Raw genomic sequence first — 57,671 nt, forward strand, 5'->3', positions numbered from 1 at the left:
AATATGAGTGAAGAAGGAAGTTTTAGCAGCACGAACAAAAGAAGGCGAAAAAGTTCAACGCTGATTGAAGTATAGAACAATATATCTATAATAATCTTAGTGCAGCGGAGCGTAAGGCGGTGACTCCAGCAGGAGAAGTCGGACAGGTGAGACCCCGCAGCGCGAAGCGTGAGGAGGCTCACCGCCGACCCTGCGGAAAGCGTACGCCTGAAGCATAGTGAAACGATTAAAGGGCTGAGACATATTTTTTGTCCCAGCCCTCTTATCACTCTATTTACTTACCGAAAATCCCTGCTCTTCATTCACACCATTTTTCGCCGTAAATTCATTCAGCAGATCACGAACCTCATCCGTCGTCTCGGTTTCCATCAGACGGTTTCTCAGCTCACTTGCCCCGCGGAATCCACGTACATAGATCTTAAAAAATCGGCGCAGCGGCTTAAATGCACGCGGCTCAAGCTCTCTTGAATACTTATCATGCAGATCAAGCTGCAGACGAAGCAGATCAAGCAGCTCCTCGCTTGTATGCTCTTTCTTTTCTTTTTCAAACGCGAACGGATTATGGAAAATCCCGCGCCCGATCATGACACCGTCAATCCCGTACTTCTCAGCAAGCTCAAGACCCATCTGACGGTCCTCAATATCACCGTTAATCGTAAGAAGCGTATGCGGTGCAACCTCATCACGGAGCTTTTTGATCTCAGGGATCAGCTCCCAATGTGCAGGCACGTTACTCATCTCTTTTTTCGTACGCAGGTGGATCGACAGGTTGGCAATATCCTGTTCAAGAACATGCTTTAGCCAGTCGTGCCATTCATCTACATTCGTATAGCCGAGCCGCGTCTTCACACTGACCGGAAGACCGCCGGCTTTTGCTGCCTGGATAATGGCAGCCGCAGTTTCCGGATGGCGGATCAGCCCTGATCCTTTACCGTTTGCTGCAACGTTCTGTACAGGACAGCCCATATTAATATCCACACCGCGATAGCCCATCTCAGCCATTCCGATACTCATCTGACGGAAGTATTCAGGCTTATCACCCCAGATATGCGCAACAATCGGCTGCTCATCCTCTGTAAAAGTGAGGCGGCCCTTTACGCTATCTTTTCCGCGCGGGTGACAGTAGCTTTCTGAATTCGTAAACTCCGTAAAAAACACATCAGGTCTTGCTGCCTCGCTTACAACATGACGAAACACGACATCCGTCACAGCTTCCATCGGCGCAAGCACAAAAAATGGACGCGGCAACTCATGCCAGAAATTATCTTTCATATCTATCTGAACCCTTTCTATAGAGGAAACAAGTTCCCGGAATCGTATATAAAATCATCAATGACTAGTTTCTCTTGACTTTGGTCTTTATATACTTTAATAGGATTTGGGTGAAAGTGCAAGGGGAGGGGGCTTTAAAAAGTATGGAAGAAAGCTTTTGGATGATGTAATTGTTTTTCAAAAACTGAAGAAAAGAAATATGAGTTTTTTGAAAAATTAACCTCGGCATTCTTTTTTCATGTATAATGGTAAAAAATGTATCATCAGAAAGGGTGAACCGTCACATGCACACCGCATTAAAGCTCGCGAAAAATGGATTCAGCTTTTTTATCTTATACCTTGGTTTGTTATTTATCGTCCCGATGGTCCTGCTCATGATGAATGTTCAACAGATCGATATCAGCCCGGCCGTACTTGGACACCTGCTATTCAGCATTCAGGTTGATGGCAGCAGCTTTACAGCACACGGAACGCTGGCCGGTTCAATGATTTCTTTTGGTATTGGGGTTGTAGTGTATGTTCTCTTTAAGAGGATGGTTAGGTTGGCTAAGGGAGAGGTGTGACACTTTAACCTCCGACCCACAATGCATATCAAGTACATATTAAATCGAAAGCAGGAAAACCCATGAAGAATCACTTCAAACTCACCCCGGAGCATTTTAACGAGTGCCGTGAGATGATCAGCCACATTCTCTGGATGTACCATGACATGACCAGAAGCTATGGTGGATTCGCTCATAATATTGACTATGAACCGGTTGATTATGAACGTTTTCTTTTTACTGAAGTGGATGCTGAGACGATGTTTCTTCATGAAAAGGAAGCGGAAGTCTTAAGGCAGGGGGCGTTTGTTGCCCTGGGCTGTCATGTGGTGAATCTGCTGGATGAAGCGCAGCGGCAGCCGGAAGTCTACAGCTTTATAACCCGGACGATATCTCATTTTGCAATATCTTATCAACCATTTGAAAAAGAAGTATTGTCAGCAATGAAAGCTGCTCTGGATGAAGACCCGGATGTTGCGTGGGAGTCTTTAGAAAACGGGTCAGTACTTGAGGCGCGGCTGGCTGAGGTATATGAAAAATATGTGATGGGCTATTATCAGTGGATGCTGGGTGAGAGTGAGAGCGGGATGCGATCCTGGGGTAAAAATGATCGGACTACTTGAAGGAAATATAAAAAAATAGCGGTGATAACTTCTCACCTCCATCGTTTATTGTGCATATTCGTGATGAACTTGCTAGATCACTATTATTCTAATCCAATGTAATCTATCATGAAATACATATAACTAAATACTATCGACAAGGTTGAAGTACTTAATACTTTGGAAATAATGAAGACGGAATTGATGATCATGTTCAGTTTATTGGAGACATTGATATATAAATGTATATAAGGTCGGGCGTCTGGATAATTTATTTCCGGGCGTTTTTGTATTTTAAAATAGATTAGAGCAGTTAAAAAAAGTGAGAGGTGTTTTTATGCAAGTCTCCTGGAACTGATAAATTATATAATTCTAAAAATTTTTCAGAAAATTTTAAAAATATTGTTGTCAACTATTTTCACCTGGTGTATATTTTAACTAAACTTAATTCATTCAATGAAAAAAGTAAGTTGAAGGTTGATGAGGTGTAAAGATGAAAGCGATCAGATCCGGAAGTAAAGAACTGATTAAAGAAATTAATCGATTCAAAGTGTTGAATATCATTCGTCGTCAGCAACCTATTAGTCGTTCAGAAATAGCAACACAGTGTGAATTGGGAATTTCTACTCTGTCTTACATAATGGATGATTTAAAGTCTAAAAACCTTATTTATGAAGTTGGTGAAGCGAGCTCTACAGGAGGTAGAAAGGCGAAGTTACTCAAGTTTAATGAGAAACATGGCTATGTCATCAGTGTGAAGATTGAAGAAGAGCAAATTTTGATAGCGCTTACAAATATGAATGGAGACATTCTTTTAAAAAAGTATGCTGCATTCAAAAAGAAAGAGTCTGCAGAAGAGATCGTTTTAATGATAGAAAAAGAAATAACAGATATTTTTTCAGTTGAAGATAAAGTTATTACCCAATTGCTTGGTATAGGAGTCCTTTCTTCAGGTCTCGTCAACAGACATGAAGGAAAAATCATTCGGTCATCCATGTTAGGTTGGGAAGATGTACCAATAACTGAAATGATTAAAACAAGTTTTCCGGGAGTTCCTGTATTCGTAGATAACAATATCAATGGCTACACTTTAGCAGAACTCGAAAAAGGTGAAGGTAAATTTGATAATGACTTTTTAGTGGTTTCGATCGGTGCCGGTCTTGGGTTGTCTGTTGTCATTGATCGAAACATTTATTATGGGTCGGTTGGCGGAGCTGGTGAATTTGGACATACAACTCATGTAATTGATGGTTACCCCTGTCATTGTGGCCAAAAAGGGTGCCTGGAGATGTATGCATCTGAATTTTATTTTGAGAATAAATACAGACAGATTCACAGTGAACAACTGACTGCTGAAGAAAGTGATTACCATTTTACTGAAGTAGCTAAAGCTGCCAATAGAAAAGATCAGATAGCAATATCACTAATGAAAGATATGGGGAAACACCTTGGCTATGGACTAAGAAACCTGATCAACACTTTAAATCCCGACAAAATCATTATTGTTGGGGAGGGTGTAAAATATAAAAATTTATTTGAAGAAGAAGTGCTAACAATTGCAAATGATAATTTCTTTGAGAAGGTAGGCATACAAACGGAAATTGTTTTTTCTCACCTTAGTGATGATTCGTGGTTTACTGGTGGGGCCTTGTTAGCAATCAATCAGCTTTTTCAGGAGCCGATCTATGAGCAAATGAAAAATAGTATTTAATGAATTTATGGAGGTGAATGTATGGTTGGAATGACAAGGAAAAAAACCTTCTTTTGGCTTTGTATATTTCTTCTTCCAAACCTTATAGGATTTTTAACTTTTATAGGTGCGCCGATCGTTTCTTCTTTTGTCATCAGCTTCACAGACTGGGATTTGCTCGGTGACATCAGGTTTACAGGGGCAGAAAATTACATACGTCTAGCACAGGATCCTGAGTTTTGGGTGGCATTCCGTAATACATTTTTATTTATTATCGGTTATATCCCATTAGTTTTAGTTTTTGGTTTAGCCTGTGCTTTGCTTTTGAATCAGCAGATGAAATTTCGTGCATTCTTTAGGGCGACATTCTTCCTTCCTGTTATTACGAGCTGGGTTGCTGTTTCGTTAGTATGGAAATGGTTATACAACCCGGAGTTTGGATTGATTAATTATGCTTTATCATTATTAGGAATCGATGGTCCGATGTGGTTGAATGATCCTAACACAGCCATGATAGGGATCATCTTAACCAGTGCGTGGAAGGATATTGGATTCGTTATGGTTCTATTCCTTGGAGGATTGCAAAATATATCCCCCTCTTATTATGAAGCAGCTTCTATTGACGGTGCAGGAAAAGCAAAACAACTTTTTAACATTACGATTCCACTTCTCGCACCTACAACATTTTTTGTAACGATTATTTCTTTGATCAACTCTTTCCAGGTGTTTGATCAGGTAATGATTATGACTGGTGGCGGTCCAGGAGGATCAACCATCGTTATGGTTCAGAACATTTATAACTATGCTTTTCGATATTTTGATATGGGGTACGCTTCAGCAATGAGCTGGGCACTGTTTTTAGTTATCTTTTTGTTCACTTGGGTGCAAATGAAGTATCAGGAGAGGAGGGCATATTGATATATGGCGATTGAAAATTCAAGTAGGGCCCTCGTATTTAAGAAGGTTCAGTCAGAAAAATCAAAACCACGTCCAACCTTAAATAGAATTCTTTTTTATTTATTATTAATTGTAGGCGCTTTCATTATGCTGGTGCCGTTTCTCTGGATGGTGTCCACTTCATTAAAACCGAGTGGTGCAACGATGGTGATGCCACCAGAGTTTATTCCAAATCAACCGACAACACAAAACTATGAGCAGGTTACTCAACAGTTTCCGATGATACGTTTCTTATGGAATTCTGTCATAGTAGCAGTCCTTACTACGATCGGACAAATGGTTTTCAGTTCGATGGCAGCCTATGCATTTGCAAGAATGCACTTTAAAGGAAGGGATAAATTATTTCTTCTTTATCTGGCAACGATGATGGTGCCGACTCAGGTGACGATGATTCCACAGTTCATATTGATTAAAGAATTTGGCTGGTTGGATTCTTATCCTGGATTAATCATACCTACTATGTTTGCTGTGTTTGGAACCTTTCTGATGAGACAGGCAATGTTAAGTATCCCACGGGAACTTGAAGAAGCCGCATTCATGGATGGTGCTAATCATTTTCAAGTCTTTTACAAAGTTTGTCTGCCTTTGATAAAACCAATGTTAGCAGCATTAGGAATCTTTACATTTATGCAATCATGGAACAACTTTTTGTGGCCGTTAATTGTTATCAGCAACCAAGATCTGGCGACTTTGCCTTTAGGGTTATCACTTTTACAAGGGCGATGGTCAACAGATTGGGGATTAATGATGGCGGGAGTCGTAATCAGTGTATTACCTATTTTAATTGTCTATCTTTTCGCTCAGAAATATTTTATTCAGGGGATGACGATGAGCGGAATGAAAGAATAAATCTGTTTCAAACAAAGGGGAGGAAATTACATGAAGAAGAAAACGATTTTGTCTATGCTTTTGCCAGTAGCAGCAATTGGTTTGATGGGCTGTTCATCAGAAAGTAGTGATGCAGGCGGAGGGAACGGAGAAGGTAATACAGAAATCACTTATTACAGCTTCTCAGCTGCTCCGGATTATGAAGATGTTTTGGCTGAAATGGTTGCAGCCTTTGAAGAAGAGAATCCCGACATTAAGGTCAATACAGAGTTAGCGGCATATGATGATTACTTTACCAAGCTTCAGACACGTGTTGCAGGAGGAAACGCACCGGATGTATTTGAACTAAATTACGAAAATTTCGTTCAGTATGCCTCTAAAGGTACACTTGCTGACCTTTCGTCTTTTATTGAAGAAGACAATCAATTCGACCCTTCGCAATTGAATCAGCAGGCTTTTGAAGCATACCAGTACGATGGAAAACAATATGGAATGGTAGAGAGTTTTTCAAATGTACTAACCTTCTATAATAAAGAATTATTTGATGAGGCAGGCGTAGAGTATCCAACAGCAGATTGGACATGGGAAGATGAACTTGCAGCAGCTGAACAAATTACGGATGAGGACAATAATGTATGGGGGACTTATGCTCCCGTAACAATGAATGAATATTTTAAAATTGCTGCTCAAAACGGAGGTCAACTATTTGATGAGGATGGAAATCCCACTGTAGATACACCTGAAAATTTGGAAGCAATGAATTATATGGTTGATAAAGTAACTGAATCAAATGTTTCTCCATCTCCAGCAGAAATGTCTGGTCAGGCGCCAGCGGACTTATTCTTAAATGGACAGTTGGGAATTGTTCACACAGGTATTTGGATGTTCGGGGCTTTCGCAGATGCACCGTTTGAATGGGATGTTGCATTAGAAGCGGGTAACACGCAAAAAGCACACCATTTCTTTGCTAATGGTCTTGCAGTTTCTGAGGATTCTGAAAAGAAAGAAGCTGCGTATAAGTTTGCACGCTTTATGAGTGCGAGTGAGCAGGCTGCTGAGCTGAGAGTTGCGAATTCATGGGAGCTTCCAGCTATTACAAACGAAGAAATCCTGCAGCCTTATCTGGAACAAACACCTCCAGAAAATAGAGAAGCAGTTTTTGAAGCATTAGATTCTTTAGTTTTGCCTCCAGTAGTTGAAAATTGGAGTCAGATCAGTGATGTAACAGATCAGGAATTTGAAAAGGCAATGAATGGGGATAAATCAACAGAAGACGTTCTTAAAACATTACAAACGGAATATGAAAACATTTTAAATAATTAATTCAGAGGAAAAGGATATATGTGGATGCTCCATGTATATCCTTTTTTGAAAGGATGATATTTTTGGATCAAATATACATCAATCTTTTTCGCGCTCACGTTGATCAACTGAAAGAAAAAGATGACACTGTCAACCATGCCCTTAAGAGCCACCAGCCAAATATAGAAACAGATTCTTTTTATACAATTGCAACGTGGTTATGGCTCGTGCAAAAACAAATAAGAAAGAACCCTGATCAGATGGTTACTTCAATCGCTGCAGAACCTTATATTAAGTATTTAATTGAGCAATGGAGTAGCGCTCATCCAGATATTTGGGGAAATAAAAAAGACGTTTACCTTTCTAATGTAGCCATGGCATATGCTGCACTGGTTGAAACAAAGCATACGCGTAACGAATCCTCTTTACAACAAACGATAACAGAAATCCGTGATTACGTTTTTAACCATTTACTTTCAGGCGGGACGGCTTTAAACGGAAAAGAAGCAAAGGGAGTTTCAATAGATCAAACACTTGCAGTGATGCCATATGGTCTGTTTTCACCGGAAGATTTAATCATGGTGGAAGCAACGAAAAAAATGATGCTAAATCTCCAACAAGCTGATGGGATCTTACCATTTCGAGGTGCTGAGGGGACTTCACAAGCGGCTACCGCTATGATTGCACTCTATTATCTGGAGAAGTATGAAAAAGAAAAAGCGCTGCGTTATGCCCACTTAGCAAGAATACATCCCAAAAAAGACGAGCTTGGAGTAGTGATTCTTTCTTTGTTCGATTATTATGCATCTCAAAATGACAGTGGCGAAAAAATGATTCATGATCCTCTAGGGAACGAAAATGTTTATCTGCCACAACAGACAGAAAGATATCCTCATTTCCCTACTATTGAAGATCATATTCATTTTGCTTGTCAGATCGTAAGTGAGAAAAAAATTAAATCCGTTGATATCTATTTAGAGAATGAGACAAAGGAATGGCAGAACACGTTTAAGCTGCATGAAAAAGTTAAAAATGAAACGTTACTATATCAGGGGAAGATACCACCGTTACCGTCTCATGGGAAATATTTTTATACATTCAAAGCTGAATTGCATGATGGGGAAAATCTTATTTCTGATAAGTACACGCTTGAGACCTGGGTTAAAAAGAATGCCGATTCTTTTACTTTATTCCAGATCAACCATGATTCACTAGAGTTAGGCTTTGGAGAGAACCACAAACTTTCTTTTTCCCTGAGTGAAAATCAAATGGAAATGAACATTCAGCAAAACACTGGAAAATTTAATGAACTTCAGGAAAAGAGTGCTGCGATTTCAAAAGGAGATTATCACATACAGGTTGATACAGAAGCGCCTGCAATTATACTTTTCTATGGGAAACAAGAGCTGCTTCGTACACATCCGCTTGTTCACCCACTTGAATGGAAAGAAGATATCGAAGGAACGATACGTGAATTTCAAATCCACTGGTATGCTCCTCAGGAAGAACAATACTATGGATTTGGAGAGCGTTACAATGCAATTGAACAACGCGGTGAGATGATAGATTGCTATGTTTACAATCAATATAGAGATCAAGGAACCAGAACATACATTCCAATGCCATTTTATATGACAAACAAAGGATATGGGTGTCATATTGATACGAAAATGTATACGAAGTTTGACTTAGCATTTTCTTTAAAAGATAAATGTACCTGGATTTTGGAACAAGATAAAAACGTTCAGGAAACCGCAGTTAAATTTTATTTCGGGGATTATAAAAAGCAGGTTCAGGCATTCACTGGAGAAAAGGGAAATCCGGAAATGGTACCAGCCTGGGCGCTAGGTCCCTGGATGTCCAGTAATAATTGGGATCGCCAGTCGATTGTAGAAGATGAAATTAAAGCGACGAATCATCATGGAATTCCAGCTACTGTCATTGTGCTGGAGCAATGGAGTGATGAAGCAACTTATTACATGTTTAATGATGCCATTTATGAACTTGAAGAGCCTGGTTATATACATAAATATGACGAGATGGAGTTTCCTGAATGGGGACGGTGGCCAGATCCAAAAGGGATGGTAAATCATATCCACGAAGAGAATTTAAAGCTTATTTTATGGCAGATTCCAATTCAGAAATATTTAAACAAGCAGCAGCATCCTCTTAAAGATCAGGATGAGACTTATATGCTTGAAAAGGGATATGTCGTGAAGGAGGCAGACGGTCAGCCGTATCGAATTCCTGAAAATTGGTTCACAAACAGCTTGATTATGGATTTCAGCCATGACGAGGGGCGTAAATGGTGGTTTGATAAAAGACAATATCTTTTGGATATAGGAGTAGATGGATTTAAAACAGATGGTGGTGAGTTTGTATTTGGTAAAAATCTTCAATTTGCTAATGGTCAAACGGGCAGTGAAATGAGAAACCAGTACCCTAACGACTATGTTGAAGCTTACTATCAGTTTGCCAGGCAGAACGGTGGTATCACATTCAGTCGTGCAGGATACACTGGCGCTCAACATTTCCCTGCTCACTGGGCTGGTGATGAACGCTCAACTTTTGATGCATTCAAAAGATCTCTCATTGCAGGCTTAAATGCAGGGCTTTCAGGGATTGTATTCTGGGGCTGGGATTTAGCCGGCTTCAATGGAGACATTCCATCTGCGGAGCTATTTATGCGTTCGTCATCAATGGCAGCTTTTTGCCCGATTATGCAATATCACGCAGAAAGCAAAGCAGAGTTCAGTCAGGATCGAACTCCCTGGAATATCGCTTCACGCACTGGGGAGGACCGGGTGATTGAGGTGTACCGATACTTTGCGAACGTTCGAATGAATCTTATGCCATATATTTATCAGGAGTCAGAAAAAGCCTGTCGTAACCGGGTGCCATTAATGAGGGCACTTATGCTTGATTTCCCTGAAGACGAAAGAGTTTTGGGTATGTATGATGAATACTTATTCGGTGAGTCTCTGCTTGTTGCTCCGATTATTGAAGAAGACAGCATAAGAAGAAAAGTATATCTTCCGGAAGGTAAATGGGTGAGTCTTTGGACAGAAGAATTGCACGAGGGACCGGCCTATATTGAATGTCAGGCAAGAGTGGACGAAATTCCTGTGTTTGTCCGGATGAATTCGGCGCTTTTACTGAATGTAGATGAGTCAGAGGCATTGGGAAGTTCAGTAGGGAATGACATCTCCTCTTATAAGCAGCCACTATGCAAAGTCTATGCTGACGCATCATTTGAGGATACGCTAACGGATCATCTTGGTCATGTGGTAAACCTGAAAGTAGAAGTAAGCGGGGAAGAAACAATGATTAAAATAGATACTGATATTGAGAACCTGAAAGTCGAAGCGATCGGCAACCTATCGCCGGTTCGAATGACGATTAAACCAGCAGATAATCAGAAGTCAGAAGGGTGATGAAAATGACGACAGCATGGTGGAAGAAAAGTACAGTGTATCAGATATATCCAAAAAGTTTTAATGACACAACCGGAAATGGAATAGGAGACATTCCCGGCATCATTGAAAAGCTTAGTTATTTAAAAAAACTTGGAATCGATGTGATTTGGTTATCTCCTGTATACGATTCTCCTCAGGAGGACAATGGTTACGATATCCGAAATTACCGGAAGATTGATGAGCTATTTGGCTCGATGGAAGACATGGAGCTGTTATTAGAAAAGGCTCATGAACTCGGTATCAAAATCGTGATGGACTTAGTTGTTAATCATACTTCTGACGAACACCCATGGTTCCTTGAATCCAAAAGCAGCATGGATAACAAATACCGTGACTATTATATTTGGAAGGACGGAAAAGAAAACGGAAAACCACCGACCAACTGGGGGTCCATTTTTAGCGGGTCAGCATGGAAGTACGATGAGCTAACTGGTCAATATTATTTGCATTTGTTTGCAGAAAAGCAGCCGGACCTTAATTGGGAAAACATCGTTTTACGTAATGATATATATGAAATGATGAACTTCTGGCTTGATAAGGGCATTGATGGATTCCGAATGGATGTCATCAATTTTATATCCAAAAATCAAAATTTCTCTGATGGAGAGGTATTTGACAATGAACAATACGGAGATCCAGGTCCTTACTTCTTAAATGGCCCACGTATTCATGAATTCTTAAAAGAAATGTATAGAGAAGTCATTGATGGTCGTGATGTAATGACAGTCGGAGAAATGCCAGGTGCGTCTCCTGAAGATGCAATCATATATACCGACCAAAATAATAATGAGCTGGATATGATCTTTACGTTCGAACATATGTCGCTGGATCAGAATGGGGCTGACAAATGGAACCTGAGGTCTCTTAATCTTACAGAGTTAAAGGAGAATTTTGAGAAGTGGCAAGTCTCACTACAGGGTGTAGGATGGAATAGTTTGTACTGGAACAATCATGACCAGCCGCGTATCGTATCCCGCTTTGGGAATGACGGAGAATATCGTAAAAAATCAGCAAAAATGCTGGCTACCTGTCTTCATATGATGCAGGGTACTCCGTATATTTATCAAGGGGAAGAAATTGGCATGACAAATGTTCAGTTTGAGAGTATTGATGATTATGTGGATATTGAGACATTAAATATGTACAAGGAAAAGAAGGACATGGGGTGGTCTGAACAGAGGATTAAACAGGCTATTTTCACGAAAGGACGTGACAACGCCAGGACACCAATGCAATGGAATAACGCTGATCATGCCGGATTTACAACTGGGGAACCATGGTTAAGAGCTAACGAAAACTATCAATCCATTAATGTTGAAGAAGCTTTGAAAGATCAAGATTCAATTTTTTACTACTATCAAGAGCTGATCAGATTAAGAAAAGAGATGGATATCATATCAGAGGGCAAGTTCAAACTATTGATGAGAAACGATGAGGATATTTTTGCTTATGAACGACAAGGTCAAGGTGAATCTCTGATTGTGTTGTGCAATTTTTCTACAGACAAAGTAAAAATTGATCAATCCATTATCGATCGTATCGAAGACGCCTCACTGGTGATTTCAAACGCAGATGATTCGGTAGGTCGCGAGTGGTTGGGACCTTATGAAGCTAGTGTTTATACGGTGAAATAGAGGTATTTGATTATGATTTTTCATACGCAGCGAAACTTCAATTAATAAAAGAATAGAAGAATTGTTTGTACTCGATTCTACGTAAAGTGTCATTAATTATGAAGGGGGGTGTGTTATTCATTTGGTAAGTCCAAAACAAAGGAGGTAATTCCAATTAATTCTTTATTTAAAAGTATTGTTACAGGTGTATTTTTACTTTTACTGACTTTTGTTTTTGCTTCTAGTACGTCTCTTGCGCTAGATGGTGTCTATCATGATCCATATGGTATGGATGGTCTTTACGATAGCAAGCCCACAGAGAGAACCCCAAGAGACCCCGTCGAAGGACAGGAGGTATCGATTCAAGTAACAACTTGGCCTGTTGAACCTGGACAGGCAACTTGGGTAACCTGGACAAAGAATGGAGTGGTCCAGCCTGTAGTTAATGGTGATTTCAAATATAACGATGGAAACAACACATATTGGGAAATAGACTTAGGTACTTTCTTACAGGGAGATGTTATTGAATATACTGTCCGTGCAGATCAGGACGGTGCAAATGAAAAGAATTTAGGGTCTTTTGAGTTTACCGTAACAGGTTGGGAAACGATTACATCTATTGATAATTACTCTGATCATAATAATTTTATAGAGTTTACAGGTTCATCTACTAATAATAACTTTGTTCCAAAAATGAGCCTGTCTTTTATTGCTGATGATGTATTCAGAGTTCAAATGAGTCCGAATAGTACAGCTGTTTTTGAAAGCGCTCTCAACAACTATTCGGTATCCGAAAGTTCTAATGAAATCATTGTTAGTACATCAGAATTACAGGTTAAAATACAAAAAAATCCATATAAGATGAGTGTTTATGAAGAAGACGGAACAACTTTAATAGCCGAAGAATATGACCCTTCTCAAAACAATACAGTTGGATGGTTAACAGACGGTCAAAATTCAATAAATAAAGTTGAAAATCATTTTTATACACCAACAAATGAAGAGTTCTTTGGTTTTGGAGAACGTTATAATCAAATTGGAAAAAGAGGAACCGAGGTAGACAACTATGTGTACAACCAATACCGTGATCAGGGAGAGCGTACTTATTTGTCAGTTCCATTCTTTGTGAATACGAATGGCTATGGTGTATTGGTTAACTCTACTTACTATTCTAAGTTCAAACTAGCAACTGAAATAGATGATATGTATAGTTTCACAACAGATACATCTGGTGATACCGATTCCATGTTGGATTATTACTTTATTCACGGTAATGATCTTTCAGATGTGATTTCTAACTATACGGACATTACTGCTAAGCCAGAAATGTTACCGAAATGGGCTTTCGGTTTATGGATGTCGGCCAATGAGTGGGATCGCCAATCAGAAGTAGATAACGCGGTAGCTCAGGCCTCCAACTACGACATTCCTGCCACTGCGATGGTTCTGGAACAGTGGAGTGATGAACACACATTTTATGCATTTAATGATGCTCAATATACCCCTGTGTCTGGAGGTCAATCACTGAGTTATGAGGATTATAGTTTTAGTGGAAAATGGCCGGATCCTAAAGCAATGGTTGATAATGCACATGCTAACGATATTAAAGTATTGATGTGGCAGATACCAGTCTTAAAATATACACCTTATCAGTACACCCAAAAAGATAATGATGAATCCTTTATGATTAATCAAAATTATGCCGTTTTGAATGAAGACGGTTCTCCTTACCGTGTACCAGAGAATAAATGGTTTGGAAATAGTCTTTTAGTTGATTTTACAAATCAGCAAGCTACTGATTGGTGGATGTCAAAACGCAGCTACTTGTTTGACGACATTGGTATAGATGGTTTTAAGACAGATGGTGGAGAAATGGTATGGGGAAGAAATGTTAATTTTAACAATGGAAAAACTGGAGATGAGATGCGAAACCAGTACCCTAATGAATATGTGAGAGCTTATGATGAATTTGCCAAATCAAAAAAATCAGACGCTCTGACTTTTAGTAGAGCTGGAACTACAGGAGCACAGGCTCATGGGATTTTCTGGGCGGGAGATCAAGCATCTACTTTTTCTGCATTCAGAGATGCGATAAGAGCTGGATTATCTGCAAATACTTCCGGGATTCCATTTTGGAGTTGGGACTTAGCAGGCTTTACGGGTGATTTCCCTACAGCAGAGCTCTATAAACGTTCAACAACCATGTCTGCCTTTTCTCCAATCATGCAATTTCATTCTGAAAAAGCTAATCCTCAGGTAAGTGAAGAAAGGTCACCTTGGAATGTAGCAGACCGCACTGGTGATGCTACTGTTATTGATACTTTTCGTGAATTTACTAATATGAGGATGAACTTGCTTCCGTATATCTATAGTGAAGCTAAAAAATCCAGTGACTATGGAGTACCTTTGATGAAGCCATTAGCAATCGTTTACCCTGAAGATTCTAATACTCACAACATTTCTACTCAGTATATGTTTGGAGAAAATCTTCTTGTGTCTCCGATAGTAGAACAAGGGGCTACGTCACGGGAATTATATTTACCTGAAGGTGAGTGGATAGACTTCTTCTATGGGGCACAACGTTCTGGAAATCAAATGATTACTTATAGTGCAGGAGTAGATGATATTCCCGTTTTTGTGAAGAGTGGCAGTATTTTGCCAATGAATTTCAATGGCTCTTACGAATTAGGCGGCACTATTGGTAGTAATTTAGAATCGTATGAGAATTTAACTTTCAGAATTTATCCGAATGATACATCTTCATATGAATGGTATGACGATATTGAAGGTAATGTTAAAGAAGTTGTATCTGCCGAAGATTATGATTTCGGCACTGTGACAGTTAATGTTCCTTCGACTAATACAGATACAACGCTTCAAGTATTTTCATCTAAACCGGCCGCAGTCACAAATAACAACACTGTTTTGACCGAATATTCAAATATAAATAACTTTATTACATCCACTTCAGGTTGGTTTTATGATTCAGTTCAAAAATTAACTTATGTAAAGTTAAGTCAAAATGAAGTTAATCAAACTGTCGTTTTAAGTGGTGTTCAAAAAGCAAGTTATGAAGCAGAGTTTGCTGAACATTATGGTGTATCAACAAATACAAATCATACTGGTTACACTGGAACAAGTTTTGTAGACGGTTTTGCTGAACTTAGTGATTCTGTAAGCTTCAAGGTTCAATCTTCAACCAGTGACCTTTACACGCTTGAATTTAAATATTCTGCCGGAACTGAGAATGCTTCTAGAGAGATTTATGTCAATGGCACAAAAATAACCGATCTATTTTTAGAAAAGACAAGTAACTGGGACACGTGGAATAATGCGGTTATTGATGTTGGTTTAATTAAAGGCTTAAACACGATTGAAATTCGATATGGCGCCACTAGTTATAGTGGTATAAATATTGATTCCTTATTAATCCGCTAGTCGCAAATTTATAACGAAAGAAGGCAAATATCATCGCAGAGTTGATGTTTGCCTACTTCTATAGAGAGGAGAATATTAATTGGAGTTAAAACAAAAGTCTTTAAATATCTCTATTTTTAATTTCTGTATTGTACTATTTACGTTAATTTTCCTACTAATGCCCTTTAACAAAGCAGAAGCAGATGTAGGGGAGCTTGGGGATATCATCGAAAGTTCTGTAAATCAGGGGATATTGGAAGTAATAATTGATAATGGCGTGAATCCAAATAACGATATTCTTGTTTTAGAGCCTTTAAAAAATGATTTAATTCGAATTAATTATCGACCTAATGGTGAGGATGTAAGCCCGGACACACCAATACTAGATCCGGGACGTGTATTTAATTATAATAACGCAACTTTTGATACAACATCTGACCCTATAACAATTTCGACAGATAAAATGATTGTTGAAATTGCTAAATTTCCTGCACGAATAACTATAAAACAACCCGACGGATCAATTTTACTATGGGAACCATCTGAAGGAGGAGTCTTTCATGATGGGGTACGCTTTAAACACAACATTGGCGATAATATTTACGGAATACGTAGTTTTAATGCTTTCGAGAATGGCGGTGGATTACTTCGTAATAATAATGAACATGGTGCTCACGCTGGTCAACAGGGCGATTCTGGCGGGCCGTTTTTCTGGTCAACGGATGGTTATGGACTCTTGATAGATAGCGATGGAGGCTACCCTTATACAGAGGAAGAAACAGGAAAACTTGAGTTTTATTATGGTGGTACTCCCGAAGAGGGAAGAAGGTACGTTAAAAGAGACGTAGAGTATTTTATTATGACGGGTAACTCTAAAGATATTATGAAATCTTTCACAGATTTAACCGGGAAATCTCCTATGATGCCTAAGTGGTCATTGGGTTTCTCGAATTTTGAATGGGACACGGATCAATCTGAGATGATCTCAATGGTAGATACTTATCGGGCGAAAGATATTCCAATTGATAGTTATGGGTTAGATTATGATTGGAAAGATTATGGCGAAGATAATTATGGTTCGTTTCGTTGGAATTCTGAAAAGTTTCCTGATAGCAGTAATGATAACTTTAAAACCATAATGGACAGTAAAGGTATTAATATGATTGGTATTACCAAGCCTAGAATTGTAACTGAAAATGAAAATAAGCAGAGAACGATACAATTTCAGGATGCAGAAAATGGGGGGTATTGGTATCCTGGTCATGGAGAATATCAGGATTATTTTATTCCTGTCAAAGTAAGAAGTATCGACCCTTATAATCCTGAGGCCAGAGGCTGGTTGTGGGATAACTATAAAGGAGCTTACGATAAGGGTATAGTAGGCTGGTGGAATGACGAAACAGATAAGGTATCTTCAAATGGAACAGAGTATTGGTTTGGAAATTTCACAACTTCACATTTTTCTCAGGCTATATATGAAGGTCAAAGGGCTTACACAAATGAGTCTGAAAGAGTTTGGCAAACAGCCAGAACTTACTATCCAGGCGCTCAAAGGTTTGGTACAACTTTGTGGTCAGGAGATATAGGATCACAATATTACAAAGGCGAGAAAATTAATTGGGCAGCAGGAATGCAGGAACAAAAATCTGTAATGTTATCTTCTATAAACAATGGACAACCAAAATGGGGAATGGATATTGGAGGGTTTAATCAGGAAGACGGAAAAATCACCAATCCAACGCCGGAGATGTACACAAGGTGGATGCAATTTGGAGCATTTACACCAGTATTTCGCGTCCACGGTAATAATTATCATCAACGTCAGCCTTGGTATTTCGGAAATACAGCTGAAGAAGTATCTAAGCAGGTGATGAAATTAAGATATTCATTATTACCATACATGTACACCTATGAAAGAAGTGCTCTAGAAAGTGGGACAGGGATAGTAAAACCACTAATGCAAGTGTATCCAGATTTAGAAAGTGTAGAGAATTATACGGATGGCTGGATGTTTGGAGACTACCTTTATGTTTCACCTGTAGTAGAAAAAAATCAAAAATCTAAAGAAATTTACCTTCCACCAGGTGAATGGATTGATTACTTTACTGGAATTTCTTATGAAGGAGACCAAACAATAAATTATGCTCTTAATTCTGAAGAATGGACGAATATCCCTCTTTTTATAAAAGAAGGCGCAATTATTCCGTCTCAAAAACCGTTGGATTATGTAGATCAGGAAGATATAACTGAAGTGACGGTAGATGTATTTCCTTCACCAACTGAAACTTCCTTTACCTATTATGATGACGATGGAAAAAGCTATGACTATGAACAGGGCACTTTCTTAAAGCAAAATATAAAAACCATTTCACAAAACGGGATAGAAGTAACAATTGAAGGAAAGCAGGGCGCTTATACTTCAGAATTAGAAGATTTTATATTTGAAATACATGGCGAAGCTGCTGTCTCTGTAACAATGAATGGAAGTCCTTTAAATTCTTATCAAGATAAAGAGAATCTATTAGAAGCGAGTGGCGAAGGTTTTGCTGTAGGGCAGGATGAGTATGGAAAAGTTACCTATGTAAAAGTCTCTGCACTTTCTACATTTAGTAAAACTTTAAAATTAACAGGAGATGCAAATGTTTCATCTGACACATACGTAATGGAAGCTGAAAGAGCCTCATTATCCGGTAATACCATCAATACCCAGGCATCTATAAATAATAATCACTCCAACTTTACTGGGGAAGGCTTTGTAGATGGTCTGGATCAAATAGGCTCGAAGGTTACTTTCTATCCAACTGCAAAAGCAACGGGTGAATATAGTATAAGATTGCGCTATGCAAATGGAAGTGGAGTTGATCAATCACTAAGTTTGTACGTAAATGGAGATTATAAGAAGCAAGTAGTATTTCCCCCTACATCAGGGTGGAATGATTGGTCAACAATTGAAGTGTCTGCACCCCTTAGCTCTGGTCAAAGTGTATTATCTTTTGAAAATAATACTGATGGAGGGGATAGTGGGCGTGTAAACATTGATCACATCGAAGTACCTTTTAAGTATAATACAGCTACCTATGAGGCTGAGGTTGCATCACTGTCAGGATCAGCATCATTAAATCAAAATCACTGGTTTTATTCAGGTGAATTTTTTGTTGATGGGTTAACGACTGAAGAATCGTCGGTTACCTTTGATGTATATGCACCGGAAGCAGGAAACTATGACTTAAGCTTAGACTATGCAAACGGCACACAAAGCGTACAAACGCTCTCCTTTATAGCAAACGGAGAACTCCAAGGTCAACTCTCCCTAAATCACTCAGGAGGTGATTGGAACGTGTGGCAAACAGTAAGTAATACTACTTTTTTAGCAGAAGGAATAAATAAGGTTGCTTATAAATATTCTGCTAATGATAGTGGTAATGTAAATTTAGATAAATTAGATATAAAATTATCTGCTGATTCATATAAGGTGCCTCCTAAAAACATCTTAGATAATGGAAGCTTTGAACGAGATATCAGTTTAAGTGATAACTGGACTGAATGGCATCCAACTGGTCAGCCGTTGGCTTTTGGAATAGATCAAGGAATCAGAACAAATCCTCCAGAGACAGCTTTTCATGGAGATCAAAGAGCATTTTTTTATCAATCAACAGCTTACAAACAAAGTATTCATCAGCTTGTCAATGTTCCTGGAAATAATGCAAATTATAATGTTGAAGCTTGGGTGCGGTTGAAAAATACTACTCCAAATATTGCTCGTATGGAAATCACAAACTATGGTGGGGCTAACAGGTATATCAATATAGCTCCAAATAATGAGTGGCAGTTAATTAAAGTGGATAATGTAATGGTATCAAATGGACAAATTGATATAGGTTTTTATGTAGACTCTCCTGGCGGAACAACTTTGCACATCGATCAGGTAAAAGTAACAAAATCTAAATAGTACTCAAAAAATTGTTGGTTGTGATTGAGTTTTTAGGTGTTTAATTAATGCAAAATTGATAAGAGTATATAGAATTCGCCTGGGATTTTTCATCCAGGCTTTTTTTCATTTTCAGAGATGCGATTTTGAACCTTTTTATAATTGGAGGTTTGATCAGTATATAACAACAAACAATTAATTCAGGACATGCTTCTTTCCTTCCTAGCTTATATTACTCAAATGTTACCGCAATCATTGTAATGCACTAAAAATAAGGATTAGTAATTTTCTTTTTACACTGCTATCAGTGAAACATTGAATGAGGATAGCTGATTGTTGATTGCAGCTACCAGCATTAAGAAATTACTGTGTGGATTAGTTCGGTAATTAATAGCTTTTTGAAAGGTATATGATTTCGATTACAAACTCCACCATGCAGACATCCAACACGATCATATACACAGACAACAGAGGTAATAATTCTATGGCTTTACGCTACTTTCTGGACCTTCACAACAATCATTTATCAGCGAAAAGCCATTTAAATCAATCACTACCCTGTCACTGGTCATGGCGGGGGTTTATTTATGCCCGTTGCACATTTATTGTCTGTTAAAATAAGGATGTAAGACATTAACATCTTGTCTGTAAATATGTTTCACGTGAAACAATTTGTCTTGAAGAAGATACTATGAATAACTTTGAAGAATATGATGACCCGGAACTTTATGATAAAGAGATTGAGAGCTATCTTCCTGAACTGCCATTCTTAAAAAAATGGGCATCAGAAAAGTCTGGCACAATCATTGACCTGGCGTGTGGAACAGGTAGAGTGACTATACCATTAGCTGAAAAAGGTTTTCAGGTAACTGGGATAGACGTACATAACGGAATGCTGAAAAAAGCTCAGCAGAAATCTTCTTCTGCAGGGGTAGAGGTAGGTTGGCTTAAGCAGGATTGCATGAACCTGAACCTGGAGATGAAAAGCCCGCTGATCTTTACAGTCGGCAACTCATTTCAACACTTTTTAACGAATGAAGCGCAGGACGGTTTACTTTCATCAGTCAATCGACATTTGGAAGATGATGGCATATTCATCTTTGGAACAAGGTTTCCAGGCGTGGAAGAACTACTTCAGCCAACTACCGAAGAATACTGGAGAACTTATCGGGATGGCGAGTATAAAGTCGACGTCTCCACAATCAGTCACTATGATGGGCTTGAACAGATCCAGCACTATACGACAATTAGAAAATATAAAGATGGTCATGGTGAGATTGTTGATGAAAAGCGTACCAATATCAGCCTGAGGTATGTATTCCCGAAGGAAATGGAGAGGCTGCTCACTTCGCACGGCTTTGAGATTGTAGAAATCTATGCGGACTGGAAAGAGACGCCGGTGACAAATGAGAGTGATGAGATAATTTACGTTTGCAGGAAAGTCTAAACTTTTGAGAGGAGAAAGCTATGACAGCAGAGTTTGAATTTATCAGATCCTTAAAAAATATGAATTTTACAGGGCTGTATTCTGACCGGCTCCTCATTTATAAAGATAATAAAAGTGAGTTTCACATGAATGCAACGACAGCGCTTCTAGGGTTTAGAAGGCTAGAAGAATACGTAGAAGAAACCTATTTGCACATAGAATGGGATGAGGACTTCGAGACAGGTCACGATTTTCTGGTAATAAAGGAACAGACGGCCCCTGAGCCCCTTGAATATAAAGAAATTAATGAGCCGCAACAAAAATACCTGATCTCTGCATCAAGCTATCTGTCAGCTCACGATATTGTGAAAAATGTATGGGCTTATGGGTATTCAGAGGAGTATGGAAGTCAGCGCCATACCATTGTGCTGGAATTCGAAGACTCATTTTTTAAGATCCAGGCAACGCCAGCAACGGATTACAGGATTGTAAAAGAATTTCCGAAACCATCCATCTATGACGTTATTCTTCTGTCCACTGAACATAGAAAGGAACTAGATCAGCATGAAGGTTCATGACACGACGATTAAACTGAGGCATTTGTTATTAGAAGACGTGGAATCAGCTTTGGAATGGAGCCGGGACGCAGTGTTTTGTCAGGCAAATAGCTGGCAGTCAAACAGAGATACGGACGACGTTCGGCGCTGGTGGGCGAACTCTGTGAATCATCCACCGGAAGGCTTTATCCGACTGGGAATTGTGAGAGATGAGATATTAATCGGTTACGCAGATTTAGCATCCATCAATGGGAATACAGCTGAGCTTGGACTCGCGATTGGAAAGAGTGGATTGTGGGGTAAAGGAATTGGCGCTCAGGCAGCGGTGCTGATGATGAATTATGGTGCCGGGGAGTTGGGTCTCACCACATTTTACGCAGAAACCCATGAAGCAAATATCCGGTCGAGGAGAATGCTTGAGAAACTGGGTTTTCAGGAAGTCAGCAGAGTTGGGTATGAAGAATATAAGGATAAGAATAACCGGCTGATTCAATTTCATTGTACGTATGAGTAGTTGAGTGCAAGGATGCTTCCTGCTCACTTACATAACACCTACACGTTTTATCATCTTTTAAAAATACTGCAATGAAAATTAGGAAAAGAAAGGAATTCACAGAATTAATCTAGAAGTAGACTGGGTAGCAACAGTCTGGAGGTAGTCATATATGGGTATTAGGAACCTGATAACGGACCGCTCTTAATGAGATTTATAATTAAGGAGTGGTTCCAGTGGAATGGGTTAAAGATTTCTATACAAAACAATACGAATGGATGAATATAAACGATGAAGACATGCTGCAGGCAGAAGAAGAACGGCTTCAGCATTTAGAACAGTTTGCCGGTAAATCATCAGTCCGGAAAGTCCTTGAACTGGGTGGAGGGAAAGGGTATTTCGCTGTGGCAGCTGCAAGGAAGGGCTATGACGTGAAAATGATTGAACTCACAGAAAACGCTGCAGCCTATTCGCGTAATCTCGCAAAGAAATATGGCGTATCAGAAAAAATCACCGTGATTCAGGGAGACTTTTATGAGACAGCACTTGCTGAGCAGTTTGATGCGGTCTGTTATTGGGACGGGTTTGGTATCGGTACGGATGCAGATCAGCAGCGCCTGTTAAAGAGAATAAGGGATTGGCTCAAGCCTGATGGTACCGCATTGATTGACATCTATACACCGTGGTTCTGGGCAAAAGCAGCAGGGCAGCGAATGGAGCTCGGGAGCGGAATGATTAGAGCATACGATTTTGATGCGCACAACTGCCGGATGCTTGATGCATGGTGGGAGCTGGGGAATGAAGTGAGTAAGGTTGTACAGTCACTCAGATGCTACTCGCCTGCAGACCTTAAGCTTTTGCTGAGTGGAATGGATATTGAGATATCTCACTGTGAGCCTGGTGGTGCCATGGATTATGATGCGTGGCAATATCATAAGAAAGTACCTTTGGGTGAGGCGATGGGGTATTTAGCTGTGTTGAAATAATATACATTAAGAGCACAACAGAGGCTAATGTAGCTCCTGTTGTGCTCTTTTTAATTTAAATCGTACCAATATCAATCACAAAACGATACTTCACATCAGAATCCATCACGCGCTGATACGCCTCATCAATCTCATCGGCAGAAATCACTTCAATGCTTGGTGCAATGTCGTGCTCTGCACAGAAATCAAGCATCTCCTGTGTCTCACGGATGCCGCCAATCATTGACCCTGCAAATGAACGTCTGTGTGGAATTAGTGAAAATACATTGATATCAAGCGGTTCAGCAGGTGCACCGACATTAACAAGCGTACCGTTCAGTGTGAGCAGTGAAAGGTAGGCATTCATATCAAGCTTTGCGCTGACGGTATTAATAATCAGATCAAAGGTGCCTGCAAGCTTTTCAAACGTTTCTTCATCACTTGTCGCATAATAGCTGCTTGCACCAAACGCTAAACCATCTTCCTTCTTATTCAGCGTCTGTGAAAGAACTGTCACATCAGCGCCCATGGCATGCGCTATTTTAACCGCCATATGTCCAAGACCGCCCATGCCGACAACGGCTACCTTTTTACCCGGACCGGCCTCCCAGTGATTTAAAGGAGAAAATGTTGTAATCCCTGCGCATAAAAGCGGTGCAGCTTTATCCAGTGGAATACTGTCCGGAATACCGAGCACAAAATCCTCAACAACGACGATATGTGTGGAGTAACCGCCCTGCGTCGGCTCACCGTATTTATCCACGCCTGCATAAGTAGGGACATTCCCTTTTAGACAGTATTGCTCCTCGCCGGCTTTACAGTTTTCACATTCGCCGCAGGAATCAACCATACAGCCGACACCTACACGGTCACCGACTTTATATTTTGTGACGTTTTCACCGACATCGGTGACCACGCCTGCAATTTCATGACCCGGCACCAGAGGGTAATTGACTTCGCCCCAGTCGCCATGTGCAGTGTGAAGGTCTGAGTGACAAATGCCTGCAAACTTGATTTCAATCAGAATATCCTTTTTATCCAGCTCACGTCTGGTGATTTCAGCCTCGCGAAAAGACTTGTCCGGACCATCAACAGCTCTGGCTTTAGCAGTTACCATTTTAAAACCTCCAGTGTCATTTTTGAAAAAGGTGGAATGCTGCTTGCTTCAGCAAACCACCTTAACCTTTATAGTTTACGCTGAGTCAAAAATTAAACCTTTAATCTATTAAACTCGTAAATAATGTGCAAGATGGGGACGACCTGCATCACTTGACTTCCACACCTGCACGCATTAACATAATCACTGAAAACTCCATACGCATTAAAGTCTTTCTAGGGTTCCGCCATTATGGGTCTGGTCCGAGAGAAAGCGCAAAGAGCGATCTTTGTACACGGAGGGAGAAAAGCCCGGGAGATACCACTTTATAAGTGATATGTCCCGGGTTTTTTATTTTGATAGAAAAGGAGCGATTTGGATGTGGTGGTTTGTTGTAGCAGTTGCAGCACTGTTTGAAATTGGCTGGGCTACCGGCTTGAAATATGCGAATGATGGATTAACGTGGACGCTGACAATTGGAGCAATAGTTGTAAGCTTTGTTGGCTTACTGATGGCATCAACACGCCTTCCGACAGCAACTGTATACGCAGTCTTTGTTGGGCTGGGCACTTTGGGAACAGTCATCGTTGATATGATTTTCTTTGAGGCGGGCATCAATGCAGGCGTCGTATTCTTCGTCATCATGCTGCTGGTAGGCGTCATCGGGTTGAAATTTGTTACAGATGAAAATGGGAAGGAGGCGCAGGAATCATGAGCTGGGTAGCACTCATCATTGCAGGGTTTTGTGAAGTACTTGGCGTGAATGGCATGCAGCGGATCGCAACCGGTAAAAAGATAAGTGGCTTTGCGCTTCTGGTTCTTGGCTTTGTAGCAAGCCTGAACCTTCTCTCATTTGCCATGACAACCATTCCTCTTGGCGTTGCCTACGCAGTATGGACAGGTATGGGAACAATCGGTGGTGTCATAGTAGGAATGATATTCTACGGAGATTCTGCAGATCGCAGGCGAATTTTCTTTTTGACGCTGATTGTGGTGGCGGTTGTCGGATTAAGGGTTGTGACGAATTAAATAAGGCGGCACAGCAGGGGCGTGGTTCAGCGATTCAGTTGTATCATCATCCTAAAAGCGCGGCAGTTAACGCCATCCTGGAAGAGGCGCTTTAATCAAATCCCCCGGCTGAGCATTCAGCCGGGGGATTGCTATTTAGATGATAGGCCTTTATACACTATTCTGCGAAGGTGGTGCATTTAGTTGAGAACCACCCGGGTTTTTCTCCGAACACACGCATCTATTCTCCGAACAGCACGTGTTTTTCTATGAACATCACCCAATATTCCACGAACACCCCTTACGCCCCACTGATCCGCATTCCACTAACCTTCACCAAATACCCAAACGCCAGCACGACCGACAACAACCCATACCCAAGCATCATCTGCTGTAATGCCAGGGTATCGAGCAGCAGACCGGTGACAATCAGGATGAATTGATAGATAAAATCATCAAGCATCCCGCGGAATGAGAAAAACCTGCCGTGGTAAGGTGCCGGGATTGTTGTCTGGAACATCGTCGTTGCGAGTGGAAAAAAGCTTCCGACAGCAAATCCGAAAAGAGCGAATGACAGCAGCGCAACAGGTGCATATACCACATAGATCAGCATCAGCTGTGACAGTCCGATCAGCATGGCGAAAATGAACAGGCTTTTTGCAGGCATACTGTGATCATAGCGTCTGACAAAGAGCGTCCCAAGGATAAAAGCGACTCCTTCAATTGTATAAAGCCAGCCTTTTACCGCAGGGTCATCAAGAATTTCACTCACGTTAATGATAATCAGGTTGAATCCGCCTATAAATAACAGTGGGGCGAGTGTCAGCAGCATTGTTGGAATAATGGCTGGATGCTCTTTGATAATTGGAAAGACATTCATAAATCCCCGGTGCTCATTTTCTTCATGGGGCACCTGCTCAATTTCTTCTGCTCTCTCATCAATTTTCAGCTGCAATGTCAGGATCAACAGGACTGCATAAGCAATACCTGCAATCACATATAGCATAGTCAGAGACATCATGGTCAGAAAAATACCGGCAGCTGCTGTCCCTGCGATACGTGACAGCGTTGAAATATTCATATGTAATCCATTGATTTTTACAAGCTTGCTTTTTACAGTCACGAGCGGAATTGCAGCCTGAAGCGCAGGAAAATAGAAGGCTGCTGCGATATTGATTGAGACCAGAAAAGCAATCATCCACGCAATGGAGCTTGTCTCAATTGCAATCAGCATAAACCCTGTACTGATTAGCCTGCCGACACCTGCATATAGCATAATCGTTTTCTTTTTCATCTGATCGACGGCTTTCCCTGCAAGCGGTCCAAGAGCGATTCCCGCAAGAATCCCAACTGCAAGAATCAGTGATTTGTGAAAATCAGAAGGGACTTTATCCTGCATAAATGCAAGATCCCCAATAATGCCAAGCCATAATCCAAATCCTGCGATCAATTCACCGATCAGTAAAATCCGTATATTTTTATTCTTAATCATCAGTAACAGCCCTTCTTCATGAAATTAGACCTATTGAAAATGAGAATCATTTTCAATTATAATGAAAACGCATATAAAAGAAAAGAGCAATTTTCCCTAATGAGGAATTTCAAGGATACAGCTGAATAGAAGAAAATGACCTTTTAGTCAAAAGGTTATTTTTACACTAGCAAGTGAGAATCGTTATCAATGAGTATTGGGTTGAAGGGAACGGTGAGGTTATGACAGATCAGGCAAAAAAGATTGCAGAAGAGGCGTCATTTCAGGCGTTTATGAACAGTTACCTGCGGGAGACTGATATGGGGAGTTGGTGCGATGTGGATCAATGGGGAAGGTATCAGCACCTGAAGATCAGATTGAAGGGTTCACAACTGATTGAGCTTTGTCTGTCCAATCAGTCGATCTGCTACGGGCTTGAGGTGACCTATGTATCACCAGTCGGAAGGCATCGGTTTGGCCGCGTATTTGCCTGCCGTCAGCAGTCAAACAAGTGGGAGCAGACAGATTATTTTACAGTGATGATTCAGGCGATTCAGGAGCTTCATTTCAAAGAAAAGGGTACGCACTATGATGAGCTGCTGATCCGTTTGCTGGACAGCTGCCACACGATGACTGCTTATATCGGAAAACGTCTTGGGGAAGCATGTCAGCTCAATCATCCTGAGCAGACATTTATCGAATCTGAACAGTCATTGCTTTTCGGTCACTGGCTGCACCCGACGCCAAAAAGCAGGCAGGGGATGGCGAGTTGGCAGCATGAACGGTTCGCACCGGAGCTGAAAGGATCGTTCCGGCTGCATTATTTTGAAGTGCATCATAGTCTGATTGAAGAAGAAAGTCTATTACATAAAAAAGCAAGTGAGCTGCTGATGGATTCGGTCCGTCAATACGTACCCGGGATAGAAATCGGAAAAGACTGTTGTCTGATTCCAATGCATCCTCTTCAGGCAGAGTGGTTGCTGCAGCAGGATGAGGTGAAGGAACTGATGAGCCAGAATACGCTGAGAAGTCTCGGCACGATGGGCACTTCATATACAGCTACTTCATCGTTCAGAACACTTTATGCGCCTGAGGAAGACTGGATGCTGAAGTTCTCGATCCCGGTGAAACTGACCAATTCATTAAGAATTAATAAGCGGCATGAACTCAAGGCGGGCTTGATCATGGCAAAAGTGATGAGCAGGCTGCCATTTTTAAAGCAGTTCCCTGACTTTCATATGATTGAAGACCCGGCGTATCTGACGTTGAACCTTTCATCTAAAGAGGAATCCGGCTTTGAAATGATACTCAGGTCCAACCCTTTCTCAGCGGCTAGGGGGAGCGGCTGGGGCATATGCTCAGTTGCTTCATTAACGCAGGATCCGCTCCCGGGTGAGCAGTCCAGATTATACAGTGTCATCACCAGGCTTACAGGTGATGGACAAACAGCTGAAGCAGTCAGCCTCAAATGGTTCGAGCGCTACTGGCATCAGGCGATTGAACCGCTGATTCATTTATACGACCAGCACGGTATTGCACTTGAAGCGCATCAGCAAAACAGTCTGATTGACCTGTCCACCGATTATCCTGCTGCTTATTATTTCAGAGATAACCAGGGCTATTATCTAGCTGAAACTGAAAAAGAACGGCTGCTTAATATAGAAAGCGGTCTTGAAGGAACGCCTGAATTATTTTACACGGAATCGCTGATTGAAGACCGTTTTACCTATTACGCGTTCATGAATCAGCTGGCATCAGTGATCTATCGTTTTGGTGCAGACGGGCTGATTAATGAAACGAAGCTGATTGACTGGGTGACAGCACGTCTGGAGCTGCTTGAAAAGACATGTTCAGACCGCGGAAAGCGATTTGTATCAGGTCTGTTAACAGCTGAAAAATTGCCTTGCAAAGCGAATCTGCTGACGCGGCTGCATGATGTGGATGAGCTTGAATCAGCGCTTGAGCAGGCAGTCTATACAGAGATCAAAAATCCATTTGCAAAACAGGGAAAGGGGCATGCATATGCAGATGTATTCGTCAGTGTATGATCCGCATACAACGCGCGTGATCAGACAACTTGTGGAGGCGCTATTATTTGAAAGTCTGATTTCTTTTCAGGAAGTGCGTTCAGGTGAACCGGCTGAATCTTTATTTGTCATGCATGGCCGGCATAGAAGCTATGAATGCAGAGGAAAGAGAACAGCATTTAACCGCGTCAGGCTAACAGGACCTGTAGTATATAAAAAGGATTCTGAGACATTTCAGGCAACGCTTGATGACCTGCTGCAGGATTTTATTCCTGAAGAAAAAGTCAGTGGACTGAGAACGGAGTGGGAGCAGACGATTGCCCTCAGCAGATGGAATGATGAGCATGCATTACCGCCTTTTTCAAGAAGAGCTTCAGCTTTTGAGGACCTTGAAGCGCAATTAATCGAGGGGCATCCTTACCACCCGTCCTACAAAGCAAGAACCGGTTTTTCAGTGGAGGATCACGCGTGTTATGGTCCGGAGGCAGGACAGGCTTTCAGTGTGATTTGGACGGCGATCAGACGTGAGATCACATCACTATCACTTCCGGGTGATGAAACGTCATTTTGGCAGCAGGAGCTTGGCGTTGAAGGCTGGTCAGCTGTTTTGGATGAAATGAAGCGGCTTGGGATTGAGTGGCAGGAATACACGCTTTTACCGGTTCATCCCTGGCAGTGGGAAGTGCTTCAGGATGAACTCACACCACTTTTAGCTGATAAGCTGATGGTCAGACTTGATGTGGGGAGTGAACGTTACACAGCCACCCAGTCGGTCAGGACATTGGTTAACCGGACTGCGCCTGATCAAGCGCATTTGAAGCTGCCTATGAATATGGTCAACACTTCTTCGCTGCGGACACTGAAACCGGAATCTGTCTGCGCGGCACCTGAAATTTCTGCGTGGATTGCTCAGGTAGTTCGTTCTGATGCGTTTTTTAACGAAAAGATGATTGTGTTGAAAGAATATGCAGGTGTGATGGCAGAGGCGGGATCTTCTGCTCTAAATGGACAGCTCGGAGCGATCTGGCGTGAAAATCTGTCAGTTTATTTGTCAGAGGATGAAGAGGCTGTACCGTTTACAGCAATGTGTGTAACTGAACGTGACGGCGCGCTGTTTATTCAGCCATGGCTTGATCAATATGGAATCGAGTCGTGGGTTGAACGTTTAATTGAAGTGACTGCTATTCCGGTATGGCATTTACTGCTTGCGCATGGCATCGGGGTTGAATCGCATGCACAAAACATGGTCCTGATCCACCGGAATGGCTGGCCTGAGAAAGTTGTGTTGCGTGACTTCCATGAAAGTGTCGAGTATACAAAAGCGTTTGTGCGCGATTTGGATGCTGTTCCTGATTTTGAAAAGATCCACCCTGCGTTTAAAGGTGCACCGGACGATCAGTTTTACAGAATGGCCAGTGAAGAAGCGCTGCGGGAACTTGTGATGGATACGCTGTTTGTTTTTAACCTTGCTGACCTGTCGTATGTACTTGAAAAGCAGACCGGGTTTGAGGAAACGCACTTCTGGCAGCACGTAAATGATCAGATTGCGCGGCACCTTAAGCAGTATCCACATTTACAAAAACGTCAGGAAGCACTTGGCATGTGGCAGCCGGTGATCTACACAGAATCACTGCTTAAAAAGAAGTTGATACCAGGTGAACACAGACATCCCGTGCCAAATGAATTTGTCAGAAAGGAAGAGTCAGCATGCTTTATATAGATGATCAGTTTTACAGTCAGTCAGATCTTGACGCTAAGTTTGCAGCGTTCAGTAAGATGCCTGAATTGAAAGAATGTCAGGGAAAACGGATAGCGGTCTGTCTATCAGATCCGTTTGAATGGATTGCTTTTTGCCTGTATACAAGAAAAAACGGAGGAACCGTGCTACCGCTTCATGCAGCAACGCCTGAGGATGGGGCTGTACAAATGGCAAAACGGGCATCTTGCGCCGCGCTGTTTTACGGAGACCTTACTTCCCCGATTGAGTTTGAACGTACATTATCCGAAGAAAAAGGCGGGCTGCTTCAGATGAGCTCTGGTACAACCGGTGAACCGAAATGTATCAAACGGACGTGGCGTTCGATTGATGAAGAGCTGGCCAGCTATGTGAAGGTGCTGCCGGTGGGTGCTGATGTGCCGTCACTTGTGGCTTGCCCGGTTTCGCATTCCTATGGTCTGATCTGTGGTGTCCTTGCGTCACTCAGGCGCGGTGCCCATCCGGTGATTCTGTCAGGCGTGAACCCTGCTTATTTACTGAAAAAAGTGAAGGCCAGTCCGGAGCACTTGTTTTATGCTTCACCGGTCATTTTACATACAATGGCGCGCCTTGCGAGAGGTGAGAAGATCTTTGACCGTGTAATGACATCAGGCACCCTGCTTCCTTCTGCGTGGTTTGAAAAAATCAAGCAGGTTTCAAATACAGTCTTTCAGCAATATGGCTGTTCTGAAGCGGGTTGTATCAGTATCAACCCAGATGTAACAGTGACCGGTGAAATGGGCTATGTGCTTCCTCACCTTGAAGTCACTGCCGGAACGAAGGGAAATCCGGAAGAAATCGTTGTGATCAAAGCAGGTGAACAAATCCGCACGAAAGACCTCGGCGCTTTGGAGCGTGGCATGCTGACATTCATCTCAAGAATAGACGACACCATTAATGTTGCAGGTCTTAATGTCTATCCCCAGGAAGTAGAGGATGTTCTACTGCGTGCACCGGGTGTGATTGATACAGTCGTGCTGAAAAAGCCAAGCAAACTGTCAGGAGAAAGTGTCTGTGCATACTATACATCTTCAGATCAAATGGATGAATCCATGCTGCGCGATTGGTGTCTCAGATATCTGGCGCCTTATCAGGTCCCATCAGCATTTATCAAAATCGAAGGCATTCCAAAGCTTGCGAACGGAAAAGTAAGCAGAAAACAACTATCGGAGCTGTTTGTATGACAAAAGAAAACTATATCAAACTTATCGAACGATTAATCAAAGAAGAATTGGAGCTGGCTTCATCTGATGCATTTCATCAGCATGCACGCCTGAATGAAGATCTCTATATCGACTCTGTCATGATGCTTGAACTGATTTTGTGTCTTGAATTGGAAGCAGGTGTCTCAATTCCGGATGAAGCAATTACGCCGAAGGATTTTCATACAGTCGACAGCCTTGCTGAATTTCTTATGAGACAGGAACAGGAGGGGGTCAGCCATGATTAAGGTGCACTGCTTTGTCAGCTGTGTGTGCGAAGCAATTAAAAAGTCTGTTCACGCAGACCATAGACCTTATTATTTTGGTGTGTGGGATGCCGATTTCGATGTGTTGGAAGACGGCACGATCATCTATCATTCATCCCGGATAGATCATACCTTTTTCCGGACCTGGTACGAAATGCTTTATGGCATCACGCTTGATGAATGGTACGATCCTTTGAAAAATAAGAGCGATAATATACAGCACATGCTCCAGCTGTTGGACGGAAAATCTGATGACGAATATCTAATGGTTATGCTCGACCTCTCGAAGCTGCCTGAGCGGGAGAATAAATTCCATCAATCTCCATTCCCGCATTACGTCATGCTCGAAAAAACAGAGAATGAGGATGAGTGGATGATGCTTGATCCTGACTTCAGATGGGAAGGCGTGTTGAAAAAAGACCGGATTTTAGACGCGATAAAAGAGCCTGCGGTTGGGGGAGGCTACCTGTTTGATGCCTCTGACGTCATTGCACCGGGACCTGAAGCCGTTGAAGCCTATTTTAATACATGTATGAAGCTCCATAAAAACCCGATTCTTGATGCGGTGAAAAGCATTGTGACCTCTTACACGGAAGGTCAGCGAGGGCCGGTTTCAAACCTGTCAAAAGTGTTGAAGCAGCTGCCGGTGCTGGCAATCAGAAAGTATGCATATGAACATGCATATGCCTACTTCTGGAACGAGCTTCAGCTTGATGAACATATTTTTGAAGCCTGGTGTGATGAAATTGAAAAGCTTGAGCGCGGCTTCACAACGATTCAATACCGTGCCATGAAGTATGCAAAAACAGAGGCTCCTGAAGTGGCTGAAACCATTTTCCAAAAAATCGAGGAGCTTCAAGCGCTTGAATTCAATATAAAACATGGGCTACAGGAATGCTTTAAAGCATGGATGCGAAAACAGACGAAAGAAGAGGTGACAGCAGGATGAAGCTATCAATCTGCACAATTTCATTTCGCCACCATCTGCTATCAATTGATCACATTGCAGATTGGGCAAAAGAACATCATTTTGACGGAATTGAGCTCTGGGGCATTCATGCCAAAAACCTGGCGGATGACCCAAAATACCGTGCTGAGTGGATCCGGGAGAAGGGTCTTTATATCAGCATGATCAGTGACTATCTGCCGCTGGAGCTTGAAACAGAACAGATGCTTGAAGAAACAATGAAGCTCTCAAAGCTCGCAAAGCGCTGGGGCACCAGCAAAATCCGGACATTTGCCGGAAAAAAAGGCAGTGCAGACACGTCGCCTGAGGAGCGGGTTAAACTGGTCAATGCCCTTCGTAGAGTCTGCTGCTACCTTGATGCAGAAGGCCAGCAGGCAGTCGTAGAAACCCATCCCGGCACACTGACTGACAGCCTGGCATCTACTATCCAGCTGCTTGAAGAGGTAGATCACCCGGCACTGAAGGTGAACTTTGACGTTCTGCACATATGGGAATCAGGCGCAGATCCCGCTGAAGCATTCACGCGCCTTCAGCCATATATCGCGCACCTTCATCTAAAAAACATTACATCCAGAGATCATCTTAACGTCTTCGCCCCGCACAACGTCTATGCAGCAGCCGGTTCAAGAAAGGGGATGACACCGCTCGGTAAAGGGGCAATTGACTATGAAGAGTTCCTGTGCCTGGTTTCACGCAATGCTGAGGTGTCACTTGAGTGGTTTGGTCCGAATGTGAAAGAGGTTCTTGAGATGGATGGTGCGATGGTAAGAGAAGGAGTTTTTGCGGTTTAGGTGGCCGGTACACTGGGCTCGGAGTTCGCTTGTTCACTTTTAGAATCATTCAAAAATGAACCACTTAACTCCGACCCAGTGTGCTATCTGCTCTAACACTTATCTTCATTTCCCTGCAGATCAAGCCTGCATGCCAGCTCATCCAGCAAATTTTTATATTTGATGTACTCTTCCGGGCTTAACCCCAACACATCATTGATTTTCGCCGGAATATCTTGTGCTTGTTGCTCAAGGTGTTCACCGCTCTCTGTCAGTCTGATGACCAGCTGACGTTCGTCTTCAGAGTTGCGGGTTTTCTCGATATATCCTGAATGAATCAGTTTGTTCATGAGGGGAGTCAGCGTTCCGGAGTCCAACTGAAGCCGTTCACCAATGGCTTTTAGCGTGACGAAATCCTTTTCCCACAGTACAAGCATCACGAGGTATTGAGGATAAGTCAGGTTCAGCGGTGCTAAAAGCGGACGGTAGCGCCTGATAATTTCTTTAGAGATCGCATAAAATGGAAAGCATAATTGGTTGGATAAATGTAAAGGATTCATCGAAATTTCCTCCTTAAGAGAATCATATTGTTTGCAATTTTATTTAAATTGTATAAAATTAAATTGTGCACAACTTAAATATATCATATTCAACAGGAGGAATCACTCATGAAAAAGCTATTTACATCAACAGCAACAGCAGTAGGCGGACGTGAAGGACGCGTCACATCAGAAAGCGGCTCATTTGACCTTGGACTTGCAATGCCAATGCCTGGAGCAGACACAGCAGGCAAAAGTAACCCTGAAGAGCTATTCGCAGCAGGTTATGCAGCATGCTTCGACTCAGCGATGAACATTGTTGCGATGCAAAAAGGCATTAAGCATGACGGTTCTGAAATCAAAGCAGATGTATCACTGAATAAAGGTGATGCAGGCTACGCACTGTCAGTTGAAATGGACGTCCTGATCAAAGGCATAGACGAAGAAACAGCACGCCAGCTTGTTGAAGAAGGACACCAGGTATGCCCTTATTCAAATGCAACGCGCGGGAATATTGATGTAAGTTTTAATGTGCGTACTGCTTAATAAATTTGCTATCGGAGCCCCCTGACCGGTTAACTAACTGGTCAGGGGGTTTTCTGTTTTGTTTGGGCGGGTGAGTGTAGGTCAAATTACACTTTTCTATGAACATGGCCTGATTAGTTGCGAACCACCCGGGTTATTCTTTGAACAATCACGTTTAACTTTCGAACACCGTGTATTTTTCTCCGAACATCGCCCAAAATTCCACGAACAATTTGCTCAGCGCCAACTACCGACCCCGACGTTCACATCCCTTAACAAAACCTTATCAAATCTCACACACCCCCTTCAAACTCTCTTAACATTCCAGCTGTAACATCAAAGCTGTGAAAGACAAGTGAATAGCAGTCCGGTATGACTTAATGAGACACCATGAAAACGGGAGAAGGCCTCTTTGTATTTTCATGGATTTTTTTATGCCTGCCGGGGAAAAGGAGTGAGCGTTTTGTTTTTGGAAAGGTTGAAAGAGTCTCAGGTGATTGCGTCGATTAAGGAGCCGAAGCAGCTTGAGGCATTTGTGGAGACAGACATTCAGGCAGCCTTTTTACTGCTGGGGAATCTCACGGTGATTAAGCGGTATGTGGATTTTTTAAAGGAGCATGACCGGGATGTATTTTTACATATCGAAAAGATTCCGGGGATCAGCTATGACCGTGAAGGGCTAAAATTTATTGCGCGGCATGTGCAGCCGACAGGCATTGTGTCAACAAAGCCATCGCTTATTGCGGCTGCGAAAAAAGAAGGATTAATAACAATTCAGCGTCTGTTTTTAATAGACTCAGATGCTTTAAAAAATGGGCTTGAAAGTGTGGAGCAGGCTCAGCCTGATTTTCTGGAGCTGATGCCTGGTGTGGTACCGCATTTGATTGAGCATGTGAAGAAGAAAACGGATATTCCGATTATTACGGGCGGCCTGATTCAAAACCGCAGACAGATGGAGAAGGCGATTGAACGCGGTGCGACAGCTGTTTCTACAGGGAGAACGCACCTATGGAAGCCGCTTGTGGAGGTGCTTCGATGAGAAAAGTGGAGTTAAAAAGGATTACGAAATCCTATGATGGCAAGCAGGATGTGCTAAAAGCAATTGATGTGATGATTGAGCCGGGTGAGTTTTTTGTGCTCGTCGGCCCATCAGGATGCGGGAAGAGTACGATGCTTCGTATGATTGCAGGACTTGAGTCGATTACTTCAGGGGAGCTTGCGTTAGACGGGAAGCGGGCGAACCTTTTAAGTCCGAGTGAACGCGATCTGTCGATGGTGTTTCAAAATTATGCACTGTATCCGCATTTAACAGTAGAGCAGAATATCACATTTGGCTTACATGTAAAGAAGGTTTCGAAAAGGGAGCAGAAGGAGCGCTGTAAGGAAGTGTGCGAGATGCTCGGGCTGAGTGATTATATGAAGCGGAAGCCGCGTGAGCTCTCCGGTGGTCAGCGTCAGCGGGTGGCACTTGCCCGTGCGGTTGTGACGCAGGCGCCGCTTTGCCTGATGGATGAGCCGCTTTCAAATCTTGATGCAAAGCTGCGGGCGAAAATGCGCTCTGAAATCAGACAGCTTCAGAGAAAGCTTGGTCTGACGATGATTTACGTAACGCATGACCAGACAGAGGCGATGACGATGGCGGACCGGATGGTGATTTTATCAGGCGGGGATGTGCAGCAGATCGGGCGTCCGCTCGATGTCTATAACAATCCGGCAAATACATTTGTCGCGTCCTTTATCGGATCGCCGCCGATGAATCTGATTGATGCTGAAATGAAGGATTCCGTTCTGGTTGCAGATGGGCACTGGATGGCACCTGTCACGGCAGATATGAAGCAGAAATTTGGAGCAGGCCGCGTCACACTTGGTGTGAGACCCGAGCACATTTCGCTTGCAAAGGATACAGAGCCGGGCTTTTTGGTTCAGGTGGCAAATGTGGAGGTGCTTGGCACGGAAACGCTTGTAACCTTTGACTTTGGTGAGGATACACAGTGGATCGCTAAATGGCCGGGACAGAGCAGCGTGCAGCCCGGTGAGCAGATCAGGATCTGTGTGGATGACCGTCATCTGGCGTTATTTTCAGCAGATACGGGTGAGCGGATTGTATGTGAGCCGGCGCCTGTTAAGAAGGTGTCGTTATGACAACGATTCAGCATGAATTCACCCCGGATCGTCAGGTGGAAAGGAGGCGCGCCTGGTCAAACTGGATGACCGGTATGTTATTTTTGCTGCCGTCGCTGATTCTGTTTGGCGTATTTCTCTTTTACCCGATGGTCCGGACAGTGTACTTAAGTCTGTTTTTAACGGATTCACAGGGTGTGCCGGTTGTGTTTGTAGGCTGGGAGAACTTTTTAAACCTGTTTCAGTCAATGAGCTTTCAGTTGAGCGCGAAGGCTACAGCGCTGTTTGTGCTTTATACAGTGCCTGCAGGAATTGTGCTTGCGACTGGGCTTGCCATTTTAGCGAACCAGAAGCTAAAAGGCATTGGTCTTTTCCGCACAATGTTTTCTGCGACGATGGGGATGAGTGTGGCGGCGTCTTCTGTGATTTGGATGTTTCTGTTTAACCCGTCGATTGGACTGTTCAACCGCATACTGGGCGCGCTGAATATTCCTGGTGTGCAGTGGCTGCTTGATCCTCAGTATGCGCTGCTGTCCGTGTCAGTTGCGACAATCTGGATGAATACGGGCTTTGCTTTTTTGATTCTGCTTGGCGGTCTGCAGAATATTGATCAGTCATTGTATGAAAGTGCACGGATTGCAGGTGTAAGTGAGTCATATAAGCTGCGTAAAATTACGCTGCCGATGCTGTCACCGACGCTCTTTTTCGTGACAACAGTTTCTTTGATCAATGCATTTCAGACATTCGGACAGGTGGATCTTTTAACAAAAGGAGGGCCGATGGAGTCGACAAATGTGATCGTATACTCCATTTATAAGGATGCCTTCATCAATTATAACGTCGGGTCTGCGAGTGCCCAGGCTGTGCTGCTGTTTGTAGCGGTGCTTGTGGTGACGGTGCTTCAGTTCAAAATCGGTGAAAGGAAGGTGCACTATCAGTGAGCATAGGGAAAAAGATTTTACTTTATATGACGCTCACCGTCTCAGGACTTGTGATGGTGTTCCCGATTCTTTACGCCTTTCTCATAAGCTTTATGCAGGGTGGAGAGGTGCTGCAGGGCTCTTTGTGGCCGGAAACTTTCTCCCTTGTAAACTACTTTTCCGCGTTTGAGCGGGTGCCGCTTCTAACGTATTTATGGAACAGTCTGGTTGTGTCTGTGCTGATTATGGCGGGGCAGCTGGTGCTTTGCAGTCTGGCGGCGTTTGCGTTTGTATTTATTGAGTTCAAGGGACGTGAGTGGATTTTCTATCTGTTTATTTCCACCATGATGATTCCGTGGGAGGCGACGATGGTGCCGAACTTCCAGACGGTGCAGTCACTTGGCTGGCTGAACAGCTATGCAGGGCTGACGATTCCGTTTTTCGCAATGGCATTCGGCACGTTTTTATTACGCCAGCAGTTCAAGACGATTCCAAAAGAGTTGTATGAAGCGTCTCAGGTTGCCGGGATCAGTAGACTGCGTTTTTTCACAGGTGTTGTGCTGCCGGTTGCGAAAACAACGATGATAACACTTGCAATTTACAGTTTTTTAACGGCATGGAATATGTATTTATGGCCGCTTCTAGTGACAAATAGTGAAGCGAACCGCACTGTTCAGATTGGTCTGAAGCAGATGCAGACCCAGGAGATTGCGAGTGACTGGGGCGTTGTCATGGCTGGCGTGGTGATGGTGATTTTACCGACATTGATTCTATTATTTGCAGGGCAAAAACGACTTCAGGAAGGCCTCACACAAGGGGCGCTAAAATAAGGAGGAAACACTCAATGAAAAAGCTTTGGATCGGTTCAACAGCAATGGCACTACTTTTAGCAGCATGTTCAAGTGAAACAGATGAAGCGGTTGAAACAACTGGTGCAACAGCAGCTCCGGCTGAAGATGAAGGCAAAACAGAGGTTGTGTTCTGGCACGCGATGAGCGGTGAGCTTGAGACTGCTTTGAATACATTAGTGGGGGATTTCAACGTATCCCAAGAGGAATATGAGGTTGAGCCGGTATTCCAGGGAACATATGAAGAAGCGCTGACAAAGCTGAACACGGTTGCGGGAACAGACGAGTCCCCTGCAATGATGCAGGTATTTGAAGTCGGGACGAAATTCATGATCGATTCAGGGCATATCCAGCCTGTGCAGGATTTTATTGATGAAGAAGGCTTTGATACATCGATCTGGGAAGAGAATATCACAAACTATTACAGCGTAGACGGTGTTCAGTATTCAATGCCATTTAATTCATCAACGCCGGTTCTTATTTATAACAAGGATGCATTTGAAGCAGCAGGACTTGATCCTGAACAGTCACCAATGACGTACAGTGAGCTTAAGGAAGCTGCAGCGGCACTGACTGAAGGCGATCAGAAGGGCTTCTCAATTTTAAACTATGGCTGGTTCTTTGAAGAGCTTGTGGCAGCGCAGGGCGGACTGTTTGTAGACGCTGAAAATGGACGTGAAGGTCAGGCGACTGAAGCTGTATTTAACGGAGAAGAAGGGCTGAATGTATTCAACCTGATCAAGGATATGCACGATGAAGGAACATTCTATAACTCAGGTCAGAACTGGGATGACATGCGTGCAGCGTTCCAGTCAGGCGCAACGGCAATGATTCTTGATTCATCTGCTGGTGTAAAAGGGATGATTGATAACGCACCGTTTGAAGTAGGCGTTGGTTACCTGCCAGTACCGGACGATGCGGAGCGTAACGGCGTGATCATTGGTGGTGCGTCACTCTGGATGGCTGATGCAGTCGATGCTGAACAGAAGCAGGGTGCATGGGAATTCATGAAGTACGCATCATCAGCTGAAGCGCAGGCACAGTGGCACGTTGATACAGGCTACTTTGCAATCAACCCGGCAGCATACGATGAGCAGGTTGTAGTAGATCAGTGGGAACAGTACCCGCAGCTAAAGGTAACGGTTGATCAGCTAAAAGAAACACAGGCAAATGCAGCAACAGGCGGTGCACTGATCTCAGTATTCCCTGAAGCAAGACAGCGCGTAGTTAATGCAATGGAAAGCCTATATCAGGGGGCAGATCCACAGGAAGCGCTGGATCAGGCGGCAGAAGAAACAAACCGTGCTCTTGAAGTAGACGCAGCGAAGAACGGAAACTGAACAAAAGGAGGCACGCATATGACAACCTTTTATGCTCACCGAGGGGCAAGCACGATGTGTCCTGAAAACACAATGGCCGCTTTCAGACAGGCGCTGCGTGAAAAAGCAGACGGAATCGAAATCGATGTACAGCTTTCAAAAGACGGAGAAGCCGTTGTCATCCATGATGAAACCATAGATCGCACGACCAATGGAACAGGTGCAGTCAAAGATATGACCGTCCTCGAGCTCAAACAGCTTGACGCAGGCAGCTGGTACAATCAGGCGTGTGAAGATGAAAAGATTCCGCTTTTAGAAGAGGTGCTGAAATGGATCGCGGGAACAGACCTCAAGCTGAATATTGAGCTGAAAACCGACCACGAGCCGTATCCGGGAATTGAGCAGGTTGTCATTGATGCAATCAAACGCCACGACCTAAGGGAGAGAGTTGTTCTCTCCTCCTTTAACCTCGACACACTAAGACGCGTGCGTGATATCAGTCAATCTGTTTCGATCGCAGTGCTCGTATGGGACAACGTCGACGGCATCGTCAAATGCGCACGCCACCTCGGTGCAGACGCCATCCACGCGCGACCGGGCTTCATGCACACAGCAGAATCCCTCCGCGCAGAAGCAGCCGGGCTGCCGATCAGACTCTACACTGTGAATGCGCCTGAAGATTTGAAGGGTATTGCACCGGGGTTTGTGGATGCGGTGTTTACGGATTCGCCGGCGAGGTTGCGGGAGGCGCTTGGTGTTGAGGATGTGCGTGTACATGTTGGGGACGGAGGTTAAATTGTCATGAAGTGTGCACATGGGGGACAGGCTTGAGTCTCGGGTTTTATTGGGTGACTCCAGTGTGCCACCCGCTGCCCGGCGGAACCCCTGCTGCCGGGCAGCATGAAAAAAGCGGCTGGTGATGTGCGCCAGCCGCTTTTTTGCGTTAAGATGGTATATGTCAAATTACCTAAAGTGGCGAAGGTAGGCTGCTAAGCGTCGAACAGCTTGGGTTTTCCGTCGAACATGACTTATGATACGTCGAACACCATATGTTTTTCCTCGAACATTACGCAACATTTCATGAAACAGTCAAATGACTTTTCTGGTTCAGCCCATATCTCCCTGTTCTGTTCCCCACACATGCATCGCTTCCAGTACAGGTTTAAGCGTCAGACCCTTTTCAGAGACAGAATACTCTACTTTTGGGGGCATCTCATTGTACTGCTTGCGAACGATCAGTCCATCCTGTTCAAGCTCTTTCAGCTGCTGGCTGAGCATTTTGTGGGTGATCCCTGGAAGCAGTCTGCGCAGCTCGTTATAACGCTGAGTACCATCAAAGGTGACATGCCAGAGGATCACAAGTTTCCATTTCCCGCCGACTTTATTTAACGTATAGTCAATTGAACATTTAAGTTTTCCATTATCATCAACGTGAATCTCTTCGGTCACGCCTAATCCCTCCATTACTACCTTTTTGGGTAGTATCTTCCCAAAAAGTGCACTCTGTTGTGTAGAAGAATACCCTTTTATAATAGGGGTGTCAAACCATTACAGGAGGTAGATTTAAATGACAACTTATCCAAGAAACTTTTCTCATATCGGACTTTCCGTTCCGGATTTAGATGCAGCAGTGAAATTTTATACTGAGGTGTTTGGCTGGTATACGATGATGGAACCATCCCCTGTTTATAACGATGATACAGCAATTGGACAGATGTGCCGTGACGTATTTGGTGATGATTGGGAGGAGTTTCGCATTGCTCACCTTTCAACTGGTGACAAAATCGGCATTGAACTATTTGAATTCCCGCAAAATGAGCAGCCTGATAACAATTTTGAGTATTGGAAAACAGGAATTTTCCACTTCTGTGTGCAAGATCCTGACATTGAAGGGCTTGTAGAGAACATTATTGCGCACGGCGGAAAGCAGCGTATGCCAATCCGCGAATATTATCCGGATGATAAGCCGTTTAAAATGGTGTATGTTGAAGATCCATTTGGCAATATTTTTGAGATATATACCCACAGCTATGAGATGACTTATTCGGCGGGCGCTTATTAAATCGTAAGAGGCTATACGAAAAGCGGCTGGCATGAGCACCAGCCGCTTTTTGCATATAGTCGGATAGGTCAAATTACACTATTCTCCGAAGGTTGCTGGTTTAGTTGCGAACAGCGAGCGTTATTCTCTGAACACCAGCTGTCATTCTTTGAACATCGAACAATATTCCACGAACCTCGGCCAACCTCTGTCCCGGCCGTGTACATTTCATGACAACTTAACCTCCGTCCCCATAATGCACATGCACGCTCAATTCAATAAACCTTATCCCCATTAAAAATTGAATTCTTCACTACAACATAATCCACATGCTTAATGGACTCAAGCGTTGTGCCGCCTGCATATGAGATCGAAGACTGCAGGTCCTGTTCCATTTCAGTCAGCGTGTCCTGCAGAGACCCTTTATGCTCAACGAACATTTTCTTGCCTTCAACGTTTTTCTTTTCGCCTTTTTGGAATTCTGAGGCTGAACCGAAGTATTCTTTGACGCGCTTGCCATCTACTTCTGTTGTTTCGCCAGGTGATTCCTCGTGACCGGCAAATAGTGAGCCGATCATGACCATTGATGCGCCGAAGCGGACTGATTTTGCGATGTCGCCGTGTGTACGGATCCCGCCGTCAGCGATGATTGGTTTACTTGCTGCTTTTGCACACCAGCGAAGTGCTGCGAGCTGCCAGCCGCCTGTACCAAAGCCTGTTTTGATTTTTGTGATGCACACTTTACCAGGGCCGATTCCTACCTTTGTTGCGTCAGCACCCGCGTTTTCAAGCTCTCTGACTGCTTCGGGTGTACCGACGTTTCCTGCAATCACGAAGCTTTCAGGTAAGTGCTTTTTGATATGCTGAATCATTTCGATGACTGCGTTGGAATGACCGTGTGCGATATCAATTGTGATGTAGTCCGGCACGAGATTAGCAGAAGCCAGCTCTTCAATGAAGCCGTATTCTTCTTCCTTTACGCCGACGCTGATTGATGTAATCAGGCCTTTTGACTGCATTTTTTTGATAAAAGCAATTCGCGTTTCCGGTTCGAAGCGGTGCATGATATAGAAGTAACCGTTTTCAGCTAAATGAGTTGCGATTTTTTCATCAATAATCGTCTGCATGTTGGCAGGTACGACCGGCAGCTTGAATGTATGCTTACCAAACTTGACTGATGTATCACATTCTGAACGACTGTTAACGACACATTTTGCGGGAATTAATTGAATATCCTCATAATCAAATACATTATCCATATGAAACACTCCTAAAAGCGAATATTTTAATTGTTATATTTAATAATTGTTCGTACATTTAGTAATTTACAGTGTTTAGCAGGAGTTGTCAATCTGGAGTTTGGGGACGGAGTTGGCACTACGAGGTCAGACCTCGTAGTGCCAACTCCGTCCCCAAAAGAGCTTATTCGAAAAGGTCATTCCCCACTCATCATTTTCATGGGTCCATTTAAGTTGATTTTTACGACAAGTTGAGCCATCTGTTCAGGTGGCAGGCTTCTTCCGGTGGTAAGCCAGTGCTGCAACATGCCAACAATCGCACTTGTGACATAGGCCATAATATAGTCAGCATGAAGGGTTGCAGGGTCTTCATGAGAATGGCTGAGTCTCTCCATGTTTTTTTGAATGAGCCCTTTTAGCCGTTGATGAAATGACGGGTCTACCGTGTTGACCAGCAGCATATGAAATAACTCGGCTTCCTGATCAAGATAATGAAAAAGTTCTGTTGCAAATAATTTCAATTTATCTGGTTTATCTTTTAAAACATTTATCTGCTCTGTCATTCGGGTTGTGACAATCAGCCATAAATGGTCAAGCAGCTCCTGCTGTATTTTTTCAAGCAGATCAAATTTATCCGTATAGTGAAGATAAAAAGTGCCCCGGTTAATTTCCGCTTCATTGCAAATATCACTGACGCTGATCCGCGCGAATGTTTTCTCATCTACAAGTCTCAGAAGGGCATGTCTGATGGCTTTTTTGGTTTTTTTGACACGTAAGTCCTGTTTCACGGTTTCCCCTCCTTGATAATCAACAACCGGTCTGCAACTGTTCATTAATCAACAGTTCCTTAAAAAGTAACCATTGTATTATCTGTTCAATTTAATATGATTATAATCAACATAGTGTTGAATAAACAATGGTTTGTCTGATGAAAAGGAGCGATAAAAATGGATTCTATCAGGGTCTCGACCTTATCAAAATCTTTTGGGGAGACTAAAGTATTAAAAGATATTTCCTTCTCAATTGGTAAGGGGGAAATTATTGGTCTCATCGGTCCGTCTGGGTCAGGGAAAACGACTGTTGTAAAAACCATCATTGGTATGGAGAAAGCAGATCAGGGAGAAGTGCTTGTTCAGGGGCAGCGTATGCCGGATCGTTTAACATTAAATCAGGTTGGATATATGGCGCAGTCTGACGCGCTTTACATGGAGTTGAGCGCTTTGCAGCAGCTGAATTTCTTTTCGAAACTATATGGTGTTCCTAAAAATAGAAGAAAACAGCGCATCAGTGAATGTATGCGTCTTGTTGATTTAGAAAGTGATTTATCTAAAAAAGTAATGAATTACTCCGGTGGGATGAAACGGCGCTTGTCCTTGGCTTTAGCGCTTTTACATGAGCCTGAGATTCTGGTACTGGATGAACCGACAGTCGGAATCGATCCGAGACTGAGAAAGCAGATATGGGAGAAGCTTCAGGTTTTGAAGCAGCAGGGAGGGTCTATCCTGGTGACGACGCATGTAATGGATGAAGCAGAGAAATGTGATAGGCTTGTGCTTTTACTAGAGGGCTCTGTGCTCGCTGCTGGAACCCCTCAGGAGCTGAAAGAGCAATTTAATACAGGTTCAATTGAAGATATCTTTTTGCTTAAGAAAGCAGGTGAAAAAGAATGAGGATGCTGGCTGTAGCTGAACGGATTATTCAGCAGATTTTTAAAGATCGCAGAACGCTTGCTTTAATGTTAGTCGCTCCATTATTCATTCTGACGCTTGTCTTTTTCTTATTCCAGACTGATCAGGATAGTGTTGCACGAATTGGTGAAGCCGGATTAACTGATCACATGATTGAACAGCTTGAAGAAGCGGATGTTGAGCTGGTTTCGGTTCAACAGGAAGGGTCTGTCAGTGATCTTTTACTAAAAGAAGAGCTTGATGCATACCTCACATTTCAGGACGATCTGCTTAAAGTGACTTATAATGCAAGTTCCACAACAGCAATTGGAGGCGTCAAAGCCCGGGTCGCGGGACTTCGCCAGCAGCATTTTGCTATGCAGGTGGAAGAAGTGATGATGACGGCGGCTGAAAAAGGACTGGTTCAGCCGGATGACGCGCCATCGTTATTGAATGTAGAGGAGGTATATGAATTTGGGTCAGACGAAACAACGTTCTTTGATACAATCAGTCCATTTTTAATCGGATTCTTTGTCTTCTTTTTTGTGTTTCTGATCTCTGGGATTTCGCTTTTACGTGAAAGGACAACAGGTACGCTTGACCGCTTGCTCGCAACGCCTGTAAAACGTTCTGATATTGTATTTGGCTACCTGATTGGTTATGGCATTTTTGCGATCATTCAGACCGTCATTGTTGTTTTTTACAGCACATACATTCTTGATATTCAGATTGCAGGAAGTATCTGGTACGTACTATTGATTAACTGTCTAATTGCTTTTGTGGCGCTGGCATTTGGGCTTTTACTCTCCACTTTTGCCAATTCTGAACTCCAGATGGTGCAGTTCATTCCAATTGTTGTGATCCCACAGATTTTTTTCGCAGGGCTTTTACCTGTGGATTCACTGCAGGAATGGCTTCAGGTCATTGCGAAAATTATGCCGCTTTATTATGGAGGGGATGCATTGAAAGCGGTGATGATCTTTGGACAGGGAATAGGTGATATTTATATAGATTTGCTGATTTTACTTGGGCTTGCGATTGTCCTGACGGTGGTGAATATAGCCGCTTTGAAAAAGTATAGAAAAATATAGTTTTTAAGACGAGTGTATTTGCTAGGTTAAGGTGGCAGATACGCTTTTTTTCGAATGGGGGACGGGGTTGGGGGGGGGGCCGGGGAGGGGGGCCTTGGGCACCACCGCCCCCCCCCAAAAAAAACCCAAAAGTCAGTGGGAATTTGTTTTATGTGGTTGTTTGGTTGTTTAGGGTGGATTAAAGGTTTTTTTTCGATTGGGGGAGTTTGTGGGAAAAACTAATTCGGACTTCTTAGCCCCAACTCCGTCCCCAACAAAAATCCACCCTTTTAGAGGTGGATAATGGGTTATGCTCTCTGTTTTCTAGTCATAACATCAAAGATAACTGCCAGTGCTAATACGCCTCCGCGAATCATGTATTGAGAAGCGATGCCAACACCTAACAGGTTCATACCGTTTACAAGGGTGGCCATTACGACTGCTCCGATGACAGCGCCTGTCACTTTACCGACACCGCCAGCTGCTGATACACCACCGACAAAGGCTGCAGCGATTGCATCAAGCTCGAATAATGTGCCGGCTGTTGTCGTTGCTGATTGCAGTCTTGAAGTAAATAAAATTCCAGAGAGTGCAGACAGCATACCCATTGAACCGAATACGATAAATGTGATTTTACTCACGTTAATCCCTGACAGATGGGCCGCTTCAGGGTTGCTGCCGACCGCATAGATATGACGGCCAAGTACTGTTTTTGTCGTGATAAAGTGATAGACAATTAATACGATTAAAATAATAATCATTGTCCATGAGAATCCATTATACCCTGCAAGAATCCACGTGATGTAACCGATCAGTGCAGAGACAAGGGTAAGCTGAATGATGAAAAGCGGCTTAGAGACAACATCGAAATTATATTTGATTTTGTTATTCCGGTTCTTGATTGTAGAGTAGATATAGTAAAGAATAAACACTGCTCCGATTAAAAGTGAGAGAAGGTGGAGCCCGCCAACTTCTGCAACTGAAGGGATATAACCGTTTCCGATCGCATTAAACGTGTCATTATCCACGTTAATGGTTCCGGATTTTTCAGTTGCCTGTAATAACGCTCCGCGGTAAATCAGCCAGCCGGCCAGTGTTGCCACGAAAGCAGGGATCCCTACTTTAGCAACAAGGAACCCTGTGATTGAACCTGCGAACATACCGAGCACCAGAATAATTGGAATCACCAGAAAGACAGGTAAATTATATTGAACTAATAAAATAGCAGCAATTGCGCCGAGGAATCCGGCAAGAAATCCGATTGATAAGTCAATGTGTCTGATGACAATAACAAGCATGACACCGACTGCGAGGACGGCGATATAGCCTGAGGAATCAATCAGGTTGCTGATGTTTCTAGACGACATGAATAAGCCGTCTGTCAGAATTGTAAAGATCAGCATAATGACAAGCAGTGCAATATACATACCGTAATCGCGGATATTATGCTTTAATAATCCTTTTGCTTCTTTAAATAGATTCATCGTTTTTCACTCCTATAGCGTGGCAAGTCCCATAATTTTTTCCTGGGTTGCTTCTTCTGAAGACAGTTCACCTTTAATTTCACCTTTTGCCATGACGTACACACGGTCGCTCATCCCGAGTACTTCCCCGAGCTCAGAAGAAATCATAATAATGCTCATACCGCTTTCAATCAGCTTGTTCATCACGGTGTAAATCTCAAGCTTGGCACCTACATCAATTCCTCTGGTTGGCTCATCAAGAATCAGCAGTTTCGGTCCAACAAAAAGCCATTTTCCGATTGATACTTTTTGCTGATTCCCGCCACTTAAATTACCGACCTTTTGTTCAATGGACGGTGTTTTAATGCCAAGCGATTTCCTGTATTCTTCAGCTGTCTTAATTTCTTCATTGTCATTAACAACACCATAATCTGACAGGTTTTTTAAATTCGAGATCGATATATTGTTTTTAATATCCTGAAGTAAAAACAGCCCGTCTCCTTTACGGTCTTCAGTTACATAAGCAATACCGGAATTGATGGCGTCACTCGTATGCTTAAACTGGATCTGATTTCCGTCGACTAACAGGTCCCCGGAAAGTTTGTATTTTTTTGAGTTACCAAAAATACTTAAAGCAAGCTCTGTTCTTCCAGCACCCATCAGGCCGGAAACACCGACAATTTCTCCGTAGTTGACATGAATGTTTACATTTTCTGCAACATTTCTTCCGAGTTTTGGATCATAGGCAGTCCAGTTCTTAAGTTCAAGCAGTCTATCAGGAGAAACAGGGTGATTTCTTTTAGGATATATATCTTCAATTTCACGGCCAACCATATTTTTGATAATGGCAGCCTCTGTTATTTCGCCTTTTGATGCATCAAGTGTACAGATGGTCTGCCCATCCCGGAGGACGGTCGCTTTATCTGCAATTGAGATTACTTCATTCAGCTTATGAGATATCATAATTGAAGTAATTCCCTGTTTTTTCAATTCTCTTAATAAATTCAGTAAGTTGGCACTGTCTTTGTCATTTAGCGCTGCTGTAGGCTCATCAAGGATTAGCAGTTTTACCTTCTTACTCAGTGCTTTTGCAATTTCAACTAGCTGCTGTTTTCCAACACCGATTTCTTTGATAAGTGTTTCGGGATTAATATGAAGGTTTACTTTATTCAGTAATTCCTTAGAGCGGACAACTGCTTCATTCCAGTCGAGCACGCCTTTTCGCTGCAGTTCATTACCGATAAAAATATTTTCGTAGATAGAGAGGTCAGGGAACAGGGCGAGTTCCTGATAGATAATGACGATCCCGCGGTCAACGCTGTCGCTGATTTTGTTAAACTGCTGAACCTGACCATCAAAATAGATATCGCCTGAGTATTCACCGTATGGGTATACGCCGCTCAGTACCTTCATCAGCGTGGATTTTCCGGCGCCGTTTTCACCTACAAGACAGTGGATTTCCCCTTTATCAACTTTAAAGTTAACGTTAGAGAGGGCTTTTACACCTGTGAATTCTTTGGATATTCCTCTCATTTCCAGAATTGGTTCGCTCATTTTCATGCCTCCTAAGCACCTGGCTTGAATGTAAAACATAGAGTAATCGTGACAGGGGAGGTAAGCCGGCACGATTACTCTGATGGTCACGTTATTCTAATCCTTCAAACTCACTTGCTTCATAGTAGCCTGAGTCGATTAGTTCTGCTTGAACATTTTCCTGGTCAACCACGATCACGTCTGTTTGTTTTGCATCTACTTCAATGCTGTTGTTATCATAAGTAGCTGTTGTTTCCGGTGTATTGCCGTCAAGTACGTCTACTGCCATACCCATTGCATCTTCAACAAGTGTACGTACGTCTTTGAATACTGTCATAGACTGTTTACCGTCAATGATATACTGGATCGATGCTTTTTCAGCATCTTGCCCTGTAATTGTATAATCTGTAATGGCTCCGTCAGAAGCAAATACGTCTGCGATTGAACGTGCAGTTCCGTCATTTGGTGCAAGAATTGAAACGTCACCTTTCATATCAGCGCCTGCAGATGTTAAGTGTGTTTCAGCTTTGTTTTTAGCTTCGCTTGGATCCCAGTTTGTTGTTACCTGGCCAAGAATGCTTCCAAGCTCGTCACGGCTTAATTCTGTCTTATCTTTTAAAGCTTCAGCTTCACTTGAGTTAGCGATCACGAATGTACCGTCTGCAATTTTTGGCTGCAGTACGTTCCATGCACCTTCAAAGAATAGGAATGCATTATTGTCTGATGCAGCGCCTGCATATAGGTAAAGAGGAATGCCTGAACCTTCAGCCTGGTCGATTAAATACTGCCCCTGTGCTTCACCAACAGCCACGCTGTCAAAAGTGACATAGTAGTCTACCGCTTCTGTATCTGTAATCAGACGGTCATACGAGATGACTGTGATGCCTTCATCCTGAGCTGCTTCAACAGCAGATCCTGCGGCTGTACCGTCGTGTGGAGCGATGATCAGTACATCCATGCCTTTACTGATCAATGTCTCAACATTTTCTTTTTCTTTAGCTGAAGAACCCTGACTGAATAAAATTTCAGTGGTATAATCAGAGTCTGATAGTGCATCCTTGAATCTTGTTTCATCCTGAACCCATCTCGGTTCGTCCTTCGTTGGTAATACGATGCCTACGTCAAGGCCGCTTCCATCGCCTGAACCCCCATCACTTCCACATCCTGCAAGACCAAATGTTAAGACTGCAGCTGAAAGTAAACCCAGTGCTTTTGATTTTTTCCCCATTGTTGTAAGACCCCTTTCAAAATGTTTGTTCATTACATGGTAAATATAGCATCGGGAAAAGAATTGAAAACGCTTTCTTATAGCAGTAAATTATCATCATGCTGTATTTTTTTAATATTTAGATAAATTTATATGAAAAAACTGCAGCCCATTCAGGCCGCAGTTTTTTAATCTGACTCATTGATAGATGTCTTTTTCCTCGTGAAAACCGTCTGCAATGACTGTTTCTTTGATGTTCGTCAGGTTTACAGGAACCGGGGGGAGGAGGATAGATGGGACATTGATTTTCCCGTTATTAATCGTACGATCTTCCTGAATCTCCTCACCCATTGCTAGCTTGATCGCGAGTTCAACAGCACGTTCGGACAAGTCGTCAATGCTTTTATACATCGTCAGGTTTTGGGTTCCCTCAACGATCCGCTTTACACCTGCAAGGTCTGCATCTTGTCCGGCGACGGGGACGCTGCCTGCAAGGTTGTGTGCAGCAAGTGCTTCTATTGCAGCTCCTGCAGTTGCATCGTTTCCAGCAATAACTGCATCAACTTGCTGGTTGTTCACCTCAAGCGCTGTTTTCATATTGGTTTTTGCCACTTCAGGTACCCAGTCTTTTGTCCACTGATTGAATACGACAGTGATATCACCCCTATCAATGTATGGCTTAAGCACTTTAAAGACTCCCTGCTTCATCAGGTGAGCGTTGTAATCAGTATCCGCTCCACCCAGGTAGACGTAATTCCCTTTTGGTACTAGCGCCGTCATCGCAGTTGCCTGCAGGATACCAATCTTTTCGTTATCATAGGATAAATATAAGTCCACTTCCGCGTTTCTAACAAGGCGGTCATAAGATAACACTTTGATCCCCGCATCATGGGCTCTTTCTACAATCGCTGCCATTGATTCTGCGTTGTGTGGGACGACAACCAGTACGTCAATCCCTTCACTGATCATCTTTTCTGTCTGCCAGACCTGCTTGACGTCATCTCCATTTGCCACAGTGACTTCTACTTTAACTCCAGCTTTCTCTGCAGCCTCTACAAAAAGATTGCGGTCCTTAAACCAGCGGTCTTCCTGAAGTGTATCCATTGAGAACCCGATTTTGATATCCTCAATTCTTTTTAATTCAGTCTCAGGCGGCGGTGTTACCTCTTTGATCTTTTCATCAGGTGTACAGGCGATCAGCAGAATGATCATCACCCAGCCCGATAACAGCAGGAATCGTTTATTCATGTACATACAGTCCTTTTCTGAAAGGTGATCACTTGACTGTTTTACTCCGGTAGGCAGTAGGAGAGAGATGATAGGCTTTTTTGAAGACCTTGCTGAAGTAATTCGGATCATGATAGCCGATTTCAATCGCAATTTCCTTCATGCTCTTCTCAGAATCTCTCATTAATTTTTTTGCTTTTTCCAGACGGCATTCAGTCAGAAAGCTGATATAGTTGATGCCGAGCTTTTCTTTGAATAGCTTACTGACGTAGATCGGACTTAAACCGGCTTCTTTACTAATGATCTCAAGTGATAGATTTTCATGGGCATGTTCAATAATATAGTGTTTGATCTGTTCGATCATATCGCCGTCAGTGTTTTTGGTGTGTGCCTGATGAGCATATTTCATCCGGTCAATCATATAGCTGGTTTCAGCTCTCAGCTGTTTATAGCTGTTGACCTGAATAGAATATACAGGCATATCAACTTCAATCCCCATATCAGAAAGAATGGAAGAGATCAGCCAAAGAATTTCCGCTATATGTTTCTGTGTCTTAATCATATCTCTGTTTTCCCGTTCATACTGATCTATACTTTCATTCACTTCTCCTGTTAAAAGAGGCCACTGCTCCTGACGCAGAAGTTTATCAAACTTCTGCTCATACGCTTTATAAGACTGAGAGTAGAAATCGAGCGTTAATGTCGGCATATCTGAATAAAACTGATATTTAACAGGTTGATGATAATTTCTTGTGGCAATCAGTGACTCCTGATAAGACTGTTTGATCCGATCGATCGGTTCGTAAACATCACCGATTCCAACAAACCATGTATCCTGCTCAGGTTTTCTAAGTGAGAGAATACGTTTTGCCATCGTTATGGCCTGATGACGGAACGACTCCCCTCTGTTCCGGAAAACAATGATCGGTACCTGTCTCCCGTTCATCGCTCCTGTCCAGCCGCTGCCGGTACTTCTTACCACTTCTTTTACTTTAGAGTAAGAACCTTTAGCTTCTTCAGGAATCAGCAGGTTCATGACAAACTTATTCCGTGTAATCGGAATGTGGAGCAGGTCGACAAGCTGATTCAAGTGAACTTCATGGACATGATCGAACAGCAGTTGTGTCACTACATCTGTCTCAAAGACGGCCATCGCTTTTTCAATCGTACTTTGATAGCGCTTACTTTCTTCTGAAGATTTTTTCTCAACACGGATTTTATCCAGTGCGTCTTCAACGATCTTCACGATTTCACTTACTTTGCTCGGCTTTACAATATAGTCGTGCACCCCGAGCTTCATCGCCTGCTGTGCATATTCGAATTTCGCAAAAGCAGTTACGAGAATAAATGTCGTATCCGGATGGGCCTGACGAAGCTGCTCAATCGCTTTAAGTCCTGAAATACCGGGCATTTGTATATCCATAAAAATGAGATCCGGCTTCAGCTGCTCACACATGTCAATCGCAATCCGGCCGTTGCGTGCCTGACTGATCTCGAGCTCAAAATGCCTGTTTAAAATCGTCTCTAGACCGTCGCGTTCCATCTGCTCGTCATCCACTATGAGGACTTTGATCATACGTCATACCGCTCCTTTCTTTTAAGATATATAGGGATATTTTTGTGCCGTGTCCGACTTTACTCTGAATATCTACAACCTTATCGCTCGCGTTAAAAAGCTTCAGGCGCTGAACTACATTTTTAAAACCGATACCGGTCCCTTTTTCACTGGTGACTGCGCGCGCATCCTTCAGCATCTCTATTTTTTCAGCAGTCATGCCAGGACCGTTGTCTTCAATTTCTACAACAACATGGTTCAGTGCGTGTCTGACCCGGAACAGGATGGTGCCCCCGTCTTCGCTCGGTTCAACGGCATGAATAATTGCATTTTCTACAATCGGCTGCAGGGTCATGCCAGGGATTTGAATATCGAGACATGTTTCATCAATATCAGCGATAAATGTCAGACGGTCCGTATATCTTGCTTTTTGAATCTGAATATACTGCTTTAGTACATGAATCTCTTCATGAAGGGCCGTAGGTTTATCCATGTGTCTCAGGTTATAGCGCATCAAATCAGCAATGCTGACTAACAGATCACTTGTTTCTTCTGACCCTTCAATATAAGCTTTTTTAGATAATGTGTTCAGCGTATTAAATAAAAAATGAGGATTAATCTGGCTTTGCAGGCTGAGCAGCTGACTTTCTTTCAGTAAATACTTACTTTCCTGCAGTTCAGCTTCAAGTCTTGCTTTTTGTTTCGTCTCAATAAAAAGGTTATTGATGTTAATCCGCATCTGTTCAAACGTTCCTGCTAAAATCGCTGTTTCATCCTTTGAATCTGCTTCAATTTCTTTATCAAACTGCCCTTTAGACAGCCGCTTCGCTGATTCCGTCAGTTTTTCAAGCGGCTTGGTAATCCTGAGGGAGAACCAGTAAGTAAAAAATAACAGCATCAGAATAATCGTAATTAGCAGCCATACGCCAAGCTCTGTCAGTTTTTCAGAACGGTCAATCATTTCCCGGTAGAAGATATCATACGTACGCAGTTCTTTATCAATCACAGAAAGTCTCATTTCTGATACATAATCCGCAATATGAATTGCTTCGTTCAAAGCAGATTTTGCTGTTTCAATTTCTCCTGAGATTTGAAAGTTCACTGAGCGCTCTGTCATTTCCACGAGACTGACTGTCAGGTTCGTATAATTCGTCAGTTCTGATTCGTTATCTGTATTTCTGAATGCAGTTACCTCGTCGTATAATTGACGCATACGATTTTTCCGCCGCTCAATTGTCCGGTAATTCGCGTCAGACGGATCAAGCAGATAAGCATTCAGCGAAGTGACCGTTTCTTGACTAACCATATTCAGTTCATTCATTACCAGATAGCGTTCTAGAATCTGATTATACTGATCCTGCATTTTTTGATTATAGTAAGTAAGTGAAATCCAGATAATCACCATAATGATCAGCACAACGATTGCCAGCAGCCATATTTTCTTCTGTAAATGTCTCATCGGTCTTTTAAATCCTTTATAATCCTGACCTCAGTAAAATAACCTTCGATATCGAGCGGCTGGCTTTCTTTTTGAAGCCAATCTGCCATCAGCTCTACGCTTAACTGTCCCATGTCTTCAGGAGCCTGCTCTACTACACCATCAATCTTCCCGCTCTCAAGCAATGCATAGGCACCGCGTTCTTCATCAAATGTGTATATGTAGTAAGGTTCTATCTTTCTTCTGGTCTCAATTTCTTTGACCAGCTCTTCAGTGAAAGATGCATTAACTGCCAGAAATGATGTGGCCTGCGGAAAGTGATTCAGCAGATCATTCACAGTCGATAAACCTTGCTCGCGGTCACCAATCTTGGCTTCGATCATCTCAATGTCAGGATAAGCAGCCAGAACATGCTTCACCCCGTCAAGCCGCTGACGCTGAAAATACTCGGGTTCACTATCCATCATCAGTATCACTTCACCAGTCGTACCCATATCATTGAGTAATTCCCGTGCCAGCAATTCGCCGGCTTCGAACTGGTCTGATCCTATATACGTTTTACGAAGGCTTTCTTCTTTCGGCACATCGTGGGCAACTGTGAGCACCGGAATACCGTATGAAGCCGCTTTCAATTTTGTCAGCTCTTTAAATTTTTCGTTATCGAGTCCCTGCACGATAATGCCATCAACCTTTGAGTAAATGGCGATTTCAACCTTCCTTAGAAAATCCTCTGTATTACTGCCATAAATACCGCTGACATCAAGGTCGACGTTAAATTCACCGGCTTTTTTCTCAGCACCGGCCGTCACATCCCGCCAGAAAGGATGATCGGTTTCATTTGTAATCAACACAATACGCGGCACATCTTCATCCTGTTCATCTCTATCAGGCAGGTCCCAGTCTGTATAAAAAACAGCTGCAGCAGCCTGAAAAGTAAAGTAGAACAGAAATAGACCAACAGCCGACACCATAAGAATCAAAAGCTTTCTCATACCAGGAAAGCATCTCCTTTTAGAATGAATTAATATTCAGTAAATTATAACAAAAGGAGGGAGGGGCGTATATCTCTGATTTTTTATAAAAAAATGGATAAAAGACTTAAAGAATTGTGAAACTTGTCATGAATAATCAAAAAGGTTAGAGAGTTGTTAAAAGGAGATCTACTATTAGGAATTGGGGACGTGCTCAAGCCCCCTTTTCAAAGCACCCTTCACATAAAAATGCAGCTTCATTTCTTAAATAAGCTTTAATTTCAGTGAACCCCTTTCTTTTTGGATAACGCAACTTTGCATACACCTGCTCATCTCCCTCGATTTCCTTCCCGCAGCTCATACATTTAGGTGGATCAAATAACATCTGGAAACCCTCCTGTTCTTTCCGTTTTTTGTAAGGTAAAATAAGTGTAGCTGAAAAGAAGGTTACTGACAATTCGTTTGGGAACAGGAAGGGAGAAATGGAGATGCTTAAGCAAATTGGACAAATAGGGGTACCGGTTAAAGATGTAAAGCGGGCAGCAGCTTTTTACCGGGATACTTTGGGGATGCAGCAGTTATTTGAGACTGAAAACATGTCATTTTTTGAGTGTGAAAGTGTGCGGCTGATGCTGACACTGCCTGAAAATGATTCGTTTGATCACCCGGGGTCTGTACTTTATTTCAACGTGATTGATATTGAAGAAACGTATCAGCAATTAGAGGATAAAGGTGTGGCGTTTCTGGATCAGCCGCATGTGGTTGCGAAGATGGATGAGACTGAGACATGGATGACTTTTTTCAAGGATACTGAAGGTAATACGCATGCTTTGATGAGTGAGGTGAAAGCTTGAAGAAATTGAACCGCCAGCAAATGATCATTGTTATTTTATCAATTGCAGTGGTCATACTTGCCGTGAGAGAAATCGAAGACCTGACTCAAACACCTGATAACAGTCTCGCTCTCTATCAGGAAATCGCTTTTGCGAACGATCTTGAAGCAGTTGGGTCATTGATGCTTGAAGGCTATGAAGAGAACTTTGACGCGGAGGCTGTGGAATATATGATGCGAGCGGACCGTATCGCACACGGGATCGGTCAGTTTACGCTGGTTGAATTCCATGATAGAACCTATATGATCGAAGCTTCTCCGGGAACCCAACAGTTACATATTTTGAATATCGAAGAGTTTCCTGAAGAAGTCAGGGTATATTTTCAGGAGGTTAATGAATAGTTTTTATGCCCGTACATAATCAGCCACTAAATGTACGGGCAATCACATTAAAACTTATAAGCTTCTCCATCTTCAGGCACGTGAAGCTGCGCTTCAAACCCTTTTTCCTCAGCAAAAGTCTTGAGCTCATCACGTGACAGGTCCCAGTGGTTGACTGCTTCCATATGAACCGCCACAATCATTGCTTTCGGTGCAGCATTGACTGTTTTATAGACATCTTCTTTTCCCATCACGAGCGAACCGCCCTCAAGGAATTGGTTGTCCCCGGCATTGACGACGATCACATCTGGCTGATGGCTCATAATTTCCTGATCAACGCCTTCATACCAGACCGTGTCCCCAGCTACATAAAGCGTTTTTTCACTTGAATGTATAAAAACGACGCCTGAAACATGCCCAAGCATTTTAAGGATTTCCCCTCTTCCATGTTCTCCGACCGTTTTGATCAGCTTGACGCCTTCAAATTCAGTTTGTTCAGTCAGTATTTCAAGATTTTCAAAACCATCCGCTTTCACTTTCTCTAAATCTTCTTCATTCTGAACAAACACCTTCAAATCTTTAGGCAATGCATGCTTAGCGGCTTCATCATAATGATCAAGGTGCAGGTGCGTTAAAATCACTGCATCAACGTCCTGGACAATGTCATCTAACAAAATCGGCAGTTCCACGAGCGGGTTATTCTGGTCCTGTCTTGCCGCGTTTTGAAATGGAGGATAAGCTCCTTTTTCTCCTAAAAAAGGATCGACAAGAAATTTTTTGCCTGCATAGTGCACAATCAGTGTTGCGTTGCGGATTAATTGTATTTCCATGGCGTATCATCTCCTGTATGACCAAATGTCTTTATTTACTTTTATCCTGAGACACAATTGTTCATGCTCACCGGTGCTGGTCGATCAAAATTGGATTGCCATCGGGATCTTCCAGTGTCATACTCGCAGGTCCTGAGCCGCTTTCATCTGCTTCACTTGTTAATTGAATACCAGCTGATTTAAGATGCTTTTGCAGATCACGTATATCTGTAAATGAATCCAGATTCTCTGCATTCTGATCCCAACCTGGGTTGAACGTTAACAGGTTCTTCTCGAACATCCCCTGAAACAAACCGATCACAGTTTGTCCATTTT

General features: G+C 42.7%; 51 protein-coding genes and 1 riboswitch (1 of these 52 only partly in view). Of the genes, 34 read left to right on the forward strand and 17 right to left on the reverse strand.

The window, feature by feature from the left end; translation table 11 throughout:
• Positions 1-270: 270 nt before the first annotated feature.
• The gene (locus ACH6CZ_RS06485; RefSeq protein ID WP_374096615.1) at positions 271-1,272 is read right to left on the reverse strand and encodes a tRNA dihydrouridine synthase; all 1,002 of its coding nucleotides are present in this window, start codon (positions 1,270-1,272) and stop codon (positions 271-273) included.
• 284 nt (positions 1,273-1,556) lie between these two features.
• Here ACH6CZ_RS06485 and ACH6CZ_RS06490 point away from each other — a divergent pair, with 284 nt between their 5' ends.
• The 14 genes from ACH6CZ_RS06490 to ACH6CZ_RS06555 all read left to right on the forward strand — a co-directional run bounded on the left by ACH6CZ_RS06490 (position 1,557) and on the right by ACH6CZ_RS06555 (position 23,089).
• The gene (locus tag ACH6CZ_RS06490; protein WP_374096616.1) at positions 1,557-1,835 is read left to right on the forward strand and encodes a hypothetical protein; all 279 of its coding nucleotides are present in this window, start codon (positions 1,557-1,559) and stop codon (positions 1,833-1,835) included.
• A 62-nt stretch (positions 1,836-1,897) separates the two neighbouring features.
• The gene (locus ACH6CZ_RS06495; RefSeq protein ID WP_374096617.1) at positions 1,898-2,437 is read left to right on the forward strand and encodes a hypothetical protein; all 540 of its coding nucleotides are present in this window, start codon (positions 1,898-1,900) and stop codon (positions 2,435-2,437) included.
• 472 nt (positions 2,438-2,909) lie between these two features.
• On the forward strand, positions 2,910-4,127 hold the full coding sequence (locus tag ACH6CZ_RS06500; RefSeq protein ID WP_374096618.1) for an ROK family protein: 1,218 nt from the start codon (positions 2,910-2,912) through the stop codon (positions 4,125-4,127).
• Positions 4,128-4,148: 21 nt separating this feature from the next.
• Positions 4,149-5,024, forward strand: a complete 876-nt coding sequence (locus ACH6CZ_RS06505) for a carbohydrate ABC transporter permease (RefSeq protein WP_374096619.1) — start codon at positions 4,149-4,151, stop codon at positions 5,022-5,024.
• A gap of 3 nt (positions 5,025-5,027) precedes the next feature.
• Positions 5,028-5,912, forward strand: a complete 885-nt coding sequence (locus ACH6CZ_RS06510; RefSeq protein ID WP_374096620.1) for a carbohydrate ABC transporter permease — start codon at positions 5,028-5,030, stop codon at positions 5,910-5,912.
• A gap of 30 nt (positions 5,913-5,942) precedes the next feature.
• Positions 5,943-7,214 carry an ABC transporter substrate-binding protein gene (locus ACH6CZ_RS06515; protein ID WP_374096621.1) on the forward strand — a complete coding sequence of 424 codons (1,272 nt, stop codon included), beginning with the start codon at positions 5,943-5,945 and terminating at the stop codon, positions 7,212-7,214.
• Between the two features lie 62 nt (positions 7,215-7,276).
• Complete coding sequence (locus ACH6CZ_RS06520) at positions 7,277-10,627, forward strand: glycoside hydrolase family 31 protein (RefSeq protein WP_374096622.1); 3,351 nt, start codon at positions 7,277-7,279, stop codon at positions 10,625-10,627.
• Between the two features lie 5 nt (positions 10,628-10,632).
• Positions 10,633-12,303: a glycoside hydrolase family 13 protein gene (locus tag ACH6CZ_RS06525; RefSeq protein WP_374096623.1), complete on the forward strand. Its 1,671-nt coding sequence runs from the start codon at positions 10,633-10,635 to the stop codon at positions 12,301-12,303.
• 108 nt (positions 12,304-12,411) lie between these two features.
• A complete protein-coding gene (locus ACH6CZ_RS06530) occupies positions 12,412-15,720 on the forward strand; it encodes a TIM-barrel domain-containing protein (RefSeq protein WP_374096624.1) in 3,309 nt (1,102 codons plus the stop codon).
• Between the two features lie 79 nt (positions 15,721-15,799).
• Positions 15,800-19,648, forward strand: coding sequence for a TIM-barrel domain-containing protein (locus tag ACH6CZ_RS06535; RefSeq protein WP_374096625.1), 3,849 nt, complete (start codon positions 15,800-15,802; stop codon positions 19,646-19,648).
• Positions 19,649-20,318: 670 nt separating this feature from the next.
• The gene (locus tag ACH6CZ_RS06540) at positions 20,319-21,074 is read left to right on the forward strand and encodes a class I SAM-dependent methyltransferase (RefSeq protein WP_374096626.1); all 756 of its coding nucleotides are present in this window, start codon (positions 20,319-20,321) and stop codon (positions 21,072-21,074) included.
• Between the two features lie 20 nt (positions 21,075-21,094).
• Positions 21,095-21,631, forward strand: coding sequence for a hypothetical protein (locus ACH6CZ_RS06545; RefSeq protein ID WP_374096627.1), 537 nt, complete (start codon positions 21,095-21,097; stop codon positions 21,629-21,631).
• The gene (locus ACH6CZ_RS06550) at positions 21,618-22,124 is read left to right on the forward strand and encodes a GNAT family N-acetyltransferase (protein WP_374096628.1); all 507 of its coding nucleotides are present in this window, start codon (positions 21,618-21,620) and stop codon (positions 22,122-22,124) included. The genes ACH6CZ_RS06545 and ACH6CZ_RS06550 overlap by 14 nt, the downstream gene beginning before the upstream one ends.
• A 215-nt stretch (positions 22,125-22,339) precedes the next feature.
• Positions 22,340-23,089 carry an SAM-dependent methyltransferase gene (locus tag ACH6CZ_RS06555; RefSeq protein WP_374096629.1) on the forward strand — a complete coding sequence of 250 codons (750 nt, stop codon included), beginning with the start codon at positions 22,340-22,342 and terminating at the stop codon, positions 23,087-23,089.
• A 55-nt stretch (positions 23,090-23,144) separates the two neighbouring features.
• Here ACH6CZ_RS06555 and ACH6CZ_RS06560 read toward each other — a convergent pair whose 3' ends face one another.
• A complete protein-coding gene (locus ACH6CZ_RS06560) occupies positions 23,145-24,185 on the reverse strand; it encodes an NAD(P)-dependent alcohol dehydrogenase (RefSeq protein ID WP_374096630.1) in 1,041 nt (346 codons plus the stop codon).
• Between the two features lie 204 nt (positions 24,186-24,389).
• A riboswitch (guanidine-I (ykkC/yxkD leader) is annotated at positions 24,390-24,484 on the forward strand.
• Positions 24,485-24,543: 59 nt separating this feature from the next.
• On the opposite strand from ACH6CZ_RS06560, the gene ACH6CZ_RS06565 reads away from it, so the two are divergent.
• Entirely contained in the window at positions 24,544-24,879 is a 336-nt protein-coding gene (locus ACH6CZ_RS06565; protein WP_374096631.1) for a DMT family transporter, read from the forward strand.
• Positions 24,876-25,193 (forward strand): DMT family transporter, encoded by a 318-nt coding sequence (locus ACH6CZ_RS06570; RefSeq protein ID WP_374096632.1) that lies wholly within the window; start codon positions 24,876-24,878, stop codon positions 25,191-25,193. Before ACH6CZ_RS06565 ends, ACH6CZ_RS06570 begins: the two co-directional genes overlap by 4 nt.
• 280 nt (positions 25,194-25,473) lie before the next feature.
• Here ACH6CZ_RS06570 and ACH6CZ_RS06575 read toward each other — a convergent pair whose 3' ends face one another.
• Positions 25,474-26,664, reverse strand: a complete 1,191-nt coding sequence (locus tag ACH6CZ_RS06575) for an MFS transporter (RefSeq protein WP_374096633.1) — start codon at positions 26,662-26,664, stop codon at positions 25,474-25,476.
• Between the two features lie 221 nt (positions 26,665-26,885).
• On the opposite strand from ACH6CZ_RS06575, the gene ACH6CZ_RS06580 reads away from it, so the two are divergent.
• The 6 genes from ACH6CZ_RS06580 to ACH6CZ_RS06605 are packed head-to-tail and all read left to right on the forward strand — an operon-like array spanning position 26,886 to position 33,652.
• Entirely contained in the window at positions 26,886-28,691 is a 1,806-nt protein-coding gene (locus tag ACH6CZ_RS06580) for an IucA/IucC family protein (RefSeq protein WP_374096634.1), read from the forward strand.
• Positions 28,666-30,390: an IucA/IucC family protein gene (locus ACH6CZ_RS06585; protein WP_374096635.1), complete on the forward strand. Its 1,725-nt coding sequence runs from the start codon at positions 28,666-28,668 to the stop codon at positions 30,388-30,390. The genes ACH6CZ_RS06580 and ACH6CZ_RS06585 overlap by 26 nt, the downstream gene beginning before the upstream one ends.
• Positions 30,378-31,610: an AMP-binding protein gene (locus ACH6CZ_RS06590; RefSeq protein WP_374096636.1), complete on the forward strand. Its 1,233-nt coding sequence runs from the start codon at positions 30,378-30,380 to the stop codon at positions 31,608-31,610. Before ACH6CZ_RS06585 ends, ACH6CZ_RS06590 begins: the two co-directional genes overlap by 13 nt.
• Positions 31,607-31,876: a phosphopantetheine-binding protein gene (locus ACH6CZ_RS06595; protein WP_374096637.1), complete on the forward strand. Its 270-nt coding sequence runs from the start codon at positions 31,607-31,609 to the stop codon at positions 31,874-31,876. Before ACH6CZ_RS06590 ends, ACH6CZ_RS06595 begins: the two co-directional genes overlap by 4 nt.
• Positions 31,869-32,843, forward strand: a complete 975-nt coding sequence (locus ACH6CZ_RS06600) for a DUF6005 family protein (protein WP_374096638.1) — start codon at positions 31,869-31,871, stop codon at positions 32,841-32,843. Before ACH6CZ_RS06595 ends, ACH6CZ_RS06600 begins: the two co-directional genes overlap by 8 nt.
• Positions 32,840-33,652, forward strand: a complete 813-nt coding sequence (locus ACH6CZ_RS06605; RefSeq protein ID WP_374097438.1) for a sugar phosphate isomerase/epimerase family protein — start codon at positions 32,840-32,842, stop codon at positions 33,650-33,652. The genes ACH6CZ_RS06600 and ACH6CZ_RS06605 overlap by 4 nt, the downstream gene beginning before the upstream one ends.
• 92 nt (positions 33,653-33,744) lie before the next feature.
• On the opposite strand, the gene ACH6CZ_RS06610 is transcribed toward ACH6CZ_RS06605, so the two are convergent.
• Positions 33,745-34,191: a MarR family winged helix-turn-helix transcriptional regulator gene (locus ACH6CZ_RS06610; RefSeq protein WP_374096639.1), complete on the reverse strand. Its 447-nt coding sequence runs from the start codon at positions 34,189-34,191 to the stop codon at positions 33,745-33,747.
• A gap of 108 nt (positions 34,192-34,299) precedes the next feature.
• On the opposite strand from ACH6CZ_RS06610, the gene ACH6CZ_RS06615 reads away from it, so the two are divergent.
• From ACH6CZ_RS06615 to ACH6CZ_RS06645, 7 genes are all read left to right on the forward strand, one after another.
• Positions 34,300-34,716: an organic hydroperoxide resistance protein gene (locus ACH6CZ_RS06615; RefSeq protein ID WP_374096640.1), complete on the forward strand. Its 417-nt coding sequence runs from the start codon at positions 34,300-34,302 to the stop codon at positions 34,714-34,716.
• A gap of 433 nt (positions 34,717-35,149) precedes the next feature.
• The gene (locus tag ACH6CZ_RS06620) at positions 35,150-35,734 is read left to right on the forward strand and encodes a glycerol-3-phosphate responsive antiterminator (RefSeq protein WP_374096641.1); all 585 of its coding nucleotides are present in this window, start codon (positions 35,150-35,152) and stop codon (positions 35,732-35,734) included.
• Complete coding sequence (locus tag ACH6CZ_RS06625; protein ID WP_374096642.1) at positions 35,731-36,837, forward strand: ABC transporter ATP-binding protein; 1,107 nt, start codon at positions 35,731-35,733, stop codon at positions 36,835-36,837. The genes ACH6CZ_RS06620 and ACH6CZ_RS06625 overlap by 4 nt, the downstream gene beginning before the upstream one ends.
• Positions 36,838-36,902: 65 nt before the next feature.
• A complete protein-coding gene (locus tag ACH6CZ_RS06630) occupies positions 36,903-37,757 on the forward strand; it encodes a carbohydrate ABC transporter permease (protein ID WP_374097439.1) in 855 nt (284 codons plus the stop codon).
• Between the two features lie 26 nt (positions 37,758-37,783).
• Positions 37,784-38,566, forward strand: a complete 783-nt coding sequence (locus ACH6CZ_RS06635) for a carbohydrate ABC transporter permease (protein ID WP_374097440.1) — start codon at positions 37,784-37,786, stop codon at positions 38,564-38,566.
• 14 nt (positions 38,567-38,580) lie between these two features.
• The gene (locus ACH6CZ_RS06640) at positions 38,581-39,924 is read left to right on the forward strand and encodes an ABC transporter substrate-binding protein (protein ID WP_374096643.1); all 1,344 of its coding nucleotides are present in this window, start codon (positions 38,581-38,583) and stop codon (positions 39,922-39,924) included.
• A gap of 18 nt (positions 39,925-39,942) precedes the next feature.
• Positions 39,943-40,698 (forward strand): glycerophosphodiester phosphodiesterase, encoded by a 756-nt coding sequence (locus tag ACH6CZ_RS06645; RefSeq protein WP_374096644.1) that lies wholly within the window; start codon positions 39,943-39,945, stop codon positions 40,696-40,698.
• Between the two features lie 312 nt (positions 40,699-41,010).
• Here the strand turns inward: ACH6CZ_RS06645 and ACH6CZ_RS06650 are convergent, their stop codons facing one another.
• On the reverse strand, positions 41,011-41,352 hold the full coding sequence (locus tag ACH6CZ_RS06650; protein WP_374096645.1) for a winged helix-turn-helix transcriptional regulator: 342 nt from the start codon (positions 41,350-41,352) through the stop codon (positions 41,011-41,013).
• Positions 41,353-41,470: 118 nt separating this feature from the next.
• On the opposite strand from ACH6CZ_RS06650, the gene ACH6CZ_RS06655 reads away from it, so the two are divergent.
• Positions 41,471-41,965 carry a lactoylglutathione lyase family protein gene (locus ACH6CZ_RS06655; RefSeq protein ID WP_374096646.1) on the forward strand — a complete coding sequence of 165 codons (495 nt, stop codon included), beginning with the start codon at positions 41,471-41,473 and terminating at the stop codon, positions 41,963-41,965.
• A gap of 254 nt (positions 41,966-42,219) precedes the next feature.
• Here ACH6CZ_RS06655 and guaC read toward each other — a convergent pair whose 3' ends face one another.
• A complete protein-coding gene (gene guaC, locus ACH6CZ_RS06660) occupies positions 42,220-43,203 on the reverse strand; it encodes a GMP reductase (RefSeq protein WP_374096647.1) in 984 nt (327 codons plus the stop codon).
• 176 nt (positions 43,204-43,379) lie between these two features.
• The gene (locus tag ACH6CZ_RS06665; protein ID WP_374096648.1) at positions 43,380-43,970 is read right to left on the reverse strand and encodes a TetR/AcrR family transcriptional regulator; all 591 of its coding nucleotides are present in this window, start codon (positions 43,968-43,970) and stop codon (positions 43,380-43,382) included.
• Positions 43,971-44,129: 159 nt separating this feature from the next.
• Here ACH6CZ_RS06665 and ACH6CZ_RS06670 point away from each other — a divergent pair, with 159 nt between their 5' ends.
• Positions 44,130-44,852 (forward strand): ABC transporter ATP-binding protein, encoded by a 723-nt coding sequence (locus tag ACH6CZ_RS06670; RefSeq protein WP_374096649.1) that lies wholly within the window; start codon positions 44,130-44,132, stop codon positions 44,850-44,852.
• The gene (locus ACH6CZ_RS06675) at positions 44,849-45,940 is read left to right on the forward strand and encodes an ABC transporter permease (protein ID WP_374096650.1); all 1,092 of its coding nucleotides are present in this window, start codon (positions 44,849-44,851) and stop codon (positions 45,938-45,940) included. Before ACH6CZ_RS06670 ends, ACH6CZ_RS06675 begins: the two co-directional genes overlap by 4 nt.
• A 287-nt stretch (positions 45,941-46,227) precedes the next feature.
• Here the strand turns inward: ACH6CZ_RS06675 and ACH6CZ_RS06680 are convergent, their stop codons facing one another.
• The 8 genes from ACH6CZ_RS06680 to ACH6CZ_RS06715 all read right to left on the reverse strand — a co-directional run bounded on the left by ACH6CZ_RS06680 (position 46,228) and on the right by ACH6CZ_RS06715 (position 55,698).
• Entirely contained in the window at positions 46,228-47,403 is a 1,176-nt protein-coding gene (locus ACH6CZ_RS06680; RefSeq protein ID WP_374096651.1) for a sugar ABC transporter permease, read from the reverse strand.
• Positions 47,404-47,415: 12 nt separating this feature from the next.
• Complete coding sequence (locus tag ACH6CZ_RS06685; protein ID WP_374096652.1) at positions 47,416-48,936, reverse strand: ATP-binding cassette domain-containing protein; 1,521 nt, start codon at positions 48,934-48,936, stop codon at positions 47,416-47,418.
• A 91-nt stretch (positions 48,937-49,027) separates the two neighbouring features.
• Complete coding sequence (locus ACH6CZ_RS06690) at positions 49,028-50,143, reverse strand: sugar ABC transporter substrate-binding protein (protein ID WP_374096653.1); 1,116 nt, start codon at positions 50,141-50,143, stop codon at positions 49,028-49,030.
• A 177-nt stretch (positions 50,144-50,320) separates the two neighbouring features.
• Positions 50,321-51,370, reverse strand: coding sequence for a sugar ABC transporter substrate-binding protein (locus tag ACH6CZ_RS06695; RefSeq protein ID WP_374096654.1), 1,050 nt, complete (start codon positions 51,368-51,370; stop codon positions 50,321-50,323).
• Positions 51,371-51,398: 28 nt separating this feature from the next.
• Positions 51,399-52,925 (reverse strand): response regulator, encoded by a 1,527-nt coding sequence (locus tag ACH6CZ_RS06700; protein ID WP_374096655.1) that lies wholly within the window; start codon positions 52,923-52,925, stop codon positions 51,399-51,401.
• Positions 52,900-54,363, reverse strand: a complete 1,464-nt coding sequence (locus tag ACH6CZ_RS06705; protein ID WP_374096656.1) for a sensor histidine kinase — start codon at positions 54,361-54,363, stop codon at positions 52,900-52,902. Before ACH6CZ_RS06705 ends, ACH6CZ_RS06700 begins: the two co-directional genes overlap by 26 nt.
• Positions 54,360-55,334, reverse strand: a complete 975-nt coding sequence (locus ACH6CZ_RS06710; protein WP_374096657.1) for a substrate-binding domain-containing protein — start codon at positions 55,332-55,334, stop codon at positions 54,360-54,362. Before ACH6CZ_RS06710 ends, ACH6CZ_RS06705 begins: the two co-directional genes overlap by 4 nt.
• 193 nt (positions 55,335-55,527) lie before the next feature.
• Positions 55,528-55,698: a Fe3+ hydroxamate ABC transporter substrate-binding protein gene (locus ACH6CZ_RS06715; protein WP_374096658.1), complete on the reverse strand. Its 171-nt coding sequence runs from the start codon at positions 55,696-55,698 to the stop codon at positions 55,528-55,530.
• 103 nt (positions 55,699-55,801) lie between these two features.
• Between ACH6CZ_RS06715 and ACH6CZ_RS06720 the strand changes: the two genes are divergently transcribed.
• Positions 55,802-56,167 carry a VOC family protein gene (locus ACH6CZ_RS06720; RefSeq protein ID WP_374096659.1) on the forward strand — a complete coding sequence of 122 codons (366 nt, stop codon included), beginning with the start codon at positions 55,802-55,804 and terminating at the stop codon, positions 56,165-56,167.
• Complete coding sequence (locus ACH6CZ_RS06725; RefSeq protein ID WP_374096660.1) at positions 56,164-56,547, forward strand: hypothetical protein; 384 nt, start codon at positions 56,164-56,166, stop codon at positions 56,545-56,547. The genes ACH6CZ_RS06720 and ACH6CZ_RS06725 overlap by 4 nt, the downstream gene beginning before the upstream one ends.
• 47 nt (positions 56,548-56,594) lie before the next feature.
• On the opposite strand, the gene ACH6CZ_RS06730 is transcribed toward ACH6CZ_RS06725, so the two are convergent.
• A complete protein-coding gene (locus ACH6CZ_RS06730) occupies positions 56,595-57,356 on the reverse strand; it encodes an MBL fold metallo-hydrolase (RefSeq protein ID WP_374096661.1) in 762 nt (253 codons plus the stop codon).
• Positions 57,357-57,423: 67 nt separating this feature from the next.
• Positions 57,424-57,671, reverse strand: partial view of a VOC family protein gene (locus ACH6CZ_RS06735; protein ID WP_374096662.1) — the 3' portion only. 124 nt of this gene lie beyond the right edge of the window; the window shows 248 of its 372 coding nt (coding positions 125-372); its start codon lies beyond the right edge, outside the window — the gene reads right to left on this strand; the stop codon is at positions 57,424-57,426.

This window comes from Jeotgalibacillus sp. JSM ZJ347 (assembly GCF_044383825.1).
GTDB lineage: Bacteria > Bacillota > Bacilli > Bacillales > Jeotgalibacillaceae > Jeotgalibacillus.

Coding starts and splice junctions, on each gene's coding strand:
- ACH6CZ_RS06485 (WP_374096615.1), bottom strand. CDS start 1,272: ATGAAAGATAATTTCTGGCATGAGTTGCCGCGTCCATTTTTTGTGCTT.
- ACH6CZ_RS06490 (WP_374096616.1), top strand. CDS start 1,557: ATGCACACCGCATTAAAGCTCGCGAAAAATGGATTCAGCTTTTTTATC.
- ACH6CZ_RS06495 (WP_374096617.1), top strand. CDS start 1,898: ATGAAGAATCACTTCAAACTCACCCCGGAGCATTTTAACGAGTGCCGT.
- ACH6CZ_RS06500 (WP_374096618.1), top strand. CDS start 2,910: ATGAAAGCGATCAGATCCGGAAGTAAAGAACTGATTAAAGAAATTAAT.
- ACH6CZ_RS06505 (WP_374096619.1), top strand. CDS start 4,149: ATGGTTGGAATGACAAGGAAAAAAACCTTCTTTTGGCTTTGTATATTT.
- ACH6CZ_RS06510 (WP_374096620.1), top strand. CDS start 5,028: ATGGCGATTGAAAATTCAAGTAGGGCCCTCGTATTTAAGAAGGTTCAG.
- ACH6CZ_RS06515 (WP_374096621.1), top strand. CDS start 5,943: ATGAAGAAGAAAACGATTTTGTCTATGCTTTTGCCAGTAGCAGCAATT.
- ACH6CZ_RS06525 (WP_374096623.1), top strand. CDS start 10,633: ATGACGACAGCATGGTGGAAGAAAAGTACAGTGTATCAGATATATCCA.
- ACH6CZ_RS06540 (WP_374096626.1), top strand. CDS start 20,319: ATGAATAACTTTGAAGAATATGATGACCCGGAACTTTATGATAAAGAG.
- ACH6CZ_RS06545 (WP_374096627.1), top strand. CDS start 21,095: ATGACAGCAGAGTTTGAATTTATCAGATCCTTAAAAAATATGAATTTT.
- ACH6CZ_RS06550 (WP_374096628.1), top strand. CDS start 21,618: ATGAAGGTTCATGACACGACGATTAAACTGAGGCATTTGTTATTAGAA.
- ACH6CZ_RS06560 (WP_374096630.1), bottom strand. CDS start 24,185: ATGGTAACTGCTAAAGCCAGAGCTGTTGATGGTCCGGACAAGTCTTTT.
- ACH6CZ_RS06565 (WP_374096631.1), top strand. CDS start 24,544: ATGTGGTGGTTTGTTGTAGCAGTTGCAGCACTGTTTGAAATTGGCTGG.
- ACH6CZ_RS06570 (WP_374096632.1), top strand. CDS start 24,876: ATGAGCTGGGTAGCACTCATCATTGCAGGGTTTTGTGAAGTACTTGGC.
- ACH6CZ_RS06575 (WP_374096633.1), bottom strand. CDS start 26,664: ATGATTAAGAATAAAAATATACGGATTTTACTGATCGGTGAATTGATC.
- ACH6CZ_RS06580 (WP_374096634.1), top strand. CDS start 26,886: ATGACAGATCAGGCAAAAAAGATTGCAGAAGAGGCGTCATTTCAGGCG.
- ACH6CZ_RS06585 (WP_374096635.1), top strand. CDS start 28,666: ATGCAGATGTATTCGTCAGTGTATGATCCGCATACAACGCGCGTGATC.
- ACH6CZ_RS06590 (WP_374096636.1), top strand. CDS start 30,378: ATGCTTTATATAGATGATCAGTTTTACAGTCAGTCAGATCTTGACGCT.
- ACH6CZ_RS06595 (WP_374096637.1), top strand. CDS start 31,607: ATGACAAAAGAAAACTATATCAAACTTATCGAACGATTAATCAAAGAA.
- ACH6CZ_RS06600 (WP_374096638.1), top strand. CDS start 31,869: ATGATTAAGGTGCACTGCTTTGTCAGCTGTGTGTGCGAAGCAATTAAA.
- ACH6CZ_RS06605 (WP_374097438.1), top strand. CDS start 32,840: ATGAAGCTATCAATCTGCACAATTTCATTTCGCCACCATCTGCTATCA.
- ACH6CZ_RS06610 (WP_374096639.1), bottom strand. CDS start 34,191: ATGAATCCTTTACATTTATCCAACCAATTATGCTTTCCATTTTATGCG.
- ACH6CZ_RS06615 (WP_374096640.1), top strand. CDS start 34,300: ATGAAAAAGCTATTTACATCAACAGCAACAGCAGTAGGCGGACGTGAA.
- ACH6CZ_RS06625 (WP_374096642.1), top strand. CDS start 35,731: ATGAGAAAAGTGGAGTTAAAAAGGATTACGAAATCCTATGATGGCAAG.
- ACH6CZ_RS06630 (WP_374097439.1), top strand. CDS start 36,903: ATGACCGGTATGTTATTTTTGCTGCCGTCGCTGATTCTGTTTGGCGTA.
- ACH6CZ_RS06635 (WP_374097440.1), top strand. CDS start 37,784: ATGACGCTCACCGTCTCAGGACTTGTGATGGTGTTCCCGATTCTTTAC.
- ACH6CZ_RS06640 (WP_374096643.1), top strand. CDS start 38,581: ATGAAAAAGCTTTGGATCGGTTCAACAGCAATGGCACTACTTTTAGCA.
- ACH6CZ_RS06645 (WP_374096644.1), top strand. CDS start 39,943: ATGACAACCTTTTATGCTCACCGAGGGGCAAGCACGATGTGTCCTGAA.
- ACH6CZ_RS06655 (WP_374096646.1), top strand. CDS start 41,471: ATGACAACTTATCCAAGAAACTTTTCTCATATCGGACTTTCCGTTCCG.
- guaC (WP_374096647.1), bottom strand. CDS start 43,203: ATGGATAATGTATTTGATTATGAGGATATTCAATTAATTCCCGCAAAA.
- ACH6CZ_RS06670 (WP_374096649.1), top strand. CDS start 44,130: ATGGATTCTATCAGGGTCTCGACCTTATCAAAATCTTTTGGGGAGACT.
- ACH6CZ_RS06675 (WP_374096650.1), top strand. CDS start 44,849: ATGAGGATGCTGGCTGTAGCTGAACGGATTATTCAGCAGATTTTTAAA.
- ACH6CZ_RS06680 (WP_374096651.1), bottom strand. CDS start 47,403: ATGAATCTATTTAAAGAAGCAAAAGGATTATTAAAGCATAATATCCGC.
- ACH6CZ_RS06685 (WP_374096652.1), bottom strand. CDS start 48,936: ATGAGCGAACCAATTCTGGAAATGAGAGGAATATCCAAAGAATTCACA.
- ACH6CZ_RS06690 (WP_374096653.1), bottom strand. CDS start 50,143: ATGGGGAAAAAATCAAAAGCACTGGGTTTACTTTCAGCTGCAGTCTTA.
- ACH6CZ_RS06695 (WP_374096654.1), bottom strand. CDS start 51,370: ATGAATAAACGATTCCTGCTGTTATCGGGCTGGGTGATGATCATTCTG.
- ACH6CZ_RS06700 (WP_374096655.1), bottom strand. CDS start 52,925: ATGATCAAAGTCCTCATAGTGGATGACGAGCAGATGGAACGCGACGGT.
- ACH6CZ_RS06705 (WP_374096656.1), bottom strand. CDS start 54,363: ATGAGACATTTACAGAAGAAAATATGGCTGCTGGCAATCGTTGTGCTG.
- ACH6CZ_RS06710 (WP_374096657.1), bottom strand. CDS start 55,334: ATGAGAAAGCTTTTGATTCTTATGGTGTCGGCTGTTGGTCTATTTCTG.
- ACH6CZ_RS06715 (WP_374096658.1), bottom strand. CDS start 55,698: ATGTTATTTGATCCACCTAAATGTATGAGCTGCGGGAAGGAAATCGAG.
- ACH6CZ_RS06720 (WP_374096659.1), top strand. CDS start 55,802: ATGCTTAAGCAAATTGGACAAATAGGGGTACCGGTTAAAGATGTAAAG.
- ACH6CZ_RS06730 (WP_374096661.1), bottom strand. CDS start 57,356: ATGGAAATACAATTAATCCGCAACGCAACACTGATTGTGCACTATGCA.